This is a genomic window from Desulfotruncus alcoholivorax DSM 16058 (assembly GCF_000430885.1).
GTDB lineage: Bacteria > Bacillota > Desulfotomaculia > Desulfotomaculales > Desulfallaceae > Desulfotruncus > Desulfotruncus alcoholivorax.
The window spans coordinates 1-41248 of the sequence record NZ_AUMW01000030.1 but is presented as its reverse complement, the minus strand read 5'-3'; the positions used below and the strand labels follow the sequence as shown (position 1 = coordinate 41248).

Annotated in this window: 34 protein-coding genes, 3 tRNA genes, 1 rRNA gene, 1 pseudogene and 2 other annotated features; of the genes and pseudogenes, 11 read left to right on the top strand and 28 right to left on the bottom strand. The window is 45.5% G+C overall.

What is annotated here, in order from left to right:
• From H569_RS0114235 to tyrS, 3 genes are all read right to left on the bottom strand, one after another.
• Window positions 1-163 (bottom strand): 16S ribosomal RNA (locus tag H569_RS0114235); the annotation flags it as partial.
• 321 nt (window positions 164-484) lie between these two features.
• Window positions 485-1141 carry a sporulation protein YunB gene (gene yunB, locus H569_RS0114230; protein ID WP_027365540.1) on the bottom strand — a complete coding sequence of 219 codons (657 nt, stop codon included), beginning with the start codon at window positions 1139-1141 and terminating at the stop codon, window positions 485-487.
• Between the two features lie 79 nt (window positions 1142-1220).
• Entirely contained in the window at window positions 1221-2438 is a 1218-nt protein-coding gene (gene tyrS / locus H569_RS0114225; protein ID WP_027365539.1) for a tyrosine--tRNA ligase, read from the bottom strand.
• 157 nt (window positions 2439-2595) lie between these two features.
• Here tyrS and H569_RS20475 point away from each other — a divergent pair, with 157 nt between their 5' ends.
• Complete coding sequence (locus H569_RS20475) at window positions 2596-4863, top strand: transglycosylase domain-containing protein (RefSeq protein WP_051273670.1); 2268 nt, start codon at window positions 2596-2598, stop codon at window positions 4861-4863.
• Between the two features lie 119 nt (window positions 4864-4982).
• On the opposite strand, the gene H569_RS0114215 is transcribed toward H569_RS20475, so the two are convergent.
• The 18 genes from H569_RS0114215 to H569_RS0114135 form a co-directional block, all read right to left on the bottom strand.
• Window positions 4983-7340, bottom strand: coding sequence for an endonuclease MutS2 (locus H569_RS0114215; RefSeq protein ID WP_027365538.1), 2358 nt, complete (start codon window positions 7338-7340; stop codon window positions 4983-4985).
• Between the two features lie 10 nt (window positions 7341-7350).
• Window positions 7351-9885 carry a DUF3656 domain-containing U32 family peptidase gene (locus tag H569_RS0114210; protein WP_027365537.1) on the bottom strand — a complete coding sequence of 845 codons (2535 nt, stop codon included), beginning with the start codon at window positions 9883-9885 and terminating at the stop codon, window positions 7351-7353.
• Window positions 9886-9914: 29 nt separating this feature from the next.
• Complete coding sequence (locus H569_RS0114205) at window positions 9915-10868, bottom strand: NGG1p interacting factor 3 protein, NIF3 (protein WP_027365536.1); 954 nt, start codon at window positions 10866-10868, stop codon at window positions 9915-9917.
• Window positions 10869-11053: 185 nt separating this feature from the next.
• The gene (locus H569_RS0114200; RefSeq protein ID WP_027365535.1) at window positions 11054-11644 is read right to left on the bottom strand and encodes a DNA-3-methyladenine glycosylase; all 591 of its coding nucleotides are present in this window, start codon (window positions 11642-11644) and stop codon (window positions 11054-11056) included.
• Window positions 11641-13344, bottom strand: a complete 1704-nt coding sequence (gene polX / locus H569_RS0114195; protein ID WP_238492571.1) for a DNA polymerase/3'-5' exonuclease PolX — start codon at window positions 13342-13344, stop codon at window positions 11641-11643. Before polX ends, H569_RS0114200 begins: the two co-directional genes overlap by 4 nt.
• Window positions 13345-13441: 97 nt before the next feature.
• Window positions 13442-13729, bottom strand: coding sequence for a cell division protein ZapA (locus H569_RS0114190; protein ID WP_027365533.1), 288 nt, complete (start codon window positions 13727-13729; stop codon window positions 13442-13444).
• 101 nt (window positions 13730-13830) lie between these two features.
• Window positions 13831-16254 carry a phenylalanine--tRNA ligase subunit beta gene (gene pheT, locus H569_RS0114185; protein WP_027365532.1) on the bottom strand — a complete coding sequence of 808 codons (2424 nt, stop codon included), beginning with the start codon at window positions 16252-16254 and terminating at the stop codon, window positions 13831-13833.
• Window positions 16255-16289: 35 nt separating this feature from the next.
• A complete protein-coding gene (pheS, locus tag H569_RS0114180; RefSeq protein ID WP_027365531.1) occupies window positions 16290-17312 on the bottom strand; it encodes a phenylalanine--tRNA ligase subunit alpha in 1023 nt (340 codons plus the stop codon).
• 70 nt (window positions 17313-17382) lie between these two features.
• Window positions 17383-17635: a binding site (T-box leader), on the bottom strand.
• A 15-nt stretch (window positions 17636-17650) separates the two neighbouring features.
• Window positions 17651-17743, bottom strand: a complete 93-nt coding sequence (locus H569_RS21925; RefSeq protein WP_081411036.1) for a YqzL family protein — start codon at window positions 17741-17743, stop codon at window positions 17651-17653.
• Window positions 17744-17840: 97 nt separating this feature from the next.
• Window positions 17841-18668 carry a TrmH family RNA methyltransferase gene (locus tag H569_RS0114175; RefSeq protein WP_027365530.1) on the bottom strand — a complete coding sequence of 276 codons (828 nt, stop codon included), beginning with the start codon at window positions 18666-18668 and terminating at the stop codon, window positions 17841-17843.
• Between the two features lie 142 nt (window positions 18669-18810).
• Window positions 18811-19164 (bottom strand): 50S ribosomal protein L20, encoded by a 354-nt coding sequence (gene rplT / locus H569_RS0114170; protein ID WP_027365529.1) that lies wholly within the window; start codon window positions 19162-19164, stop codon window positions 18811-18813.
• 39 nt (window positions 19165-19203) lie between these two features.
• The gene (gene rpmI / locus H569_RS0114165; RefSeq protein ID WP_027365528.1) at window positions 19204-19395 is read right to left on the bottom strand and encodes a 50S ribosomal protein L35; all 192 of its coding nucleotides are present in this window, start codon (window positions 19393-19395) and stop codon (window positions 19204-19206) included.
• A 37-nt stretch (window positions 19396-19432) separates the two neighbouring features.
• A complete protein-coding gene (gene infC / locus H569_RS0114160) occupies window positions 19433-19936 on the bottom strand; it encodes a translation initiation factor IF-3 (RefSeq protein ID WP_207637567.1) in 504 nt (167 codons plus the stop codon).
• A gap of 241 nt (window positions 19937-20177) precedes the next feature.
• Window positions 20178-22085, bottom strand: coding sequence for a threonine--tRNA ligase (gene thrS, locus H569_RS0114155; RefSeq protein ID WP_027365526.1), 1908 nt, complete (start codon window positions 22083-22085; stop codon window positions 20178-20180).
• Window positions 22086-22125: 40 nt separating this feature from the next.
• Window positions 22126-22345 (bottom strand) — a binding site (T-box leader).
• A 127-nt stretch (window positions 22346-22472) separates the two neighbouring features.
• Window positions 22473-23327: a putative sporulation protein YtxC gene (gene ytxC / locus H569_RS0114150; protein ID WP_027365525.1), complete on the bottom strand. Its 855-nt coding sequence runs from the start codon at window positions 23325-23327 to the stop codon at window positions 22473-22475.
• Window positions 23328-23483: 156 nt separating this feature from the next.
• Entirely contained in the window at window positions 23484-24323 is an 840-nt protein-coding gene (locus tag H569_RS20470; RefSeq protein ID WP_081411034.1) for a LysR family transcriptional regulator, read from the bottom strand.
• Between the two features lie 705 nt (window positions 24324-25028).
• A tRNA-Val gene (locus tag H569_RS0114140) sits at window positions 25029-25103 on the bottom strand.
• A gap of 76 nt (window positions 25104-25179) precedes the next feature.
• Window positions 25180-26316, bottom strand: a complete 1137-nt coding sequence (locus tag H569_RS0114135) for a D-alanyl-D-alanine carboxypeptidase family protein (RefSeq protein WP_238492569.1) — start codon at window positions 26314-26316, stop codon at window positions 25180-25182.
• A 110-nt stretch (window positions 26317-26426) separates the two neighbouring features.
• Between H569_RS0114135 and pdaB the strand changes: the two genes are divergently transcribed.
• The gene (gene pdaB / locus H569_RS0114130) at window positions 26427-27179 is read left to right on the top strand and encodes a polysaccharide deacetylase family sporulation protein PdaB (protein ID WP_027365523.1); all 753 of its coding nucleotides are present in this window, start codon (window positions 26427-26429) and stop codon (window positions 27177-27179) included.
• A 109-nt stretch (window positions 27180-27288) separates the two neighbouring features.
• Here pdaB and H569_RS0114125 read toward each other — a convergent pair whose 3' ends face one another.
• Complete coding sequence (locus tag H569_RS0114125) at window positions 27289-28641, bottom strand: hypothetical protein (protein ID WP_027365522.1); 1353 nt, start codon at window positions 28639-28641, stop codon at window positions 27289-27291.
• 37 nt (window positions 28642-28678) lie between these two features.
• Window positions 28679-30121 carry a S41 family peptidase gene (locus H569_RS20465; RefSeq protein ID WP_051273669.1) on the bottom strand — a complete coding sequence of 481 codons (1443 nt, stop codon included), beginning with the start codon at window positions 30119-30121 and terminating at the stop codon, window positions 28679-28681.
• Between the two features lie 284 nt (window positions 30122-30405).
• Here H569_RS20465 and polA point away from each other — a divergent pair, with 284 nt between their 5' ends.
• From polA to H569_RS0114090, 6 genes are all read left to right on the top strand, one after another.
• Window positions 30406-33054 carry a DNA polymerase I gene (gene polA / locus H569_RS0114115; RefSeq protein ID WP_027365521.1) on the top strand — a complete coding sequence of 883 codons (2649 nt, stop codon included), beginning with the start codon at window positions 30406-30408 and terminating at the stop codon, window positions 33052-33054.
• Window positions 33055-33060: 6 nt separating this feature from the next.
• Window positions 33061-33888 (top strand): bifunctional DNA-formamidopyrimidine glycosylase/DNA-(apurinic or apyrimidinic site) lyase, encoded by an 828-nt coding sequence (gene mutM, locus H569_RS0114110; protein ID WP_027365520.1) that lies wholly within the window; start codon window positions 33061-33063, stop codon window positions 33886-33888.
• A 94-nt stretch (window positions 33889-33982) separates the two neighbouring features.
• A complete protein-coding gene (gene ytaF / locus H569_RS0114105) occupies window positions 33983-34639 on the top strand; it encodes a sporulation membrane protein YtaF (protein WP_027365519.1) in 657 nt (218 codons plus the stop codon).
• Between the two features lie 130 nt (window positions 34640-34769).
• Window positions 34770-35369 carry a dephospho-CoA kinase gene (gene coaE / locus H569_RS0114100; RefSeq protein ID WP_027365518.1) on the top strand — a complete coding sequence of 200 codons (600 nt, stop codon included), beginning with the start codon at window positions 34770-34772 and terminating at the stop codon, window positions 35367-35369.
• Window positions 35370-35383: 14 nt separating this feature from the next.
• Complete coding sequence (locus H569_RS0114095; protein WP_027365517.1) at window positions 35384-35938, top strand: lytic transglycosylase domain-containing protein; 555 nt, start codon at window positions 35384-35386, stop codon at window positions 35936-35938.
• Between the two features lie 115 nt (window positions 35939-36053).
• Window positions 36054-36136 (top strand) — tRNA-Leu (locus tag H569_RS0114090).
• 626 nt (window positions 36137-36762) lie between these two features.
• Here H569_RS0114090 and H569_RS0114080 read toward each other — a convergent pair.
• Genes H569_RS0114080 through H569_RS0114070 form a run of 3 tightly spaced genes read right to left on the bottom strand, consistent with a single transcriptional unit; the run spans window position 36763 to window position 39247 of the window.
• Window positions 36763-37227: a sigma-70 RNA polymerase sigma factor region 4 domain-containing protein gene (locus H569_RS0114080; RefSeq protein ID WP_027365516.1), complete on the bottom strand. Its 465-nt coding sequence runs from the start codon at window positions 37225-37227 to the stop codon at window positions 36763-36765.
• 42 nt (window positions 37228-37269) lie between these two features.
• A complete protein-coding gene (locus H569_RS0114075) occupies window positions 37270-38742 on the bottom strand; it encodes a zf-HC2 domain-containing protein (RefSeq protein WP_027365515.1) in 1473 nt (490 codons plus the stop codon).
• Window positions 38735-39247, bottom strand: a complete 513-nt coding sequence (locus tag H569_RS0114070; protein ID WP_051273668.1) for an RNA polymerase sigma factor — start codon at window positions 39245-39247, stop codon at window positions 38735-38737. Before H569_RS0114070 ends, H569_RS0114075 begins: the two co-directional genes overlap by 8 nt.
• 336 nt (window positions 39248-39583) lie before the next feature.
• Here H569_RS0114070 and H569_RS22600 point away from each other — a divergent pair.
• The 3 genes from H569_RS22600 to H569_RS0114050 all read left to right on the top strand — a co-directional run bounded on the left by H569_RS22600 (window position 39584) and on the right by H569_RS0114050 (window position 40786).
• A tRNA-Cys gene (locus H569_RS22600) sits at window positions 39584-39679 on the top strand.
• A 151-nt stretch (window positions 39680-39830) separates the two neighbouring features.
• Window positions 39831-40046 carry a hypothetical protein gene (locus H569_RS0114055; RefSeq protein WP_027365513.1) on the top strand — a complete coding sequence of 72 codons (216 nt, stop codon included), beginning with the start codon at window positions 39831-39833 and terminating at the stop codon, window positions 40044-40046.
• A gap of 269 nt (window positions 40047-40315) precedes the next feature.
• Window positions 40316-40786: an HAD family hydrolase gene (locus tag H569_RS0114050; RefSeq protein WP_027365512.1), complete on the top strand. Its 471-nt coding sequence runs from the start codon at window positions 40316-40318 to the stop codon at window positions 40784-40786.
• A 180-nt stretch (window positions 40787-40966) separates the two neighbouring features.
• On the opposite strand, the gene H569_RS22805 is transcribed toward H569_RS0114050, so the two are convergent.
• Window positions 40967-41122 (bottom strand): hypothetical protein, encoded by a 156-nt coding sequence (locus tag H569_RS22805; protein ID WP_169726456.1) that lies wholly within the window; start codon window positions 41120-41122, stop codon window positions 40967-40969.
• Window positions 41103-41248: pseudogene (locus H569_RS22275) on the bottom strand (IS256 family transposase); the annotation flags it as partial. The pseudogene H569_RS22275 and the gene H569_RS22805, both read right to left, overlap by 20 nt.

Here is a 41248-nt window from a genome sequence, read left to right as displayed (position 1 = left end):
TCCCGGCGTTATCCCAGGCTATCAGGCAGGTTATCCACGCGTTACTCACCCGTCCGCCACTAAGTCTAGCAAAAAGTAAGCTTCTTGCTATTCTCCGTTCGACTTGCATGTGTTAAGCACGCCGCCAGCGTTCGTCCTGAGCCAGGATCAAACTCTCCATGTATTTTTTTATAAAGAGTTTAATCTTTGCTCTCGTTTGGAATTACTCTTCAAAGCTTTTGCTTTGACGAGGTTCTTTTGCTTGATTGCGCTCGCGCGCATTCGCATCTCAACTCTGTTTAGTTTTCAAGGACCTGGTTCGGTTTTCCACCGCTCGTTCAGCGGCGTTTTTAATTTTATCATCACTGGGCCGTTATGTCAAGTTCTATTTTTTGATCTTGTTTCCGTCTTTTTTTGCCGGCTCACAGCGACTTTTATATGTTATCACCGCAAAAATCATTTGTCAACACTTTTCACCATAACTCTTAGTACTACTATTTCACCCCTATTTTAGCCCTCCGGTACCCAGTAGTCCCCCGGGAAAATTGATAACCGTTTCAGGGACATCCCCTACCACTATGTTTTCTGCCACCGGCACCATCGTGGCCACTTTTACTTCTCCACTATAAAGGGGCACAACCACTTTAACCATTGTATTAAATGAAAAATAAATTTTATGTCTGGTCTGGTTTATACCTGCCTGTTCAAACCGGTCTACAACATCTACATTAACAGTACCCATTGGGTGTATGGCAATATTAAAACTAGGTCCCCAGTCCGCAAAAATATAACTGCCAAGCATCTGGCCCAAAGGAATTGATACTTTCTTTTCATTCAAGTCCTTTAACCTCTTTTGAACATCCAGTGTTATATCCGCCGCCATCTGATTAATTTTAACCGTGTTGGCCTGCATCAGGGCAACACGGCCGTTATAATCCCTTTGCACGGTTATAAAGTCCTGGTATTTAAGGTCCTTTTGGGTTACTTTATCTTGTACAGTTTTATTAATAGCTTCAATAGCCATTTGGGTTACTTCAACTTCGGCAATAGAAAACAGCGTGGGGCGAACCTGCCTGTCAAGAAAGACAATCACACCGGTTAATGCCAGCAAAAACATCACAACCGCCAGAGCTTTTTTATATGGTCTTCTTTTTTTAAACATTGGATCCTCCACCAATACATATGTTTATACATTTATATGGTGAAATCCAATGCCTCATCCAAAAATATATTGCAACTTTTTATGCTAATTGGATAAACTTTCTTTTTCCAGCTTTAATTATTATTCCCTTGGCTGGCTTTATTTTATGGTTAGGGTCATCAAATTTTTTTCCGTCTACCCGAACCGCTCCTTGTTGAATCAAACGCCTGGCTTCACTGGTAGTTGCACATAAACCTGAAAGCTGCATTAACTTGGGCAGCCAAATCATACCGTCTTCCATAATATCATCAGTAACATTAAAAGTAGGTATTTCATCCGGTAAGTCATGCTGTTGAAAGACCCGCTTAAATTCGGCTTCAGCCTGCAGGGCTGCTTCCGGCCCATGATATATCCCAACTATTTCCCTTGCCAGCCTCATTTTTACATCGCGAGGATGCAGCTCACCGTTTTCCAGACCGCTGGCTATTTTTTTAACCTCATCCAGTGGAACTGTCGTAACCAATTCAAAATAACGCACCATTAACTCATCGGGGATACTCATTGTTTTTCCATACATCTCGCCGGGCTGCTCATCAATACCGATATAATTGCCCAAACTCTTGCTCATTTTTTGAACGCCATCTGTGCCTTCAATAATTGGCATCATTATTGCTACTTGGGGTTCCTGGCCATATTCGCGCTGTAATGTTCTGCCCATTAAAAGATTAAATTTTTGGTCTGTACCACCCAACTCAATATCCGCTTCCAGCGCCACCGAGTCATATCCTTGCATTAACGGGTAAAAAAACTCATGAACACTAATAGGCAGACCTTCCTTAAACCGCTTGTCAAAATCATCGCGTTCAAGCATTCTTGCTACAGTGTACTTGGCCGCCAATTCAATCACCTGGGCAAAATTCAAGGGGGCAAGCCATTTGCTGTTAAAAGTAAGAGTAGTTTTCTCAGGATCTAACAGTTTAAAAATTTGTCTTTCATAGGTTTTAGCATTTTCCAAAACCTGCTCTTCTGTAAGCTGTTTTCTGGTTTCAGATTTGCCTGTAGGATCTCCGATTCGCGCTGTAAAATCACCCAGGATTATTGTCGTTCGGTGACCAAGCTCTTGGAACTGCCTGATTTTCTGTAAAACAACAGTATGTCCAAGGTGAATATCTGGTGCCGTGGGGTCCAAGCCCAGTTTAATATGTAAAGGTTTGCCGGTTTTGACCGACTTATCCAATTTAGCGACCAGCTCATTTTCAGGAACTATTTCAACGGTACCTCTTTTGATGATTTCCATTTGTTTTTCAACGCTGAGCATTAACTTTTTTCTCCTTTCACCAAGCCTCAATTCTTAAATTATATCAAAGATAAAAGTTTGGTTACAAGGCAATAAATTTTATCTATAAAAATTATTGTTTCATTATGATATAATTGCGTTGACATCAGAAAGGTTACTTTCCCCGGGAGGGAGATAAATGGCCAGAAAAAGCGTTCGTAAAAGAAGAAAGTTTAAGCCATTAAGGTTTTTTGTTCTAATTTTAATACTTGCTACTCTAATTGCCTCAGGCGCGGCCCTCGGCCTTGTATTTATAAGCGTTAAGGACCTGCCCGCATGGAACGATAAAGTTTTGGTTCCATCAACTGTAACCCAAATTTATGATAAAGATGGAAAACAGGTCTCACAAATCGGGCTTGAAAACAGGGTTCAAGTTTCGATTAAGGACGTGCCTCAAAACGTGCAAAATGCATTTTTAGCTGCTGAAGATCATTATTTTTATGAACACCACGGTATTAGAATCCAAGCTATTATAAGGGCGGCGCTGAACGATGCCCTTCATTTCGCGGGTATTAACAGGCAATTTCAAGGCGGCAGCACCATTACGCAACAGCTTGTAAAGCTAACTTTTTTAACTCCTGATCAAAACCTGAAAAGGAAAATACAGGAAGTAATTTTATCATTTAAACTGGAAAGAAGATACTCTAAGAAAGAAATTTTAGAAATGTATCTTAACCGGATTTATTTGGGTGAAGGATCTTACGGCATCCAAGCAGCTTCCCAAACGTACTTTGGCAAGGATGTCGGAGATTTGACAGTGGCAGAGGCGGCAACTCTTGCCGGTTTAAATAAATCGCCAAATTATTATTCACCATTACAAAACAAAGATCTGTCAATTTCCAGACGCAACCAGGTTTTAAAAAATATGTTAGAATATAACTTTATTGATCAGGAGACCTACGACAAGGCTATATCAGAAAAACTTACTTTAAAACAAAATGATGGCAAACATGATAACAATTATCCTTATCCCTATTTTGTAGATTACATTACCAATGAATTGGTAGACAAATTTGGCGAAGAAACAGTTTTTAAAGGCGGACTAAAAGTTTATACAACGCTGGATCCCAAAATCCAGAACTATGCTGAAAAAGCCATGTCTAACCCCAATAATTTCCCGGCATCAAAGAAGAACGCGGATGGTATTATGCAGCCTCAAGGTGCTATGGTGATAATGGACCCGGATAACGGTGAAATCAGGGCAATAGTAGGCGGCAGAGAGCATACTCATATGAGGAGTTTAAACCGGGCCACTATGTCCCCGCGGCAGCCAGGGTCATCAATAAAACCAATCCTGGCTTACGGCCCGGCAATAGAATTAAAAGGTATGGGACCGGCCAGCATAATTGATGACGCACCGGTAAGATACTCTGCTTATGGTAATTACTCCCCCAAAAATTTTGACGGGGTCTACCGTGGTTTAATCACAATGCGAACTGCTCTTACGAAGTCGATTAACGTCGTTGCGGTCAAACTATTTACTGATTATGTAACAATACCGGAAGCCCTTAAGTTTGCCAGGAGAATGAATATTGATCTTGATCCCACCGGACCGGCCATGGCGCTGGGGGGATTAAGGAACGGGGTAACCCCCATGCAAATGACCGCAGCATATGCGGCTTTCGACAATCATGGAATTTACAACGACCCAGTTGCTATTTTGAAGGTAGAAGACCAGGAGGGAAATATTCTATTTGAATCGGGAAATACCTCCCGCAGAGTCATGAAGGAAACTACATCCTACCTGATGACCAGCATGATGGAATCCGTGGTTCAAGCAGGTACCGGCACCGGCGCCCAAATTGGCAGACCAGTGGCAGGTAAAACAGGAACTACCGATGAAGGCAAAGACATCTGGTTTGCGGGGTACACACCCGACCTGGTTGGAGTAGTTTGGATCGGTTATGATACGCCAACCAAAATGCCGCAAAGTTTCGGGGGGATCTATCCAGCCAGAATATGGAAAGAAGTCATGCAACAAGCGCACAAGGATATTCCGGTACACAATTTTATTAAACCGGCTGGCATTGTAACTGCTACAGTCGATGATAAATCCGGGCTATTGCCGGGACCAAATACCCCGCCGGAAGATATGGTTACCGACATTTTCGCTGCGGGAACAGTTCCCACGGAAACCGACAACGTACATGTTTTAACCGAAGTATGCGCCACCACCGGCAAACTACCCAACCAGTATTGTCCGGATAGGATAACAAGGGTTATGTTGAAATTACCTTATACAGTACCAAAGTACGTGTTGGATTACAATATGCGGGTGCCCACTGAAATATGTGATGTGCATGGACCGGTTGAGACTTTTGGGAATGGTAAAGAAGGTGATAATAATTCTTTACCATGGCCGGATCTTCCCTCTGACTTGCGTGAACAAGATAACGGCAACAATTAGCATTTAATCTTAGAAGCAGGTGAACAGCCTGCTGGGGTCGGGCTTAAACTAACTGTAATAACTACAATATCCTTATATCCAAATTTCGCAGTTATTATAGATAGTTTAAGCTTGACCCACTAGAAGTAGACTACGGTTACGCCGCTGCCGCCTTCGCCCTGTTCGCCCAGGCGATAGGTTTTTACCCTTGGATGCATCTTTAATACTTCTTGGACTGCAGAGCGTAATGCGCCCGTACCTTTACCGTGCACCAGGTAAACAACCGGCAGCCCGGCAAGGCAGGCATCATCCAGATATTTATCCAGTTCAGCCAGTGCCTCTTCAACTCTCATGCCCCGCATATCAAGCCTTGTGGATATATCCCTGGCCTTTTGCTGCGCCAGATTTCCAGGACCTGGACTTGACTGCCGATCCTTTTTCTTGCCTGTCACCCTGGCCAGTTCTTTTTTGTTAACCGTCATCCTGATAATGCCGATTTGAACGTGTACATCGTCACCCGAAACTTCAAGCACAACGCCTTGCTGACCGTATTTAGGCAGAAAAATTTCATCACCGGGCTTAACCTCGGTTATAGCCTGCACATTCTCCCGGTAGTCATCTTCCGGGTCCATCAATTCAGTTTTTTGATGAATTTGCTTTAGCCGCTGCCTGGCATTAGCTAATGCCAGCTCCCTGTCCCGCACCGAGTCTTCCTTCAGCCTGGACCGCAGTTCCTCCATCAGGCTTTCCACTTCGCGCCTGGACTTTTTAATCAAGTCGCGGGATTCAGCCACGGCTCTGGCCATAACTTCATCTTTTTTAGTTTCAATTTTTTTCAGTAAGGCTAGATATTGCTCTTTATACTGCTCGGCATCACTGCGCAGCTTTTCTGCTTCAAGCCTTTCCTTTTCCGCATGGGTCCTGGCCTTTTCCAGCTCTGTCATCAAATCAGCCAGTTTAACCTGTTCTTCCGAAAGGAACCCCCTGGCCTGATCAATCACTGTTTTATCCAAGCCCAGCCGCAGCGCTATTTCAAAAGCATTGCTGCGGCCTGGCCTTCCGATTAACAGCCTGTACGTGGGCCGCAAAGTCTCGGGGTCAAACTCCACACTGGCGTTTTCAACCCGGTCATGGGCATAGGCGTAATGCTTGAGTTCACCATAATGGGTTGTGGCCACCGTTTTGGCGCCGCGCAGGCGCAGGTTATCTAAAATAGCCTGTGCCAGGGCCGACCCTTCGGTGGGGTCGGTGCCGGCACCCAGTTCATCCAGCAAAACCAGGCTTTCTTTGGTCACTTTGCCCAGTATGTCAACAATATTGGTCATATGTGAAGAAAAAGTACTCAATGATTGCTCAATACTTTGCTCATCACCAATATCAACAAAAACCCGGTCAAACATGCCGATCACGGTACCGTCTTCAGCCGGTACATGCAGGCCGCTATGAGCCATTGCCACCAGCAGGCCGGTCGTCTTTAACGTCACCGTTTTGCCGCCGGTATTGGGGCCGGTAATTACCAGGGTATCAAAATCAAAGCCCAGGTATATACTGGTGGGCACGGCCTTGCCGGGCAAAAGAGGGTGCCTGCCCTGCTTGATATTAAGCCGTGGTTCGGTAATTATCTTAGGAGCCCAGGCATCGAGGCCGGCGCTGTACCTGGCTTTGGCCATAATAAAGTCTATTCTTCCGAGCACTTCCAGGGTATAGAGCAAATCCTCCGCCCGGGCTCCGATCTTAGCGGAAAGCTCCCGCATGATCCGTTCCACTTCCTGCTTTTCTTCCACCATTAAAGTTCTAACTTCGTTATTGGCCTCAACCACCGGCATAGGCTCAATAAATAAGGTTGCACCGCTGGCCGACTGGTCGTGCACTATACCGGGCACCTTACTTCTGTATTCCTGCTTCACAGGAACCACATATCTGCCTTCACGCATGGTAACAATGGGATCCTGCAGGTATTTTTGATAGCTGGTTGATTTAATAATAGCGTCAAGTCGCTCCTTAACCCGCAATTGGGCGGAAGCCATTTTCCTCCTGATATTGAACAGCCGCTCCGTGGCCCGGTCCGAGATTTCGCCGCCTGGCAAAACAGCTGAAGTGATACTTTTTTCAAGCTCCTTATAATCTCCAAGCCCCAGCGCTATTTCCCCGAGGCGCCAGTATGCTTCCCGGCGCTCACTAAAAAAAGCTTTTATTTGCCTGGATGCGGTCAGAGTCTGGGCAACATGCCATAGTTCCTCGCCGTCCAATATCCCTCCCCGCCTGCATCTCCGCGCTTCTGCTCTAACATCGTTCCAGCCCCCCAGCCGTGCCGTGGGCTCGAGTCTGAGCAGCTCCCTGCCCTCGGTGACTTCAGCCAGCGCGTCGATGATATCGTCCCGGTCTCGCATCGGCATCAGGTTGGCAATCATTTCCCGCCCGGGCTCCGATCCGGCATATTCGGCCAACTTTTCTTTAACTTTGTCAAATTCAAGCCTTCTTAAATTGCGATTATCCATTTCCCTCTCCCTAATCTATAACGCCCCTGTAATAATGTCCTCTGGTGTATCCGGGTCCCCTGGCCGCAAGTTCCTGCACCATACCGCCAAGGTCGGGCAGTTCATCACCCTTTTTACGAAGGGAATTTAATACCCTCCGGTACGCCCCGGCAGTCCTGGCAATGTATTGCTCATCCTCGCGACGGGCTTCCACCCTGAGCACAGCCGGGCCGGTTTCAACCAGATAAGGCAGAGTGTCTAATAAACATAATTCGCGGGAATTATAAATGTGCATCAGGCAATTGGCATCAGTTTCCACGGGGAAAACCACCCCTTTGCGGTCACGCAGTGCAAACGATGTGCCGCGGCACGGAGCACTGCAGTTTTTGCCGCTGCCCTTTCCCCCTAGCAGGCTGCCTATGGCGCAGTAACGGGAAACCATCAGCGGCAATGCTCCCTGCACCACCACTTCTGTCTCAACGGATACTCTGGAGATCAAGCCGGCAATCTGCTGTCCGGTCAGTTCCGGCGAAAGCGTTACCCTAAAAACTCCCTCATCCTGCAAAAATTTTGCACTCTGGCTGTTAAACACATTCAGATAAAAATCAGTAATCAAAGGGGTATCATAGCTATCCCGCAATTTATGCAGCAACCCGTACGAAGAAACGACAATGCCATCCGGCTTTAAATTTATCGCCTGATCTAAAGCTGTTAAATATTTTTCCAGCTCATGGTCATGCAAAATCCGCGGGGTGGCAAGGTAAAACCCGACATTTTTTTCCCGGCAATACTCCCGGGCCATACGAAGCTGTTCCAGATCGTTATTCCCCTGTCGCCGGTACACATCCCCGCCGTAATAAATTAAATCCGCACCGCTTTGAACAGCTGCCCTGGTTCCCTCCAAACCATTGACTGCCAGAGCCAGGTGAGGCATCCCGGATTTTTTATTCAAAACTGGGCCGTCAAAAGCCTGGTCCAGCCTTTGCTCCATTGTTTCCCGGCTGACAGGGCGGTTACAGCGCAGCCGCATCCTTTTCTCCAAAACACTTTCCACGACTCTGCGGCGCGCATCATTGATGTCACCAACAGGCACCATTACCCCTGGTTCGATATCGCATTCCAATCTTCCCAATACGAAAGGAGTGTTGCCAAGCCTGTTTAACTGGCCCGCCAGGAAATCAGAAGTTAGTTGCTTTTTGAGAGCCTCCTCCGCCATGCCCGCTGTGTCAGCCTCAGCAGCAACACCTTCAGGATCACGGGCCTGGATATGCACTGGCTCGCCAAGCCTGGCCTTAATTTGGAAATCCAACGGAATTCTGATGTTTTCCCTGCTTGAGGAATAAGTGCGCACGGCTTTTTCCATTAGCTGTGCATCATTGTTTTTAAAGACCCTGTCCCCGGGATAAATACGGCCGTCCAGCCTTACCGCCACCGTGTTTCCAGGTCCGGTGGAGGTGATTTTTTTATTTCCCAAGAACATTTCTGTAACTTCAGTTCCAACACGGCCGCCCCGGGTAACCCATACCTCTATCCCGTCACCCAGCGTTAACGGCGCGTCCAGCTCAATAAAGGCCAGTTTCTTTTCCCTGTCATACCTGCTGATGCGCCCCAGCTTTACGCCCCTGTTGTTAGGGCGTTTATAGCTCATCATATTAGCCCCCGGCACCCCAAAGAAATAACCTGTTGTAAAGTCCCTGTTGAATATTTGCTTCAGTTCCCCAGCCTCAGCCGGGTCAACGTAAAACTTGCCGCCTGCCAGGGCCCTGTCTATTAATGAGCGGTATACTCTGACAACAGTTGCCACATACTCCGGACGCCGCATCCTGCCTTCAATTTTAAATGAATCTATACCGGCGCCAATAAGCTCAGGGATATGGGCGCTCATATTCAAATCACGCGGGCTGAGCAGATATTCACCGGTTTTCGCCGCATCCACCAATTCGCGCCCGTGGTCGTCCACCAGCCGGTACTCCAAGCGGCAGGGCTGGGCGCAGCGCCCCCTGTTCCCGCTGCGGCCGCCGATCATGCTGGACATCAGGCACTGCCCGGAATAGCAAACACAAAGGGCGCCGTGAATGAATGTTTCCAGCTGGACGCCTGTTTGCTCTTTAATTTCGCGCACTTCAGCCAGACTCAGCTCACGGGCCAAAACAATTCTTTTAAGCCCGGCTTCCTTTAAAAACCGGACACCGGGCGTGTTGTGGGCTGTCATCTGCGTGCTGGCATGCAGTTCAAGCTCCGGAATTACCTGTTTGGCCAGTTTTACCAGGCCGAGGTCCTGTACAATGGCGGCATCGGCACCGGCGTTATAGATAAAATGCAAAAACCATACAGCCTCTTCCAATTCGGTATCAGCCAGCAGAATATTTACCGTAACATAAATTTTAACCCCGCGCGCGTGGGCATATTGAATTGCCTCAACCAGTTCTTGCTCGTTAAAATTGTCCGCGCCGCTGCGGGCATTAAACTGGCGCCCCCCCAGGTATACCGCATCCGCCCCGTTCTGGACGGCGGCCACCAAGGCTTCACGGCTGCCCGCAGGCGCCAACAATTCCGGTTTGCTCATTTAATTTCCCCGTTTCAAAAAACCGTTTCTCAGCTTCTTTTGTTCCTGATGAATCCCGAACAAGTTACAATTTCCAGACCCAGGTCTTCCAGGCCGTCCAGCAGCAGGTTCATGCCAATGGAGTCGCTGGCCATATGCCCCGCAATAATCACATTGACATGGTTCTTTTCGGCTTCCTTGCGGTGTTTTTCCCCAATATGCATCACCAGCAAGGTGCCGACCCCGGCCTGAGACAGCTTGGCATAAGCGTCCTCCGAGCCGCTGGTGCCCCCGGTCATGTCAACCAGTATTTTACCGGCACGCCTTTCCTTGTTTCCCACCACGATATTGGGCCCGGCGCCGTGCTTATCTGCCTCAGCGTATTCCGGAATGGTCTTCAGCAACTTAACGATATCGCCAAGGGTGGCCGGCTTTTCCTTATCCATTAATTCCTGGAGATATGTGGTTACATGATTGTCCGCCACCGTATGTGCACTCATAATAGGCAATCCCAGAATTTTTGCCGCATCAACCGCCCGGTTATGGTTTAGCGGCATCAGCCCTCTCTTCACCTCACCAATGCGGGAAACCATAATCCCCTCAGCCACGTTGATGGGCACACCGTAATTAGCCAGGATATCTTCCTGCAGGTGCATAACATCATGGAGCCCGGACAGGGCTTTTCCTTCCGGGTGATGGGACATAATTAAATCAATCTTTTTGCCCTTTTCACCAAGTCGGTCCGCCAGCAGCACCTCACCCACTTCAATGTCGATACCAACCAACATGCGGTTTACCTCGGTATCGGGATCACCAAAAAGCACTCTGGTATCGCTATATGGATTGGTCAGCCTGTCGGTGTCATAGGATTTCTTGTCTTCTTCCTTCATTTCCTCATAACGTTTCTTTTCTCTGGCCAGTTTCCCTTTTACGACGTCAATCCCCCTGGGGTCCTTTTCCATTCCCCTGGCAATTACGTATTCGTAAATCTCTTTAATTTTCATCATGGCCACTCCCTTATTAAAATAGTCCCGTAACTATTCAGGAGCCAGGAGTCAGAATAATTTTTGGGTGCAATTCAAGTGGAATGCAAAAATTTCCCTACTGAATTCTGAATTCTGACTACTTTAATTCTATTTAGTAACTATGACTACCTGAATAGTAACATAATCTTAATAACATATATTTGTTATTTCCTGGATACATACCTGCTATCTTGCAAATAAAAACGCAGGGGTAAATCAGTCCCTTCCCGAATACCTATCCTGGTAGTGGTGATAATGGCCGAACCAGCATCACCCGCGCAAAGATATAAATCGCCGGTGGTCAGGTCAACACAATTTTGCTCGATACCAATGCCCATGGCCCGGGTTAGTTTTGCGGGTCCGGAGCAAAGGTCCATTAATCGTTCCCTGCCTCGCCGCTGCTGCATCAATTTTATGTTATGGACGGGTTCCAGCGCTCTGATCAGCACGGCTTCCCCCACACCCTCGGATTGGGATACCACGTTAAAACAATAATGCATTCCGTAAGTAAAATATACATAGGCATGGCCCGGCGGCCCGAACATTACCTTGTTCCTCGGGGTCATACGGCGGGCGGCGTGGCAGGCAGGATCGCCCTGCAAATAAGCCTCGGTTTCAACAATCCTGCCCGCAGTGGTTCCTTCAGAGGTACGGTGTACTAAAAAACAGCCCAGCAAAGCCCTGGAGACCGTTACAGTGTCACGGTCGTAAAATTCCCTTGGCAGGGGGTTGCAGTTTATTTTAAAATCCGTCATCTTTGCAGCACCCGCACCAAATCGTCAAGTTCATATGTATTAATAACATGCCCGGGCATAAGCCAGGCCCGGCGCGCTACGGAGATGCCGAATTCCATCTCTTCAAGCCGGCGCAGATCATGGGCGTCTGTATTTATGGCTATAAGCACTCCGCTTTCCCTGGCCAGCCGGACATAAAATTCATCCAGGTCCAGGCGGTCCGGGGAAGCGTTGATCTCCAGCACCTTTTTATGCCTGGCGGCAGCCTCAATGATTGCTTCAACATCCACTGCATAGGGCTCCCGGTGTCCCAATAGGCGCCCGGTGGGATGGCCGATAATATCAACATGTTCATTTTCAATGGCGGCAATCATTCTCCTGGTTATGGTGGCGCGGTCCTGCTTGAAGCCGCTGTGGACAGAGGCGACTACCACATCTATCCCGGCCAGTATTTCGTCGGGGTAATCAAGCCTGCCGTCAGCAAGAATATCAACTTCTACCCCGGTAAAAAGATGAAAATCCTCCCACTGCCGGTTTAATTTGCGAATCGTTTCATGCTGCATCAGCAGCCTTTCCCGGGAAAGGCCTTTGGCCACTTTTAGCGAAGCTGAGTGATCGGTTATCGCCATATACCGGTAACCCTTTTCCCGTGCGCGCTGCGCCATTTCCTCAATGCTGTTCATCCCGTCGCTCCAGTTAGTATGAACATGCAAATCACCACGAATATCGCCCGCGTTTAATAAACGGGGTATGGAATTGTTGCAGGCAGCGCTCAATTCACCTTCGTTTTCCCTTAATTCGGGTGGTACATATTGCAATTCCAACAGCCTGTAGATTTCCTTTTCACTATGCACCACAGCCGCGTCGCCGCTGCGCGGATACAGGCCACTTTTGTTTAAGCGCCAGCCCCGCTTCCAGGCCAACACCTGCAGCCTCCGGTAATGTGACGGGCTGCCTGTGCTCCAGAGTAAAGCATACCAGTATTCGCTTTCAGGGACAATAAAAACTTCCACCGGAACGCCCCAGCGGCTGGCAAGTTGAAACCGGCCCTCTTCCCGCCATATCACATCCCCAAGGTCCGGATGCATGGCGAATAACTCTTGAACGTTTTGTACATCTGCGGCAACCACCAGAAGGTCAATACTGTCCACCATTGGCGCCCAGCGCCTGATAGCTCCGGTTATTTCCACCCTCTGGTCCATACCCATCTGTTTCAAGTACCTGCAAAAACCGGCGGCCAGTTCCCGTGCCGCGCCCAGGGGCAGTTGACTGGTCTTTCTTTTCAGCCTGCTGATGCTGCGGATTATTTCCTGCTCCGTTCGGGACCCCATCCCCGGAATTTCCCTAACCTTTTTGGCACGGGTTGCTTCTTCCAGTTCTGCAATGGAGGATATCCCCAGTCTTTCATGCAGCAGCCAAATTTTTTTGGGACCCAGGCCGGGCAGAGACATTAATTCCAGAAGGCTCACCGGAACCTCTTGTTTCAACCTTTCGTGCAGCTGGCACTGCCCTGTGGTCAACAACTCTCCGATCTTGGCAATAATGTTTTTACCCACTCCGGGTACTTCAATTAGTTTTCCGCTGTTATATAGATCTGCTACGGGCTCTTCCAAACCTGCTATGGCCCTGGCAGCTTTACGATATGCCCGGATTTTAAAAAAATCATCACCTTTGAATTCCATCAGATCTGCAATCTGATAAAACACCCGGGCAATTTCCATATTACGCACAGCAAAACGCCCCGTTTCAATTCTTCATGATAATGTACCCCAAAAAATAATAAAAAACTCATGAAGTCAACTCCATGAGTGTCTGGGGCTACTTTTTCCTTATCTTTCTTTCCGGCTCCCGCTCCTGCTCTTCTTCCATCATACTTACCAAGTTGCAATACTCCTGCTTCAATATATGGAGTTCTTCAGAAATATTTAGGGCTACTAAAATCGCCGCCTTATAAAGGGATAGCCTGGTATTTCTTTTCATAACTTGCTTTATTTTTTCGTCAACTTCCAGGGATATCTTAATCATATTTTCAGGTGGAGCATCACCCACAAGCGTGTAACGCTCACCATTAATTTCAACCTCAACCCTGTTTTGCCCGCTGGACATTACCTGGCCCACCCCTTTTTTAGGAACACTGGCAATGTATTCTACACATAGCGTCATATTCCTTCAAAAAGAGGAAATTTTTTATGCAATTTGGACAATGTTTAGCTGCGCAGGACCGCAGCATACTCCCGCTCCAACGCTCCGGTAATTTTTTCAATTTGCTTATTAACCTCATCATCCGTCAAGGTCCGGTCAGCCGCCTGGAATTTTAGTGAAAACGCCAGGCTCTGCCTCCCCTTTTCCACCTGTTTGCCCCGGTAAACATCAAACAAACGAACTTCCTGTAACAATGCGGAAGCAGCCCGGCAAATTGTATTAATGATATCAGCACAAGGGATGTCATTACGGATCACAACGGCCAGATCGCGCTCCACCCCCGGGAATCTTGGCAGCGATTTATACCGGCGCAGGTTCCCTGAAACTCCGGCCAGTTTATCAAAATTAACTTCAAAGATTGTCACCGGCCGGCTTAAATCATAAGCCTCCTGAACATCGGGATGAAGATCGCCAATAATACCAATTTCAGTTTCGCCACATATTACTGCGGCAGTTCTTCCGGGGTGGAATCCGGGCGCACCGGTAACAGGGACATAAGAGACATCATTAACACCAACCTGAACAAGTAACGCATCAAGTACCCCTTTGAGGTAATAAAAATCCATTGTAACCGGGCTTCTGTTCCACCCCCCGGGCGTAGAGCCCGTCACAGCTGCAGCAAGCGTTGTAACTTCCAGCGGCAGCGTTTCGCCCTCCCTGGGGTGATATACCCGCCCCAGCTCAAACACTGCGGCGTCCTTTACCTGACGCTTGGCGTTACGCTGCAGCACATCCAACAAGCCAGGATACAACAGGGTTCTCATTACCGACTGGTCTTCGCTCATCGGGTTTTTCAGCGCCACCGTTTTCCTTAACTGGCTATCCGGCGCTAAACCTAAAAGATCAAAAACCCGCGGGTTTACAAAGGTGTAAGTGATCACTTCGGAAAAACCACCCGTAGCAAGGAAGTTCCTTATCTTTAAGGCCAGTTCCTGGCTATAATTCCTGGCACCCTGGGTCACGGAGCCAACCGGCAACGTGTTGGGCACGCAGTTGAAACCGTATAGCCTGGCCACTTCTTCAATTAAGTCAATTTCCAAACTTATATCCGGACGGAAGCCCGGTACAGTTACCAGCAACCCCTTCTCATCTTCCTTAACTTGAAACTGCAGCCTGATTAATAAATCTGCAATTTCCGGCTGGGGAATTTGCAGGTCTAAAATGTGATAAACCCTTTGTGGCCGCAATAAAATTGTTTTTTCGATCCACGGCCTGGGGTAGTTATCAACCACCAAATCCACAACTTCCGCCGCCCCCATATCCACCAGCAGCCGCGCAGCCCTGTCTGCGGCCCGCCGGCAGCCCGTCAGGTCGATACCCTTTTCAAACCGCGCTGAAGACTCGGAACGCAGCCCCAGGTCGCGGGAAGTGCGCCTGATGCTCACAGGGTCAAAATAAGCTGATTCCAGCAGGATCGCCTTGGTTTCCGGTGTTACTTCCGAGTCATACCCGCCCATTACGCCGGCCACGGCCACAGGCCCGCCTGGATCGGTTATGACCAGCATATCGGAAGAAAGCTCCCTTTTGCTCTTATCCAAGGTCAACATTGCTTCATCGTCTGCAGCCCTGCGCACGATAATATGACCGTCTTTAAGTTTGTTGTAATCAAAAGCATGCAATGGCTGGCCCAGTTCCATCATCACGTAGTTTGTTACGTCCACCACGTTATTAATAGGACGAACACCTGCCGCCCTTAGCCGCTCCTGCATCCAGGCCGGGGAAGCCCCAATTTTAACATTTTTTAGCAGCCGAGCCACATAGCGCCGGCACAAAGCCGGGTCTTCAATATCTACCTTAACGTTATTCCCTGCAGCGTCAACAGTAGGAGCAACATCAGTTTCAGGCATTTTAAAAGGTTTATTGAAAATTGCGGCCACTTCCCGTGCAACTCCCACCATGCTCATGCAGTCTCCGCGGTTGGGCGTCAGTTCTAATTCCAGAATAGCATCGTCCAAGCCGATTAAGGGCTTAACGTCAACTCCAAGAGGCGTATCTGCAGGAAGAATCATTATTCCGTGCGCCTGGTCTTCCGGCATTGTATCCGGGTCAAGTCCCAGTTCCTGCCCGGAACAAAGCATTCCCCTAGACTCCACCCCCCGCAGCTTGGCCTTTTTAATTGTCAGTCCCCCGGTTAACCTGGCACCAACCACCGCCACGGGAATAATATGTCCCTCTCTGACGTTGGTGGCCCCGGTTACAATCTGCAGTTCTTCATCTCCACCGGTGGTAACCCGGCAAACCACAAGTTTATCGGCATTGGGATGCTGTTCAATTTTCAGTATTTTACCGGTATAAACATTGGAAATATCTTTACCCGGTTCTTCAATGGCCTCAACGGCAACTCCTGCGAGGGTCAGGCGTTCTGCCAACTCCCGGGGTGGTACGTCTATTTGGACATACTCCTTTAACCACTTATATGAAACTCGCAAATTAACTACCTCCTCATGCTACTTTATCATAGCCCTTAAAATTGCGCCAAAAAACGCAGGTCATTATCAAAAAGCAATCGCATATCGTCTATATCGTATTTAAGCATGGCGATTCGCTCTACCCCCATACCAAAAGCAAAACCGGTAACATCTTCAGAATTATAGCCTGACATTTCCAGAACCCTTGGGTGAACCATACCGCATCCGAGGATCTCCAGCCAGCCGGTATAAGAACAGACACGACATCCCTTTCCGTCACACATACCGCAAGATATGTCAACCTCGGCACTGGGTTCGGTAAAAGGGAAGTAACTTGGGCGGAACCTTGTTCGGGTCTTAGGGCCGAACATTTTTTCCGCAAATACCTGCAATGTGCCCTTTAAGTCGCCAAAGGTAATCCTTTTATCAATTACCAAACCCTCCACCTGATGAAACATTGGGGAGTGAGTAGCATCATCATCACGGCGATATACTTTCCCGGGGGCGATAATCCGAACCGGTAGATTCGGGACGGTTCTCTCCATAGTTCTTACTTGAACCGGAGATGTATGGGTGCGTAAAAGCACTTCCGGGCTGATAAAAAATGAATCTTGCATATCGCGGGCCGGGTGGTATTTTGGAAGGTTTAGCGCCTCGAAATTATAATAATCCGTTTCAATTTCGGGGCCTTCTTCGATACTATACCCCATTCCCAGGAAGATATTTTCAATCTCCTCCTGAACAGCGGTAAGGGGGTGCTTGTGCCCGATTAGAAATGGCGTACCGGGTAAAGTTACATCTATTTTTTCCTCGGCCAACTTGGCGGACTTAACTTTTCTTTTTATTTCAGCAAGCCGCTGTTCTAAAATATTTTCTATCTCCGCCCTAACTTCGTTGGCAAGCTGGCCAACCCTTGGCCGCTCTTCCGGGGAAAGGCTGCCCATGCCTCTCAAAACCATGGTCAAGGAACCTTTCTTCCCCAGGTACCTAACTCTCAATTCATTTAATTCATTTAAATTATTGGTTTTGGCCAAAGCTTCCCTGGCATCAGCCAAGATTGAATTTAATTTATCTTCCATATCCATCCTCCTCAGTTGTTATCCGCTCTTCCTATTATTCCCATGTTTTACAGGCAAATAAAAAACCGCCCCAAGGGACGGATTAATAATATCCGTGGTACCACCCAAATTGTTGCCAATAAAGCTCAACCACTCATCCGGGGCACTGCTTTTAGTCCCGGGTCCCAGTTAACGGCGGGAAACCGGCTACACCTACTGGAAAACCGTTCAGCTGCAGTTCCGGGGCGAATTTCGCGGGTTGTCTTTAAAAGGATTTCCAGTCTATGATCCTTTCTCCCTGGCAAAACAATTAGCCGCGTACTACTCCCCTTCATCACTGTTATATATCATTTGGCATCTTAATGTACAGCCAGCCTTCTGTAAAGTATATACGCCCTCACCGAACCAGTGGCTTCAAACAACTTCCAAAAAAAATCGGCGGTTAAAAACATTTAACCACAACCTTTCCCTCATTCTTTGAGGACCTTACCCGAGTTTGATTATATCATAAGGGCATATTTAAAACAAGGAAGTTGGCTGAAAATGATGTTAAGGTCTAGCAATTATCCTGCCAGCAGCCATCCTCTGGCGAACAGTTTCGTAAAGCATAATTCCGGCGGCTACGCCTGCATTTAATGATTCGGCCCGCCCCGGCATGGGTATTTTAACCAGATCACTGGCGTCCCTCTGTAAATCCTCAGATACCCCGCTGGCTTCATTACCAATAACCAAAACCGTGTTGCGGGTTAGGTCGGCATTGCAAAGTAGTTTTGAAGCAACAGGATCTCCCACCACCAGGTTCCAGCCCCCGGCATGAAGGCTGGTCAAGAAATCTTCCCGGTCTTCCACGCTGACTAAGGGTATATGGAAAATAGAACCCATCGTTGAGCGCAGCGTCTTGGGATTATAAGGGTCAACTGTCCCTTTTAGAATAAAAACGCAATCGGCTCCCGCTGCATCCGCGCTGCGGATAATTGTTCCCAGGTTACCGGGGTCCTGGACACCGTCTACCATTACCAGCAAATCTTTCTCGTTTTTGCGCCATTCCACAGGCTTAAAATCAAGTTCCGTTGGTTTCTTAGCCACCGCCAGTATGCCTTGTGGCGATTCGGTGTCGGCTATCTCTCTAAACAGTGATTTTTCCACGGCAATAATTTCAGCGCCGCTTTTAGAAAGGTTTTCCAACAACTGCTGCCCCCTGTCCCCACCTGCCACAGGTGATTCGTAGAAAACCGTTTCCAGCGTCCAGTTCGCGTTGATGGCCTCTTCTATGAACCTAACGCCTTCAATGATAAATTTACCTTCGCTGTCCCTGAATTTTTTTTGATACAGCCGGCGCACATATTTAATGCGCGAGTTTTGCCTGCTTACCAGCATTGTCGTCTCCCTGTTCGTTAACATGAAAAGCGCGCTAAATCAGTTCCCTTGCCGCGCGCTTTTCAGTACTTTTTCCTCAATCCCGGCCATTAAAAATAAGCACGGTTCACGACAACCATGCTTATCAATAGCCAAATTGATTTTATAATTTGCTCTTTGCCATTTCAACCAGCTGTCCGAAGGCTCTGCTGTCGTTTACGGCCAGGTCGGCCAGCATTTTGCGGTTAATATCAACACCGGCCTTCTTTAAACCGTTCATAAAACGACTGTAAGACATACCATTATTGCGAGCGGCGGCATTAATACGGGCAATCCATAGTTTCCTAAAGTCCCTTTTTCTAGCCTTACGGTCCCTGTAGGCATAAACCAGGGATTTCATAACCTGCTGGTTCGCTACCCTGAACAGTTTACTCTTGGATCCCCGGTAGCCTTTGGCCAGCTTTAATATTTTTTTATGTCTTTTGCGTGAAACCACACTGCTCTTCGCCCGTGGCATGACATTTCCTCCTTTTCAACGAAACTACAAATACTGCTTTTAAGGGAGCAGGCGCTGCAAAACAGCTGCATTGGTCGGGTGTACGATTAAAGATTTACGCAGCTTGCGCTTGCGCTTGGGGGTCTTCTTACCTAAAATGTGACTGTGAAAAGCATGCGAAGTTTTTAATTTCCCAGAACCGGTCTTTTTAAATCGTTTTGCGGCACCGCGGTGTGTTTTGATTTTGGGCAAAACACCTCACTCCTTCCTACAGATCTTTTTGTTTTCACTACTCTTGCGGTTGTTGTTTGGGTGCCAAAATCATGATCATATTCTTACCCTCAAGCTTTGGCGTTCTTTCAACATTAGCTATATCTGCAACTTGCACTGCCAGCCGCTCAAGAAGCTGCTTACCTAAATCCGGATGCACAATTTGGCGGCCGCGGAACATAATTGTTGCCTTAACCTTATCGCCATCTTTTAAAAACCGAATAACGTTTTTAACTTTAACATCAAAGTCATGGTCTTCAATATTGGGCCTTAGTTTTATTTCTTTAACAGTAATAATGCGTTGTTTCTTTTTGGCCTCTTTTTCCCTCTTGCTCTGCTCATATCGGAACTTGCCGTAATCCATAATTCGGCATACAGGCGGTTTGGCCTGAGGCGCAACCTCAACCAAATCCATGCGCCTTTCATCCGCTATCCGTAAAGCTTCACGGAGCGGAAGCACACCCAGTTGGTTATTGTCGGCGTCAACCACCCTTACTTCCTTGGCTCGGATATTTTCATTTATCCGATTCTCTCTGGTAATAGTTATGCACCTCCCTAAAAAAATAAAAGCGGGTTTTCCACCCGCTAAACTTTATACTATAAATCTATAATGAATAAATTTATAGATATTCGTTTATGACTGTTAACCCTTTAACAACCTGACAGGCGTTATGGGGTGAGAAGCGAGTGGCTTCTACTTTTACCAAAATATTTATTTCGCACGTTATTGTAACATAACTGCCCTGTCGAGTCAACTAAGTTCCTTATAGTTCCTTATTCTTAATTTCCAGGGCCAGATTATCAATAAAGTTATCCAGAGCGGTTACACCCAGGTCACCTTTTTTGCGATGGCGGATAGCCACTTTCCCGGCAGATACTTCACGCTCCCCAATTACAAGCATGTACGGTATTTTTTGCGCCTGGGCCTCCCTGATTTTGTAGTTAACCTTTTCATTGCGGGCGTCCAACTCGGCCCGGATGCCGTTTTTAGTCAACTTAGCAGTTACTGCCTGCGCGTATTCCTGCTGCCGGTCGGTGATGGGCATTACTTTAACCTGCACAGGGGCCAGCCAGGCGGGGAAAGCGCCGGCAAAGTGCTCCGTAAGTATGCCGATAAACCTTTCGATGCTCCCAAATACCACCCGGTGAATCATTACCGGCCTGTGTTTTTGACCGTCCTCGCCCACATAGGTCAGGTCGAATCTTTCGGGCATTTGGAAATCCAACTGGATGGTACCGCACTGCCAGGTCCGGCCGATGCTGTCTTCTAAATGGAAGTCTATTTTGGGACCGTAAAACGCCCCGTCCCCTTCATTTATCTTGTAAGGCAGTCCGCGCGCTTCAAGGGCCTCCCGCAACGATTCGGTGGCCAGCTCCCAAATTTCGTCGGAACCTATAGACTTTTCCGGCTTTGTGGACAGCTCGACATGATAATCAAAGCCAAACACGCGGTAAAACTCATCAACCAGGTCAATAACTCCCAATATTTCATCTTTTACCTGGGACGGAAGCATAAAAATATGGGCGTCATCCTGGGTAAAACAGCGTACCCGCATCAAGCCGTGCAGCACTCCTGAAAGCTCGTGACGGTGCACCAGGCCAAGTTCAGCCATTCTGATAGGCAAATCCCGGTAGCTGTGCATACGACTTTTGTATATCAGCATTCCCCCCGGGCAATTCATGGGCTTAATTGAGTAATCTCCTTCGTCAATTTTGGTAAAATACATATTTTCCCTGTAATTTTCCCAGTGACCGCTCTGCTCCCACAATGCACGGCTTAATATAATCGGCGTACGGATCTCAACATACCCGCGGCGCTTATGTTCCTCACGCCAGAAATTCTCTAATTCGTTGCGCAACACCATTCCCTTGGGGTGGAAAAATGGAAAGCCAGGCCCTTCTTCATGAATGCTGAACAGGTCAAGTTCAGCCCCCAACTTGCGGTGGTCCCGCTTTTTTGCTTCTTCCAGCCGCTGCAGGTGCTCATCCAGCAATGACTTTTTTGGGAAAGAAGTTCCGTAAATCCGCTGCAGCATTTTATTGCGCTCATCTCCCCGCCAGTAAGCCCCGGCGACGGAAGTTAATTTAACGGCTTTAAGGCGGGCGGTTGATGGAACGTGCGGCCCGGCACATAAGTCTTCAAAATCACCCTGTTGGTAGCAAGAAATCACAGCGTCTTCGGGCAGTCCTTCGATCAGCTCAACCTTATAATTCTCTCCCTTCTCACCAAACCTTTGCAGAGCCTCCTCACGGGAAATTTCAACCCTGGAAAACGGCAAATCTTCCTTAATAATCTTATTCATTTCCGCTTCAATCCGTTCAAGCTGCTCAGGTGTAAATTTTTGAGGTGAATCAAAGTCATAATAAAAACCGTTCGCGATGGCAGGGCCAATGGCCAGTTTAGTTCCCGGGAACAGCCTTTGAACAGCCTGGGCCAAAACGTGGGAAGTGCTATGGCGGAAAACTTCCTGCCCCTCCTCACTGTCGAAGGTAAGGAATTCAACCTGGGCATCACTATCGATTTTAGAATTCAGATCCACCAGTTTACCGTTTACACGAGCCACAAGGGCTTCCTTGGCCAGTCTGGGGCTAATATCAAAAACCATTTCCAGCAAGGTTTTACCCGACTCGTACCGTCGCACCGACCCGTCTTTTAAAGTAATGTTGATCATCAATAAAACCCCTTTCAATATAAAAACCCCTGGCAGCATTGCCAGGGGCGAGATATTAATCCCACGGTTCCACCCTGATTGAGTTTAAATGACTCATCTTTAACGGCAGGTAACGGCGCCATACCGGCTGCATTTACTGGTATTCAATACAGCAATTCCGGGGTGGTTTTCAGCTTTCCTATTACAAAGGCGCTTTCAGCCGCGGCGTCCTTCTCTCTGGATAACGGTTAAAGCTTACTCTTCCCTTTCGCCATCGTTTTTTATAGTAATTTACGCCCTAATTATATTCGACCTGTCATTAAGATGTCAACATAATGCTGAATAAATATACCTGCTTGCGGGAAATAACCGTCCCTTCACTATACTTTTTGACAGCGACATGGGGGTTTATTGGTGCTTTTGACAAATTGAGCAACCACCGCATTCGGAAACCCGCCCCACAAAAACACTTTTAATGGTATTTACAGTACTGGAAGCCAGTTCCCCATTGCCGGAATGAAATCTAACCTCCCTGGGCGCGATGGTGATCAAAGCACTAATAAGCAAATCTTCATAGTTAATTTCATTTTCCACCAGGTCAATCATAAAATCCCTCAAATAGTCGCTATTTATGGGCTGGTTTTTTTCGTCGTAAAGCTTAAATACCCCATCATCCCGTAAAACCACATTAACCAGGTCAGCCTTGGGTTCCTGGATTTCAACAAAATACCTTAAAAGCTCTATAAATTCTTTATACTCGCGCTCCATTAAAAAATCATCTACAGCCTGGTCAGCCACATCATAAAGTTGGTTAATATAATCTTTTAACCTGAAGCGGATAAATCCATCAATAATAAGATTGTTATTAGCACTCAGGTATTCGGTCAATTTTTGCAATATAACCAGACGATATCTTTCCTTAATTTTATTGTTATTGTTTATTTTTTTCCGGGCATAATCATAAATGGCGCCTTTTTCATCTTCATCAAAATAATAATAATTCTCTCTAATGATATCTTTTAACAAAATCTCTTGCCAGCTGTTTACAATTAAATTGCTTATGACCCCGGCAACCCGGTAACTTATTAAAGGTTCCGTATGCCCCGATACGCAGCAGTCTAAAAAAGTGAACCCGTTGGCCTGGTCTTCCTGCAATTGGACACTTAGACCTTCATCTTGCAAAGATTTAAGTCCCCGGCTCAGCTCTTGTTTGACAAGATCTTGCTGGCAGGCGGTACCAATGCTGATGCATTGTTGGGGCATAGTACTCTCAACTCCTTTGCTTAAAATTATATGTATATGATAATTGCGATATACTGCATCCTTCTTGTTCAAGTATAAGCAAAAATCGAGCAATGCATGCCCGGAAAATTATATTAGCCAACCATAAGGCTGGCTTTATTAAGAGAAAGATAATTTCTAATAACTTAATATACTTGATAAATCAGACTCCAAGATGAATTTTTTAAATTCCGCGCAGGCTCTGGACTGGAATTTTTCGTTATGTTGAATTAAGTAAAAACCGCGAGTTATAGGAGCGCAACACCTAATAGGTTTTATTGTGCCCAGTTTTATCTCCTTGCGCAATGTCCATTTAGAAAGCATAGATAATCCCAGATTGGCCTCAACAGACTCTTTGATAGCCTGGGTACTGCCCAGTGTAATGATACTTGATGGCTGAAAGTTTAAATCTTCTAATACCTTCTCCACAGCCAACCTGGTTCCGGAACCTTCTTCCCGGATTATGAAAGGCATGTCCTTTATCCTGGGTGCAATCTCTTCGGGTTTGATTAAAACCCCCGCCAGTGGATGGTTTTTAGATACAATAAATACCAACTCATCATTAAGAAATTTATTTACCTGAAGCTGCGGATCATCAACTTCACCTTCAACCAACCCAATATCAATACTGTCTTCACGGGCGCTTTCATGTACAAATTCGGTGTTACCTATAGTAACGGAAAACTTTACATCAGGGAACCTTGCAGTAAAAGCTGCAAGTATCCTCGGTAGAATATATTCACCGATGGTAAAACTTGCTCCTATATTTAAATGGCCTGTTACCAGTTCTACAAGATCGGAAACCGCTCTTTTGGCGGCCCTGTGCAAATCTAATATTTCTTTTGCGTAATTGAATAAAGTTTCTCCAGCCTGGGTTAAGTCAACCTTCTTACTGGAGCGTTCAAATAACTTTGCCCCGTAATAATCCTCCAGCGCGTGTATGTTTTGACTGATAGCTGGTTGCGATATATTTAACACTTCAGCCGCTCTGGAAAAGTTTTTTTTTCCGCAACAGTTACAAAAATTAAAAGCTGGTGATCGAGCATCAACATAACCCCCGTATTATGGTCTAAAAGTCCCTTATTGCTTTATACTTTGCCGGATTGGAAATTAAATACATCAAACCGCACTTCTATATTTTATATATCCTTTTATCTTTAGTCAACGTGTAGCTGGTTGCGGTGTTGCGTAGTTTCTTTGTTACCCGCATCATATTAAAACAAGTATTAAATAAATTTAGTAAATAGGAAAAAGTGCCTTTTCCCTCCGGAGACAGAGAAAACATATGACCGGTCGCTGCAAAGGTTGGAGTAGTGTTATAAGAAATAAAGCCAGTACCTAGTACCGGATATATCAGCGAAAGGGCAGGAACAATAGGAACGATATAAAAGTAACGGTGTATAATCAGGAAGATATATAAATCAAGACTTCGAAACTGCAGCATCTGACGGATCTAACCGGCGTTAAGCAATTTATTTTAATGAAAGCAAGAGAATATGATGATAAAAAATATTAACTGAAAGATTATATTTTAAAGGATGTAAAACAAAATTATGCGCACGTTTAAAAGCAATTACAACGACGCGCAGTAACCAAATTAGACAACGTTTTCAGTTCGGGCACCCAATGGGCACCAAAAAGCCTTCCATAAGATTATTCATCTTCTGGAAGGCTTGATTTTACTGGTGGGCGGGATAAGAATTGAACTTACGACCTCTTGCGTGTCAAGCAAGCGTTCTCCCACTGAACTACCCGCCCTCAACTGTTGCAAAAATAATTATGCATCAACAAAGCCAAAATGTCAAGTGGAAATAATCGCATAGCTAAGCAGATGTTATTCAGACATCCAATATAGCATGCGATTTAAAAATGGCTTTGGCGCAACTTCTTTGGATGCAACTAGGGGTACTTTGGTCAGTCTGTAGCCGTTTATCGTAAAAAACGCGTTGCCAAGCAGCTGGCCTTCTCGAATTGGCGCTGTGGGCATTTGGTCCAGCGTTATTCTAACTTTAATATTTTTTAACTGATCTTTGGCAACATTAACTTTTACCGGGTCTGCCACGGTAACCGTTACTTTGTTTGCTACGCCATTGCGCACCGCTACTTCGCCCAGTTTTTTACCAGCAGGAAAAATAACCACAGGTTTGACTTGTTTAAACCCGTATTCAAGTAATTTAGCTGCCTCCCGGTAACGATTGCCTGCATGCAGAACAACAGCGATGAAACTCTTATCCCCTCTGGTAGCGGAGGCAATTAGACAATTCCCCGCCCTTGCTGTGCTGCCCGTTTTAACCCCATTTACGCCTTTTATCTCTTCTGAGAAAAGCAACTGGTTAGTGTTTCTTATTTCCTTTTCTTTTTCGGGCTTTTCCCATTTAATAACAGTTTTCCTGATTGATACCAATTCCCTGATACGTGGTTTCTGCAGGGCATAACGAGCTATTAGCCCAAGATCATAAGCTGTTGAATAGTGTTTGGGATCGTAATAACCATTTGTGTTAGCATATTGCGTATCCAGCGCCCCAATTAAAAAAGCTTTTCTGTTCATCAGATATAAAAAAGCATCGTGACTGCCGCCTACATGTTCCGCAATAGCAACTGCTGCATCATTTGCCGATGAAACTAAAGCCGCTTTTAGCAGGTTATCCAGTGTAATTTTATCTCCTTTATGCAACCCGATCGTAGACCCCACCGAAACCGAAGCAGCCCGCCCGGTTATTTCTACAACGTCATCAAGATTGCCGTTTTCAACCGCAACAATTGCTGTCATTAGTTTAGTCAGGCTGGCAGGAGACATTCTCTTATCTGCGTCTTTTGTATAGTATACCTGGCCCGTCTCCCCATCCATCAGTGTTGCGGCCCGGGCATTAATATTTAAATCATCTTCTGCAATGGCTGGTAAAGTATTAAGACAACTTGTGGCCATAAATATCACAGCGGCCAATAGAAAACGAAAATAACGTAATAGCAAAAACATCACCGCCCAGACATTTTTTTCTCATACTATATAAGAATTTTTAACATACCGAGCCAATCCTGGAAATATTATTTAATTAGCTTTTAATAAAGAGGTGATTTGTTATGCGCGTGTTTATACTGGACTATAAAAAAATTAAAAGAAATTTTCTTCTAGGGGCACTGTTACTCACTACCTTGATACTATTTTTCGTTATCATGCAGCAAAAAGCAGTTAATGTGGACACGGAACCCAAACCGCATGCCATTTATAAGGTAGCGACAAAAAAGCCTGTTTTGGCCCTTACTTTTGATATAAGTTGGGGAACTAAAGTTCCGGGTCCGGTACTGGACATATTAAAAGAGAAGAATGTTAAGTCAACATTCTTTCTCAGCGGACCCTGGGTAAAACAACATCCTGAAATCCCTAAAAGGATTGCCGCGGAAGGACATGAGATAGCCAGCCACGGCAATGAACACGTTAACTACAGCGAACACGATCAGGAATGGATTAAAAAAGATATTTTAGCCGCCCAGGAGTCCATCAAGGAAGTAACCGGCGTAACCCCAAATTTAATCCGCACCCCCAATGGAGATTGGAACGATATTGTATTAAAAGTAATAACCGGTATGAATTATAAAGTAATCCAATGGAGCGACGACTCCCTGGATTGGAAGAAGGATTGCTCTGTAGAACAAATAATTGACCGTGTACTGCAAAAAGCCCACCCTGGCGCCATTATCCTGATGCATGCCAGCGATACCTGCGACCGTACCCCTGATGCGCTGCCGGCAGTAATAGACGGGCTGCGCAAGCAAGGTTATAATTTGGTTACAGTCAGCGAATTGCTGGATTATGGCCCCGGCGTAACTGATTAAAGTTATTATTGGCAAAAAGCCATAAAAAATGCGAGGAGAGTTTCATTAAACTTCCTCGCATTTTCTTTTTAACTGGGATTACAGCCGACCAAAAAACCAAACTTTTAATTTACCCTTCAAGTTGAAGTGTTTTGCATATACTCCTGTAGTTGGCTGATATTGTAGAAGCCGAAACATTATACATAAGCGCCAGTCCATTCTGACTGACTGACTCATCACCAAGCAACCTGGCAACTGCATATATAATCGCTGCCGCCCATGCCCCCGGTTTTCTAAATGCCGGCCTGGCCGCTTTACTGTATTGCTGCCACATTTCCACCGCATTGTTGACTTGCTGCGCCTGGTATCCCATTTTTTTCAAACCATCCCGGATTAATTCAGTAACTCCGGCATAATTGTCAGCAAGGCTTTCATCCTTTGCGCCCTTCGCCGGCCTGTTGCTTGCCTCTGCCGGCAATTTAAGCTTTTTGCGCAACCTTGTAAGATCATAAAAAGGCTCACCCTTTTGTGCCCTGGCCTTTTCAATTTTACCCAGTTCTTTAAGCAGCGTTTGCAGCTTTTCCCGCCCTTCTTTTGTTTTGGATGCTTCCATAGGGGTTTTGCCATGTAAGACATCCATTGGCTCGTTAACCCAGCGGTCGTAGAAATAATCTAAGAAAATATTAGTTACCTGCTGGGCCATACCAGCCATATGCCCTTTGTGTGAATTTAAGGTTTTCGGGTTACCCTCTTCATCGATGGATGAAAAGTTCCAAATCGTTTCTAATTCTACCACCAGGCTATTTAAAACGTGAGCTCTGTCAGCAAGATACTGCTCCCAGTCTCCTCGCTTTTTAAACTTACTCCAATAAAAGTCGGCATCCTGCCTTACCCTGCCTAATAAATAACCTTTGCATTCCTGGGGCAAAACCATACCTCCCGTGGAAAACTCATAGCTGTTTCCCACAGGCAAAACTCTCATCAGCATAATATGCCCTTTTTCAAGTTCCCTGGCCGCGTTTTTATCTGTGACTATTACCTGCCACCCGCGAATTAAGTCCTCTATAACAATCATTGATTGGTTTTCTATTCCAATTACCTGGTAAAAAGAGCTTTTGGCTTTTTTCCAACTTTCGAGCAATTCTCTTTCTTCACTGACTAAATTACCGGCAAGGCTGAAATACTCCAAAATAGTTTGATTTTGAATTTTATAATCAAAAATAAACCATTCAAAAAACCTTTCCAGCATTAAATCGTCTTCTTCATCCACCAGTTCAGGATCAAAGGGATCGAAAAATATTTCCCTGGCGTTCTCTACATCATCTATAAAAATATCGTTATCGGCAAATTCAGCCAGTTTCCTTCGGAGATGCCGTCCAGCACGCCGCCAGCGGTATTCATTCAAATCAATAACATTTCTGCCAGGCTCGCAACACCCATCAGCACTTTTTCCACTACCGCAGGAACATTTTTTGTTCGACATCAAGAGCACCTCCTTTAAAAAAGCAATCCAATCGTAATTAAGGTATTTGCCTGGTTAATTCATAAATATTGTCTTTTTGGTTTATGTTGATTTTAAAATCCTTTAACATGTCTACCGGAATATAACTTGTTTCGTTTTCCAGCAGCAAGCCGGAAAGGTCAAATGTACTTAATTTTTTAATCTCACGTTCACCGGACATAACCTTAATTATGCCGTCCTGCCAATCCACCTGATATAACATAGATTCCAGCACAGGTCTCAGCGGCAAATAAGCACGATTATTTTTCTTTATTATATTAATGTTCAAGTCGACTTTTTGACCGTTTAATTTAACATTTTTTGCGCCGGAATCAAAAACTAAATCCGGATTATCTTCAGGATGCAGCAATTCCCAGGCCACTTCTTTTTGCAGCGCATTCGTTAATACAAACTGGTCCGGTTTAATTCCCACCTTGTCTATATCTGCGCCGGATGGAGTTAAGTATTTGTAGACGGTAAACTTTACTGCTCCCCCGTTGCTTAAGGGAATGATGTTTTGCACAACCCCTTTACCAAAAGTCGTATTGCCTATGATAGCGGCCATTCCGTAATCCTTTAGCGCGGCGGCCATAATTTCCGAAGCGCTGGCAGTATAGTCGTTAACCAAAACAGCTACAGGCAGGCCTTTAACAAAAGGTTTTCCCATTGTGTTTATCTTTATCTTCTCACCTTTATTATCAACAATGCTGACAACGGTTGAACCCTGAACAAGGAAGTCATCCAGCATATCAACGGCCGCCTCGAGATAACCGCCCCCATTATCACGCAAATCAATAATCAGGCTCTTCATCCCGGAATTTTGGAGATTTTTTACCGCATTATCAAACTCTTCTGCAGTGGAAGAACCAAACGAGGCTACACTAATGTAACCGGTATTGCCGGCCATCATCTCGGATTTTACTGAGGACACGTGAATTGCAGCCCGGTTAAGCGTTACATCCAATTCTTTTTCCCCGCGTCTTATCGTAAGAGTCACCTTTGTACCATGCGGTCCGCGTATTTTATCAACCACCTCGCTTAATTTTTGTCCGGTGGTGTCTTTGCCGTCAACGGCGATTATTAAATCCCCCTGTTTGATTCCTTCCTTTTCCGCCGGGGTGCCAGGCAGCACATCTTCAACAAACGGGTTTTTATCACCCGCCCGCACCTGAATACCAACACCTTCTAAATCACCATTTAGAGCATCAGTGAAACTTTGAATCTCATCGGGTGAAAAATACTCAGCATACGGATCGTCCAGAGTGTCCAGCATTCCCTGTATGGCGCCGTAAGTCAAACTATCCCGGTCCGGATTGGAAAGATGATACTCTTGTAAATAGTCCATAACCTCGTTGATAATAGCCGAATTGTCGCTATTCTGTTTTTCTGCCGCCGCGGCCGGAAATATCGGGAAAAACAGCGCTAAAAAAGTAAAAACCAGGAACACCAGTCGCCTGGACATATACCCAACCCCCTTCATTTATTAATATATTTCTATTGACTATGGTGAAAGTCCTGCTGCCTCAGCCTAACTAATTAGATCAAATATTGTTGAACGGCAGGTATTTTAAAGGCTGCCGTTGAAGATACTGTTCCCAAACAGAAACCAATTAGCCCGGCGGGCAACATGAAAAGCGCGCTAAATCAGTTCCCTTAACACGCGCATTTCAGTACTTTTTTCCTTAATCCTAGCCATATATATGGCTAGGCATACTTTCCTAAAAGTATAAACAGGCAGGTGCAACCATGTCCAAAAATATTTTTCTAATTATTGACGGAAACAGCTTAACTCACCGCGCGTTCCATGCCATTCCGCTGCTTACCACAACCGACGGCACTCCAACCAACGCTGTTTATGGTTTTTTAAACATGTTCTTTAAAGCATTGGATAAAATTGAGCCGGACTACATAGCCGTCGCGTTTGACAAGGGTAAAACAACCTTTCGGCACCAAGACTATTCAGATTATAAATCCACACGAAAAGCTACGCCTGGCGAGTTAAGAAGCCAGTTTCCACTGCTGAAAGAAGTTTTGCAATGTCTGAGGATTAAATATTTGGAACTGGATAATTACGAAGCAGATGATATTATCGGCACTCTAACCGTGCTGGCCGAAAAAAACAGCATTAACGTGGTGATTCTAACAGGCGACCGGGATCTTTTGCAACTGGTCTCGCCCAGAGTAAGGGTAATGCTGACCCAAAAGGGAATATCGGAAATTCAGGAATACGACGAAGGTAAAGTGTGGGACCGATACGGAATAAGCCCGCCGCAAATAACGGATATAAAAGGTTTAATGGGCGACGCCTCGGACAACATTCCGGGAGTACCCGGTATTGGAGAAAAAACTGCTTTGAAATTGATCCAGGAACACGGCAAAGTGGAAGACGTTATAGCAGACCTGGAAAAGCTGCCGGCACGCTGGCGCAATAAAATTAACGAATACAAAGAGCAGGCGCTGCTATCAAAACAACTGGCCACGATTAACTGTCAGGTGCCCATTAATATCGAATCTGATGATTTCCGCTGGGCAGGACCGGATTACCCTGCCCTGCTGGCCTTGTTTAGTAAATTAGAATTCAAAACCTTAATCCGTAACATAATTGATAAAACGTCCGGAGGAGACAAAAAAGCAAGCAATAGTTTTATGCAGTCGGTGAACCGGCAAGCCGAACTGGATGTTTACCAGGTTGATTACACTGCAGCTTCAAGCCGGAGCGAGCTGGCCCAAGTTAATAAAGAGACTGAGGATAACGGTCCTGTTACCGTAGAGCTGGCGGGAACACCATCCGGAGGCATTACGGCTGCGGCGATAGCCCTGGATAACGGCAAGTGTTTTCTGCTGCCGCAATGCTATAAAGCAGAGTCATTAAATACAATAACAGAAATTTGTGCCGACCCAAAATTGAAAAAAGTTTGCTTTAGCGGTAAAGAAGCCATTTGGTATCTGCAGCGCCACAACCGGCACATGATGGGCTTGCATTTTGATATTACCGTAGCATCTTATTTGCTTAACCCGGGGCAATCACCTAAAACGATTCAGGACCTGGCGCTGGAACACTTTAACCTTGTTTTGCCCTCGGAAGGAGATAGCGTACTCCCCGCCAGGGCGGATACTGTAATGCGTCTCTACCCCCTGCTGCATAAAAAATTGGTTGAGCTAGGCATGGACAGGCTGTATTACGAAGTGGAATTGCCTCTGATCCCGGTCCTGGCGGAAATGGAGATTGAAGGAGTCAACGTAAACCCTGTCCTTTTGCAAGAAATGGCCCGGGAAACAGAAGGCCAAATTTTAGACCTGGAAAAAGAAATATATGACCTGGCCGGCGAGAAATTTAATCTCAATTCCCCCAAGCAATTAGGTTATATACTGTTTGAAAAAATGGGGTTACCCGTCATTAAAAAGACCAAAACGGGCTATTCAACAGACGCATCGGTGCTGGAGGAGCTGGCCGTCACCCAGGTTATCGCGGAAAAAATTTTGGAATACCGGCAGCTGGCCAAGTTAAAATCCACGTACATAGACGGGCTTTTCAACCTGATTAACCCTGTTACCGGCAGGATTCATACAACTTACCACCAGGACGTCACTGCAACCGGGCGGCTGTCAAGTTCAGACCCCAACCTGCAAAACATACCTATAAGGTTGGAACAAGGAAGGAAAATCAGAAAAGTTTTTATTCCCAGCCAGGAAGGAAACTTAATTCTAGCCGCCGACTATTCCCAAATAGAACTGCGCATACTGGCCCATATGTCGGCAGATCCGAATCTGGTTGAATCCTTTTTGCTGGGACAGGACGTCCATACCCGAACGGCGGCGGAAGTTTTTCACCTGCCCATTCAAAACGTAACGCCGGAGCTGCGCAACCGCGCCAAAGCCGTCAACTTCGGTATAGTTTACGGCATCAGCGATTTCGGGCTTGCGCGTGATCTTAAAGTTAGCCGGTCTGAAGCCTCAAGTTATATCACAAGCTATTTTGAACGCTATTCCGGCGTGAAAAGGTTCATCGATCAAAAAATTGCCGAAGCCAAAGAAAAAGGCTATGCCACAACCATACTCAACCGACGGAGATATCTGCCGGACCTGTACAGCTCCAACCGCATCGCCAGGGCTTTCGGCGAGCGCACCGCCATCAACACACCCATTCAGGGCAGCGCCGCAGACATAATAAAGCTGGCGATGGTAAGAATAAATACAGAATTAAAAAAACGTCACATGAAGACAAAAATGATCCTTCAGGTTCATGATGAGTTAATTTTCGATGTACCCCAGGATGAATTGGAAAAGACAAAAAACATGGTTAAGGAATTTATGGAAAACGCCTTGCAATTGGATGTCCCACTGCTGGTCGACATAAAGGTTGGACCAAACTGGTACGACGTTAGAAAGGTGTAATGCAATATGCCGGAACTTCCCGAAGTGGAAACCGTCAAAAGGACATTGGAGAAAAAAATAAAGGGCTTAATCATATCTGGCGTTGATATAGATACGCCTAAAATTATCCGTGATACTACGCCGGAAGACTTTAAAAAGGCAGTAACGGGCCAAAAGATTTTCCGCCTGGCACGTCGTGGAAAATATTTACTTATTTATTTGTCAGGCGAAAACGTGCTGGTCATTCACCTGAGGATGACCGGGCGGCTGGTTTATACAGAATCATCTCAGCCAGTACCCCGCCACACCCATTTAATCTTCCACCTGAGTGACGGATACCAATTGAGATTTAACGATGTGAGACAGTTCGGGCGGGTTATATTGGCAACTAACAAAACTCTTGGCCATGTAAAAGGGCTAAAAGACCTTGGCCCCGAGCCCCTGGAAAAGGGTTTTACCAGGGATTTCTTGCGACGCGAGCTAAAAAGAAAGCGCACCAGAATCAAACCCCTGCTTCTTGACCAAACATTCGTGGCAGGTCTGGGTAATATTTATGTTGACGAATCCCTGCACAGAGCCCGCATACACCCGGAGCGGCTAGCCTGCAACCTGTCGCCGAGAGAAATCGCCAACCTGTATCATGCTATCTGCGAAGTTCTGCAGGAAGGAATTGATAACCGGGGAACCTCAATGCGTAACTATGTTGATGGCGATGGCAGGACCGGCAATTATCAGGAGCTCTTGCGGGTATACAATCGCGAAGGAGAAAAGTGCCCCCGCTGCGGCACCACCATAGCCCGCATGAAAGTTGGAGGGCGGAGTTCTTATTATTGCCCGGCCTGCCAAAAAGAGTAGATCATTCCAAAACAATAGCGGCCCATAGCCAGGAACACTTCGACTTTCCCCACCATAATATTTATGAGAAATGGTCATATGGTGGTGAAAGTCAATGGATTTTTTAACAATGACACTCTTTGCAATTGCCCTAAACCTTGATTCAGTTGCCGTTGGAGTTTCCTATGGAATAAGAAACATTAAGCTTCCAACAACATCACTTTTAATAATCAGCTTAATGTCCATGGGAGCAATAACCTTTTCCATGCTTCTGGGTAAAACAGTTGCAGGTTTTTTTTCCCCAACCTTTGCCCACAGGCTGGGTGGTTTTATTTTATTGTTCATCGGGCTATGGGTTCTAATACAATCACTGCAAGCAAATCGTCATAGAAAGAGTAGTTTAAATGAACATCAAGATAACCAATCACCCGACACCCTAATAAAAATTCACATCAGGTTTTTGGGGTTGGTAATACAAATTTTAAGAGAGCCGTCACGGGCTGACCTGGACCAATCTGGAACAATTTCCGCGCGGGAAGCGGTTCTGCTTGGAATAGCACTGGCGATGGATGCTTTTGGTGCAGGATTCGCTGTTTCAATGATGGGTTTTAGTATTATATTTACCGCCCTGATGGTGGGAATTGGGCATTTTATACTAACCTATGGAGGACTTCTTGCCGGGATGGGAATGAACTGTAAAGGCCTCAGCCAAAAACTTTGCACCCTTCCGGGATTTATATTAATTGCCCTGGGCCTATTTAAAATTTATTAAAACAGATGTAAAATATATAATTAAATGTTAGTCCGGCACCTGCCGGGCTATATTTTTGCATGTGTATGGCTTAAAAGAATCGATTGACAAAAGTGAGATTTGTTAATAATTTTATTGCGGAGGAATAATCATGCTGGTAGTAGGACTTACAGGCAATATTGGCAGCGGCAAAAGCACCGTTGCGCGAATCCTGAAGGATCTAGGGGCCAGGGTTGTGGATACCGACCAAATCGCCAGGGATGTTGTGGCTCCCGGCACCAGTGGGCTGAACCAGATCATCAACCAGTTCGGAACGGAAGTCCTCAATCCCGACGGAACTCTTAACCGCCGGAAAATGGCTCAAATTGTTTTTGGCAACCCGGAAGCGCTTGCACGCCTGAACGGAATTATTCATCCGGAAATAAGATCTGTATTGCTGGATATTATCTCTGCTTACAAAGAAAAAGCAGATGCGCCATTATTGGTTATAGAAGTCCCCCTATTATTTGAAACCGGAATGAATCGTTTAGTAGACGAAGCCTGGCTTGTTACGGTGGAACCGGAAGTTCAAATTAATAGGATTATATCCCGGGATCACGCATCAGTAGAAGAAGCTAAGAATCGAATAGCGGCCCAGATGCCGCAGGAAGCTAAGATCAAGCTTGCCGACAGAGTAATAGATAACAGCAATGGAATGGAAGAAACATTAATTCAAGTTAAAAAAATTTGGGATCGGGCGGTAAACCCATAAATGGAGTGATCTAATTGATTGCCCGCAGGCGCATATCAAGGTTATTATTTCTTTTATTATTAATACTATTGATTTTAAATTTTAAGCATATAGTAAAAATTATTTACCCAATGCCTTATGCTGATACGGTCTATAAATATTCCAAAATGGCCAGTGTTGACCCTTTTTTCATGACGGCAATTATAAAAGCTGAAAGCGGCTTCAACCCCAATGCCGTTTCCGCCAAAGGTGCGCGCGGTTTAATGCAGATTATGCCCGAAACAGGCCAATGGATTGCGCAGCAAATTAATCTTAACCCCTTCCACCCGGATCTGCTGTTCGACCCTGAAACCAATATCAGGCTCGGGACATGGTATATTGCCAATTTGGAAAATGAATTTAAAGGAAATAAAATAATGGCTCTCGCAGCTTATAACGGTGGGCGGGGCAACGTTAACAAGTGGTTGGACGAAGAAAAGATATCCGGCAGCATTAAGGATATACAAATGATCCCGTTTCCTGAAACGAAAAACTTTGTTGTTAAAGTGCTGTGGAATTATAAAGTTTACCAGTGGTTATACGCAAAGTGATCTAAATAAGTGGATAAGAATAAGCTAAATGAGGCAACAATAGCTAAACTAGCTAAACTTACACTATTGACAAACGTGGCTTGCCAACATATAATGTTATTTGCGTAAACGTTAAGTCGGAGTGGCGGAATCGGCAGACGCGTACGTTTGAGGGGCGTATGGGAGACCGTGCGGGTTCAAGTCCCGCCTCCGACACCAGAAATGCTTTATTTTAATGGGTTTAACCAAAATGGTCAAAACCCTTTTTTGTTTGTATTTTGGAAAAGTTGTACGCTAGCCTCCCTATATAATTTCAGATAACAGCCCTCAAGAGCAGGTGCATGAAAAATGCCAAAACAAAGACTAGAACAACTCAAAACACCGCAAGAGGTATCGCCGTTGGCCTTCATTATTTGCTTGGAAATATGGATTAGGTTTTTGGTTGGAATTGTAAACCTCCATTAAGACGGTAATAATGGGTAATACTATCGGGTATATAAAAACTTTTATGTCTTGTGATATAAGAAAACATATTATAGAAGAACCCAAATAAGAAAGTAAAGCGGAATTCCAAAATTAATCAATTTATTATCAAATTTTCTTTTGTAGTACTCAAATAAATATAACCATAAGATCCAATACATTATAAATATGCCTAAACCAGTCCCGCCATTTTCATAGCTAAAAAATGTTATGAAAGTGTCCAAATGATACATCTCCAAGATATTAACTAATAGCAAACTTTTCTTTTTAGTTATTCACTGTTCTCGCCATAAACTTTAAACCCCATATTAGCCTGTTTTTTTACTGCATCTCTTTTAGAACAAACAAAGTATACCTTAATTTTAACTATGCAGTACCCTTTTGGGCTCTTCCGTTGATGGGAGCAACTGTTTGATCAAATACGACCTGCCTGTCGACAGCAATTCGGATACATCTTTTTTCCTTAAACCGGTCATGTTTGCTATGACTGTATAATCTAAACCCAATATCTCACGTAGAACCACGACTAACCTTTCTTTATGCGGTAGAGACAAAAGGGCTTCTTGTACCTTTCCCGTGCTACAGTTATTACGGAATAAACTTTGGCCCAAATTTTCTGCGGCGGTTTTTATGTAAACAGAACAAAGACCTTTAAGGGCTGTGCTGAAATTAACTTTTTCACACCCGGTTAATGCATCAAAGGCTCTTAAAACAAGATCGGTTGTTTCCCGGTGACTACCGGTAAGTCTAAACCCTGTGTTATAAAGCAAATTAAGTATTTCTTCGGGAGAATGGCGCTGGGTCAGTGGTTTGCCCGTTTGGGGCATGGCGGTTCCCCCTTCCTTACCAATTAACATAACTTAAACTGGCTACCGTGCAGCATCTAGCTTAAAATCAACTTTCGGCAACTTTTCCCCCACACTCTTTAACTGCAGAATAACATGGTCCGTTTCGGGTTTGGGGAAGGTGACCTTGATATGCTGTTCATCCAACCATTCCAAACTGATATGCTCCTGCCAAAATTCCTTATCTTTAATCTTAAAATCAGGACGGTAATAAAAAGGTGGTTTATTTTCTCCCCCGTTAAATTTAAAGTATAGGGCAAGTTGATTATCTTCTGCTGCGGCTCTTTCTAAGGCAAAAGTTACAGTCCCGCTGTTAAAAACACCACTTAAGGCCTGTTCCCCCTGTCGTGGACAGTCAATCTCCAGGGTTTGTTCCTTTTCCGGGAAACGATATAGGTACAACGGTGGAGAGGTAAGTTTCAATTCTCTGGCTGACGGTTCTACCGGTTCAAAATAGAATGAACCTTTAATCCCACCTGTTACCGGGTCGGTTTGGGTGTGGGTTTCATTAAGTTTTATTCTTTTACCGTTGGTTACGTCAATTAGATCAGCCCAATTACCAGGTAAAAATGCACCGTATTCTTTGATCATCGGTGCAGTTGGAGTACGACTGACCCGGCTTTCCGCACTGGATGGCCCATTGGGCCCCATGACGGTAAACATAGGCCGGTCCAGTCCAATGCCAACCCCGGCAATAGACTGGTCCTGCGGCCAGCGTGCCCGGAAGAAAATAATGCTTTCCGAAAGGCCTAGCACTGCCCGGTCCACATCCAGTTCTACCGGACCCACTTTTGTTTTAAGATCTGGGTACAGTTCCCGGGTATTTTGGGCCACTATGGTTGGGTCAACCGGTATTTCAAATCGCGCATCACCCGGCGCCTGACCGGTGCTAAAGGAAAGTATTATTTTTTCTGTATCCAGATTTACCGGATCCAGGTCGCATATAAAATATTTGCCATGCAGGCCCCTGTCTCCCCGCAGGTCATATTGAACACCTTTATCATCTATCATTTTTATATTTATATTGTTATCTCCATCCAACCCGGGCTGAACACTATAAAAAATTGTGGTACGAGCCGAATCCAATAGAATCTTGTTTACGGTGATGCTATATGGGCCAAGTTTTTGGGACTGATTAACTTCGGTAAAAAGATCCATCTGCCCGGCTTGATGGAAAGACGGGTCCCGCAAGGCTAAATTCCGTCCCGCCTGGTAGGAAGCCCAAGCAATAGTTGAACCAGTGATAATAATTCCGGCCATCAAAACCACGGCTACCCAGCGCAACCTGTTCCAAAATCCGCCTATATCTGATAAACGGGAAGTTTTATCAGAGGCTAGCACAGGAAGAGCAGGTTGCCGATACATTTCCAATAATTCACTACATCCAGTGCATTGTGCCAGATGCTGTTCCACCATTTCCAAAGTGGCAGCACTGGCCACACCGTCAGCGTACAATGGCAGTAGATCCTTAATTATTTCGCACTCCCGGTTAATCATTGTCATCACCTTCTAGTTGGTCGAATACTTGGCGATACTTCTTCTTGGCCCGGCAGAGGGTTACCCTTACCGTAGTAGGTGATTTACCCAGTATCGCCCCTATCTCTTCAAAGGTCAATCCTTCCAACTCCCTTAGAACTATTACCGCCCGGTAATCTAAAGGCAGCTGTTCAAGGGACAGCCTTGCCATGCGCCAGTTTTCTGCATCATCCAAGTGCCGGGCGGGGTCATTTGCTTTATTCCCGTCAGGTATTTCATGGTTAAGGGGCAAGTTCCACTCCTGAGGACGGCCCCGCACGTGCCCGGTATATACGTAATAAGCGATGCGAAACAACCAGGTGGATAAAGTTGATTCGCCACGGAAATTTTTTAGGGAAATAAAAGCCCGGTAAAAAGTTTCCTGGGTTAACTCCTCCGCCAGGTGGTAATCCCCGCCCATACGGTATAAATATCGAAAGATAGATACTTTATAACGTTGATAAAGTTTCTCTAATTTTATGGCCATATCAGAAACCGCTCCTGATTATTGGTATCCAAATATTATAAAATGTTACAGCTACAACAACATTTTTTAAAAAAATACAGAGATATTTTATTACGTTAAATATCTCTGTCGTTAACAATTTTAAATTGATAGTATATAATCTCAAAGTAATAACTTCACTTACCATTAGCCTGCAACTATTTAGTACCGTTATTAGTCGTTTCATTACAAAATTAATCTGTTATATGCATTTGAAAAATAACTTTATTTATACAATTTGAATACTTTATCATTTAAAAAATATCAATAAAAAATGTTTATTTGATAAATTAAATATCTTTATGATATTATTTTTTTGGGGAGGAAGGGGATGGTCCCCCCACGGGCTGCAAACCCGCTGGCCTGCCTGCGATCCAGGTGGGAGTCCGGTTCGATTCCGACTTCTCCCCTCCAAATTTAGCATTTAGTTGTTTACGGACCATTAGCTCAATTGGCAGAACAGGCGACTTTAATCGTCAAGTTTGGGGTTCGATTCCCTAATGGCCCACCAAAAGGAGTTCCTTTTGAAGGAACTCCTTTTAGAATTAAATGGAAGTGATGTTTAATGCACGAGGAACTTAACAAAATAAAATTAAAAATGAAGGCGCTTGGTTTTTCCCAGCAGCAAATTGAATCTATAATTGAGCAAACTTTATCTGGTAAAGATTGGGAGGAACTGAATGAATCAGAGAAGCAACAAGTACTGCAATCCATAGATGAGAGAATTGTTTTTGTAAGAAAGTTTCTTCAAATTATTAGTTGTAATTACTGTTGTAAATAAAAATTCACCTTATAACTACGGATAGTCTACATCTGTTCTCATGGTATAATATACCTGTGCTCTTTGACAATCAGTATGAAATTTTGAAGCAGGTCAATGGGCTACTGCGTAAAACTGATTCCCGAAAGAAAGTGGTAGCTTGATAATTGCAGTCTGCCGAAGTCCCCATTCTTAGGGCTAAAATAACGAAATTAAGTGTAGACAATCTCCAAGCCAATAGCAGTTAATTGAAGACGGGCGAATACCCCCGGCAAAAGGAGGTGTACAATGTGATTTTAGTGGATATTCCCGGTCGTGGTATTCTGGAGCTCAAGCATATCGTGCTGGATTATAACGGCACGATGGCCAAAGACGGCATACTGCTTCCCGGCGTCGAGGAAAGGTTAAACCGGCTCAGCGAGAACATCGAAGTACACATCCTGACTGCCGACACCTTCGGTAAATGCCGGGGTGAATGCAAGGGCATCAAGGGCACCGTTCGGATTCTGGCCCAGCCAATCGGGGCCGAAGAAAAAGAAACTTTTGTGGAAAGCCTGGGGGCGGATCAAACAGCGGCGGTGGGCAACGGAGCCAACGACAGGCTGATGCTGGCGAAAGCGGCACTGGGCATTGTGGTTTTAGGGCCGGAAGGAACTTCCGTGCAGGCGCTGCAAAATGCCGATGTGGCGGTAAAGGAAATCAATGAAGGCTTGGATTTGTTGCTACAGTCAAAACGATTGATTGCAACCCTGCGCCTGTAGTTTTCAAGTTGATCCGATCAAGCCGGTAGCGTCGGCCAGTACAAAATATGCCTGGTCACTTATCTTATACGGTATAAAATTATGATTCAATTTCTAATAGGCTTTTACCGGCAAAAATTGATCAAGTCCAAATTGTTGTGTAAAATTCCTCAGCTAGCATTTTAACCTGAACACCGCCACTTAAATTATCCAGCTCGCCATGCGCCAGTCAAGGGTAAAGGCTTGCGCCTCCGCTTCGCGGACCCTTGACAGGCGCACGGCTCCGCTGGTAACGGTTGACAAGCGGTGTTCAAGGGTAAATATATTGGCCTTATTTTTATCGGATATAAGCGACATTACTTCGATGGCAGGCAAGGTTTTGCTCTTTTCGCCACTGCAGGTATTCGCTCATATCCAGATACTTTCTACCGGTTGCCCACTTATCGTCAAGCTCCATGAGCAGGGCTCCGATTAAGCGTACTA

What these genes read in the sequence shown, in the direction of transcription:
- H569_RS20475 (WP_051273670.1), top strand. Translation starts at nt 2,596, where the DNA reads ATGGCCAGAAAAAGCGTTCGTAAAAGAAGAAAGTTTAAGCCATTAAGG.
- H569_RS0114190 (WP_027365533.1), bottom strand. Translation starts at nt 13,729, where the DNA reads ATGTCCAGCGGGCAAAACAGGGTTGAGGTTGAAATTAATGGTGAGCGT.
- H569_RS0114125 (WP_027365522.1), bottom strand. Translation starts at nt 28,641, where the DNA reads ATGTCGAACAAAAAATGTTCCTGCGGTAGTGGAAAAAGTGCTGATGGG.
- H569_RS0114075 (WP_027365515.1), bottom strand. Translation starts at nt 38,742, where the DNA reads ATGATTAACCGGGAGTGCGAAATAATTAAGGATCTACTGCCATTGTAC.
- H569_RS22805 (WP_169726456.1), bottom strand. Translation starts at nt 41,122, where the DNA reads ATGTCGCTTATATCCGATAAAAATAAGGCCAATATATTTACCCTTGAA.
- thrS (WP_027365526.1), bottom strand. Translation starts at nt 22,085, where the DNA reads ATGATCAACATTACTTTAAAAGACGGGTCGGTGCGACGGTACGAGTCG.
- mutM (WP_027365520.1), top strand. Translation starts at nt 33,061, where the DNA reads ATGCCGGAACTTCCCGAAGTGGAAACCGTCAAAAGGACATTGGAGAAA.
- H569_RS0114205 (WP_027365536.1), bottom strand. Translation starts at nt 10,868, where the DNA reads ATGAAAATTAAAGAGATTTACGAATACGTAATTGCCAGGGGAATGGAA.
- ytaF (WP_027365519.1), top strand. Translation starts at nt 33,983, where the DNA reads ATGGATTTTTTAACAATGACACTCTTTGCAATTGCCCTAAACCTTGAT.
- H569_RS0114210 (WP_027365537.1), bottom strand. Translation starts at nt 9,885, where the DNA reads ATGAGCAAACCGGAATTGTTGGCGCCTGCGGGCAGCCGTGAAGCCTTG.
- H569_RS0114175 (WP_027365530.1), bottom strand. Translation starts at nt 18,668, where the DNA reads ATGCTGGTAAGCAGGCAAAACTCGCGCATTAAATATGTGCGCCGGCTG.
- H569_RS0114070 (WP_051273668.1), bottom strand. Translation starts at nt 39,247, where the DNA reads ATGGCCATAAAATTAGAGAAACTTTATCAACGTTATAAAGTATCTATC.
- H569_RS0114200 (WP_027365535.1), bottom strand. Translation starts at nt 11,644, where the DNA reads ATGACGGATTTTAAAATAAACTGCAACCCCCTGCCAAGGGAATTTTAC.
- pheS (WP_027365531.1), bottom strand. Translation starts at nt 17,312, where the DNA reads ATGGAAGATAAATTAAATTCAATCTTGGCTGATGCCAGGGAAGCTTTG.
- H569_RS0114080 (WP_027365516.1), bottom strand. Translation starts at nt 37,227, where the DNA reads ATGCCCCAAACGGGCAAACCACTGACCCAGCGCCATTCTCCCGAAGAA.
- ytxC (WP_027365525.1), bottom strand. Translation starts at nt 23,327, where the DNA reads ATGCCCCAACAATGCATCAGCATTGGTACCGCCTGCCAGCAAGATCTT.
- coaE (WP_027365518.1), top strand. Translation starts at nt 34,770, where the DNA reads ATGCTGGTAGTAGGACTTACAGGCAATATTGGCAGCGGCAAAAGCACC.
- H569_RS21925 (WP_081411036.1), bottom strand. Translation starts at nt 17,743, where the DNA reads ATGTTTTTAACCGCCGATTTTTTTTGGAAGTTGTTTGAAGCCACTGGT.
- rplT (WP_027365529.1), bottom strand. Translation starts at nt 19,164, where the DNA reads ATGCCACGGGCGAAGAGCAGTGTGGTTTCACGCAAAAGACATAAAAAA.
- polA (WP_027365521.1), top strand. Translation starts at nt 30,406, where the DNA reads ATGTCCAAAAATATTTTTCTAATTATTGACGGAAACAGCTTAACTCAC.
- H569_RS20465 (WP_051273669.1), bottom strand. Translation starts at nt 30,121, where the DNA reads ATGTCCAGGCGACTGGTGTTCCTGGTTTTTACTTTTTTAGCGCTGTTT.
- H569_RS0114215 (WP_027365538.1), bottom strand. Translation starts at nt 7,340, where the DNA reads ATGGATAATCGCAATTTAAGAAGGCTTGAATTTGACAAAGTTAAAGAA.
- tyrS (WP_027365539.1), bottom strand. Translation starts at nt 2,438, where the DNA reads ATGCTCAGCGTTGAAAAACAAATGGAAATCATCAAAAGAGGTACCGTT.
- pdaB (WP_027365523.1), top strand. Translation starts at nt 26,427, where the DNA reads ATGCGCGTGTTTATACTGGACTATAAAAAAATTAAAAGAAATTTTCTT.
- H569_RS0114055 (WP_027365513.1), top strand. Translation starts at nt 39,831, where the DNA reads ATGCACGAGGAACTTAACAAAATAAAATTAAAAATGAAGGCGCTTGGT.
- yunB (WP_027365540.1), bottom strand. Translation starts at nt 1,141, where the DNA reads ATGTTTAAAAAAAGAAGACCATATAAAAAAGCTCTGGCGGTTGTGATG.
- polX (WP_238492571.1), bottom strand. Translation starts at nt 13,344, where the DNA reads ATGGAAATTGCCCGGGTGTTTTATCAGATTGCAGATCTGATGGAATTC.